The organism is Helicobacter apodemus (assembly GCF_000765745.2).
GTDB classification, from domain to species: domain Bacteria; phylum Campylobacterota; class Campylobacteria; order Campylobacterales; family Helicobacteraceae; genus Helicobacter_D; species Helicobacter_D apodemus.
In genome coordinates this window covers 1-57,671 of record NZ_JRPC02000008.1, presented here as the reverse complement: position 1 = coordinate 57,671, position 57,671 = coordinate 1, and the positions used below count along the sequence as shown (strand labels likewise).

Genomic DNA, 57,671 nt, shown 5'->3' with positions numbered 1-57,671 from the left:
ATCGGAGTAAAATTCCTTTAGAGCAGGTTTTAAAAATCTCTTCAAAAGGTATTGAAAATACTTATTTGAGGCTTAGGGTAGAAGATATTTATGGATATATCTTAAAGGGGGTTTGTATAGCAGAGAGTTTTGAGAAAAGTGGCATTTGGGATAGATTGACTTTAGGATTAATCCATAGTGCTAAAGATGAGGAGGGGTTTTTAGAAGCCTTAGAAGTTATATTAGAACTTCATAAAGAGGAATTGCAAACCAGAAGCGAATCTTTAATGGCCGCTTTAGAACCTGTGATGATTGTATTTTTAGGACTGCTTGTATTATGGCTTGCTTTGGGGATATTTTTGCCCCTTTGGGAGTTACCCTTACAGATGAAAGCATTTTAATGAAATTTGCACCAAATTCTTTTAGGGCATTTTCTCTTATAGAGTTATTGATGGCTTTAAGTATGGTTAGTTTTAGCTTTATCTTTTTTGTTAAGGTTTTATTGCAAGAAGAATCTTCTAAAGCTCAATCTTTAAAAATACCTATTTGTGATACCCTTAAAAAGCAGTGTGTTTATCATTTATCTGCCAATAAATCCTTCCCCCTTATTAATATCCAATGAAAAAATTTAAAGCCTTTAGCCTTGTTGAGGTATTAATTACTGCTTTAATTGTTGGAATAATAGCAGGAATAAGTGGAAAGAGTATTTTAGCTATTTATGCAGATTATCAAAGTAGCGAGCAAAAGTATTTGTTAGAAATTTCTTTACTTAATACTATGGCACAGATACAAAAGATTCTTCAAAAAGCTGTTTTTGAAAGTATTTTCTTGCAGGATAATACTTTAGAGTTTTTAGAAAAAAGCAATCAATGGGTGAATCTTGGGGACTATTCTTTGCCTTGTTTTAGCTCTCTTGTTGCTAGGGCTACAATGAGTAATACTTTAGAGCTTGCAGTTTTACCGCTTAATCAACAATTTCAGGAGCGTCTTAATGCCTTATGCACTCTTTATTCACAGCCCTTTGAATTATTGTTTTTATACCCTAATAATAGTCCTAGAGATTACTATACTCCTAAATTTAGAGCAAAAATATTGTCCCAAAATGCCTATGAAATCATTACACAAATACCAGAATTTTTAATAAATGATGCTTCCCAAACATTCTTTTCAAAGGTTTATCTCCTAGATTCTAAGAGGGCTCATAAAAAAATTGTTTTAAAGGATAATCAACTCTTTTTATTCTCTGATAAATCCTACCTTTTAGATGATTTTATAGAGAGTATGGAGCTAGAGAGGGTAGAATTTGGATTTAAACTCACACTTTGTAAAGAACCTAAAGATTTACTTTGTAAAAGCCATATTGTTTTAGAGGAGAGTTTTTGAGGAGGGGTTATATTTTGTTTTCTTTTGTTTTGCTTATTGTAGTGGGTGGAATGATATTTTTCTTAAGTCTTAAAAAGACTGCTTTAATCCAAAGTATTTTGCAAGAAAGCCAAAGTCAAGTTTGGCTAGTGTTGCACATGCAGAGTTTTAGAAATGTTTTAAAAGAAAAACTTCAAAATCAGCAAATTGCTTTCTCTAAGTCCAATTTTGCAGAATTTTCTATGCGTTTTGATAGGGTTTATCATTATAAAGCTATTCTAACAAGGGTTGAAAATACTTTGGGGAGTGAGATTTATTGGGTGGATATTTTGGGAACACAAGAGGGAGCATCACAAAAATATTCTATGAGTTTTCAAAGTTTTCTTTATTGGTAATGTCGTAATTTAGCAACATTTTTCAATATTAAATCAAGGAATAAATTATGCACTTTTGCCCTCTCTTTGCATTTATCTTAATTTGTGGTGCTTTAAACTAATCAACATATACCTTAAGAATGAATCTAGGTGATGATAGAAAATATAGAAAAGCATATTTTAATTTATTTTTATGAATAAGTTTGATTTATGGGGGTAAGCAAGTATGAGTTGGGACTAAAATGCAAAGTTTAAATTTTTAGAATCCTATCCATACATTGACAATTAAAAATTCTTTAGTTAATGTTTGAAATTTTAAAAGAAAGGAATTCTTATGCAATGGAATAAATTTGATACACGTTGGATGCTCTCACTATTTGGCACAGCGGTAGGAGCTGGGATTTTGTTTTTACCCATTAGAGCTGGAACAGGTGGGTTTTGGCCTGTAGTGGTTATGACTTTATTAATTTTTCCTATGGTGTGGTTATCCCATAGAGCCTTAAGCCGCTTTGTTAATGAATCTAAAAGCACAGAGCATGATATTACTCACGCTGCTGAAGAATATTGGGGAAAGGGAGTAGGCTTTTTTATTACCATTTTGTATTTTTTTGCGATTTATCCTATTTGTTTAGCCTATGGCGTTGGTATTACTAATACCTTTGCAAGTTTTTTCGTGCATCAGATGCAATTAACTAGTTTTTATGATACAGAAACTTTAAACATTTATCCAAGCGTTAGAATGGTTTTAGCCTTTGTATTGGTAAGTTTAATGATGAGCGTTATGGTTTTAAAAGAAGAATGGGTAACTAAAGTTTGCAATATCCTTGTATATCCTCTTTGTTTTGTGTTGTTTGCTTTTTCATTATATTTAATCCCTTATTGGAAGCTAGAGATTATTCGAACTTCTCCAAGTATTAAGGAGTTTGTTGAGGTTGTATGGCTTACTTTACCTGTGCTTGTTTTTGCTTTTAACCACTCTCCTGCTATTTCTACCTTTACGCTAAGTGTTCGTCGTAAGTATGGTAAAGATTCTGAAAATAAGGCTAATCAGATTCTTTTTAGAACCTCTATAATGTTGTTGGTTTTTGTAATGTTTTTTGTTTTTTCCTGCATTTTATGTTTAGAGCCTAATGATTTTCAAGCAGCAAGAGAGGCAAATATTCCTATTCTTTCTTATTTTGCTAATAAGTTTGAAACACCCATTATTGCTTATGGTGCCCCACTTGTTGCTTTTTTGGCAATTGTTTCTTCATTTTTTGGGCATTATTTTGGTGCCTATGAGGGATTAAATGGAATTGTGCGGAAAGGGCTTAAAATATTTGGGTTTAAAGATATTTCTATAGGGAGTATCAAGATTTTTAGCACACTTTTTATGTATATCACTATCATCATTGTAAGTTTTATTAATCCAAGCATTTTAGGTTTTATTGAGGATTTAGGGGGTCCTATTATCGCAGCAATTTTATTTATTATGCCAATTATTGCGATTTGGAGTGTTAGCAAACTTAAGAAATATAAGAATCCTCTTTTAGATATTTTTATTTTTATCACGGGGTTTTTGACTATTGCTAGTATAGTATATAAGCTTTTTTAAAGTATTTAAAATAAACTTAAATTAAGTTATAAATAAGACAAGTTTGTTATAATCCTCACTTTAAAACTAAATCCAAACAAAGGGTAAATAATGAATATTACCAAAATGGCAAAAGCCAACGAAATCAAACGCGATTGGATCGTTCTTGATGCAGAGGGTAAAATATTTGGTCGGCTTGTTGCAGAGGTTGCGACACTTTTAAGAGGTAAGCATAAGCCTTGTTATACCCCAAATATAGATTGTGGAGATTTTGTTGTTATTATTAATGCACCTAAGGCTAAATTTAGTGGAGTAAAACTTGAAGATAAAGAATATTTCACACATTCAGGCTATTTTGGAAGCACAAAATCTAAAACGCTTAAGGAAATGCTAGAAAAACATCCAGAAAAGCTTTATAAATTAGCGGTTAGAGGAATGCTTCCTAAAACAAAATTAGGTAGAACAATGATTAAGAAATTAAAAGTATATTGTGATGGCAATCATCCCCATAGTGCACAAGTATCAAAGTAAGGACAAATAATGGCAAAAATTTATGCAACAGGAAAGAGAAAAACAGCAATTGCTAAAGTATGGCTAACTTCAGGGAGTGGAAAATTAAGTATTAATCAGACGAGTCTTAATAATTGGTTGGGAGGACACGAAGCTATTAAAATGAAAGTTATGCAACCCCTGCTTTTAACTAAACAAGAAAAAAGTGTTGATATTATTGCTGTAACAATGGGGAGTGGATATTCTGCACAAGCAGAAGCCTTAAGGCACGGAATTGCTAAGGCACTTGTAGCTTATGATGTGAATTTTAGAGCCATTCTTAAGCCAAAGGGTTTATTAACAAGGGATTCAAGGGTTGTTGAGCGTAAAAAATATGGAAAAAGAAAGGCAAGAAGAAGCCCACAATTTTCAAAACGATAATCAAGATTCAAGCTTTGCTTGGATTTTACCAATATCCTTTTTCTTACACAAAATCCTAATTTATCTGCCTATTTCATTAATGACACAAAAGAATTATGCTAATAAAAATTTTACAATAATTTAAGAGTCCTAATATGAGTGAAAATGTATGGAGTTTTGTAGGTGCTCTTTTAGAGAAAATTTAATAAATATTAATTTTTTTGTGGGATGGGGTAATGCAATTAATTTAATGCGACATTCCTTGTATTATGGGGAATCTCTAGTGGGTTGGGTTCTAAAATGCTATAAAAGGATATTTTATTTCAAAATGTAAAATTTATAGAATGAGTAGTTTGGAATTTAGATAAAGTGGTAATTTGTTTTGTAAATTAGATTGAAATAGAAAATTAAGGAAATTTTTTAAAAATCCTATCTAAAAAGTAACTTTAATTGTATTAAAGAGGGTTTAAACTACCCATAAAAATTGTCAAAATTCAGGGACGATTCTTTAAGGATTGAGTCGAGAGTTTTTGGTTTTAGAGATAGATTTCTTAGGATAATGAGGCATTTAGGAAGTATTCTAGCTAATTGCAAAACTATTAATTAGGGGACAATGGCTTTAAGAATAAAATCTTGCGGTAGTGTGGATATAGAATCTCCTATCTAATAATAGGTAAATCCTTAAAAGAGATAAGCCTAAATGTTTTAATAAAAAAGGGCGGGGATAATATCATCGTTTAAGGTTTAGGATGGAGTTTTAGATTGATGAATAGATTTTTCTTAATTAGGAGAGGAAATAATCGCTATCAACTTTTAGGGCAGTAGCAAGTTTTTGCAAAGTATTATTTGTGGGGTTTGTTTTTTCTTGTTTCAAGTTTTTTATGTTTTGCATAGATTTCATTATACTTTGTTAGCTCATCTTGTGTGATACCAAGATTATTTCTAACTATTTTTATTTTTCTCTCAAATTAGATTTCTCTATGTAAAGTATTTTGATAGAAAAACCTTAGAATCCACTTTGGATTCTAATAGAAAATAACATTAACGAGGATTGAGGGATAACGTTTTAGTTTCTTAAAGAGTATTTTTCTTAAAGAATTACGGATTTCATTTTCCATAGCTTTTTGGTTGCTATAAAGTTCTTTTTTACAATTTTTTACAAAAAGCTCAAAGAAATCTTCAATTTCTTTATTAAAATTCATCGTGTCTTTATTAGAGATAATCCCCATAGAGTAGATACGAGGTCTTTGGATAAGAGAGTTTTTTGCCTTATCAATTTGTGCAGTTACTACGAGAATACCATTTTCTGCAAGATTTTGTCGATCTAGGACAACATCATTAGTAACTATCGCACTAATTTGGTTATCAATATAGGTTTTTCCTGTTTTTACACTACGCACTTTGCGTAAGTAATTATGCGCAACTTCTATTTGGTCGCCATCTTCCATAAGATAAATATTTTTTTCATTAACACCACAAGAAATAGCGGTTTCTTTATGCTTTAGGATATGGTTGTATTCCCCATGGACGGGCAAGAAAAACTTAGGTTTTACAAGTCTAAGCATAAGCTTTTGTTCTTCTTGTGCAGCGTGTCCGCTAGTATGGATTTCTCCAAAGTCTTGATAATAAACTTTTGCTCCTGCTTTGTTAAGGAAATTTAAGACATTAGAAATTGAACCTTCATTGCCAGGAATAGCCTTGGCTGAAAGGATAATAATATCTGTGGGTTTGATTTTAATATGGCGATGTTCATCTGTTGCCATGCGATAGAGCGCACTCATTGTTTCTCCTTGGCTACCTGTGGTAACGATTAATACCTCTTCATCGGGGTATTTGGCTACTTCGTGGGCTTCTATAAAAACATTTTGTGGGATTTCAATATAGCCTAATGTTCTAGCAATTTCTAGGTTTTTCTCCATAGAGCGACCTATAACAGAAACCTTTCTTCCATATTTGATTCCGTGTTGAATGGCTTGATAGACACGATGAATATTAGAGCTAAAAGTGCTCATAATAACGCGTCCTTTGGCGCGCGAAAAAAGTAAATCAAAAGCTGGTCCTACGCTTGCTTCACTAGGTGTATAGCCTGCTTTGTGGGAATTAGTAGAATCGCTAAGTAGCAATAATACCCCTTGTTCTCCATAATAAGCGATTCGATTTAAATCTGTGGGATAGCCATCAATAGGCGTGTGATCAATCTTGAAATCTCCGGTGTGAAAGATTAGTCCAGCCTCTGTTTTAATAGCTAATGCACTAGAATCTACAATAGAATGGGTAATATGAATCCATTCAATTTCAAATTCTCCTATTTTGATGGGCTTACGTTTCTCAATAGGTCTAAAGAGGGAGCGGAATCGCTTTAAGCCATGTTCATCAAACTTAGATCCAATAAGCCCTAAGGGTAAAGAAGTCCCATAGATGGGAAATTGGTATTTTTTAAACAAATAAGGCATTGCACCAATATGGTCTTCATGGGCGTGAGTAATGATGATGCCAACAATTTTGTCTTTAATGATTTCTAAATAACTAAAATCTGGCACTAAAATATCTACACCGTGCATGTTATCATCAGGAAAGCTCATTCCTGCATCAATGATTATAGCCGAATTTTGTGTCTCAAGCACTGTCATATTTGCACCAATCTCACCTAATCCTCCTAGTGGAGTGATTCTTATTTTTCCATTAGGATTAAACTGTACTTGTGAGTGTATAGATAAAGAGCTTTGGTGAATCTTTGCATTAATTTCAACATTTTTTTTCAAATCCACATTGGATTGTTGCGTATCTTTGTTGTTGTAATTTTTATTGTAGGGCTTGGATTTATCATTATTGGGGTTTTGCCCATCTCCTTTTTTATTGTATCGCCCTTTTTGGTTTGGAATACTATCGTTTTTCTTTTCTTTTGGGCGGGATTTGAAGTATTTTTTGTTTTGCTCTTTGTAATCTTTTGAAGCATTATTTCCTTTTTGTGTTTCTAGTTTATTTTCTTCCATAGTTCTGCCTTTATAGGAATTTCAAAAGTTGGTGATAAAAGAAAGTATCAATTTCGTGAGGTCTTTTATTAATGCCAATACCAAGCTTTTGCAAGCATTCTAGAATCTTTGCCTTTTCATAGCTTTTTGCAAGATTATTAAAAAGCGTTTTTCGTGGCATATTAAAGGCTATTTTTAATAATTTTTCTAATTTTTCCAAAAAGTCTTTTTCTTCATATTTTGTTTTTGTGAGTAAAAACACTGAAGAAGTAACTTTAGGAGGCGGATTAAAAGATTGTGGAGAAACATCAAAAAGTAATTTTGCTTCCCCTATACTTCTAGCCAAAACGGATAATGCACTAAAATCACTTTCGCCTGTATCTGCACAAAACTTTAATGCAACCTCCTTTTGTGCCATTACTAAAAACCCTCGGCACATAGAATCTTTTATCGCTTTTATTATAAGTGGTGTTGCGATATAATAGGGGAGATTAGAGATGAGAAAATAAGGTTTTTCTCTTAAATTCTCTTTCTCCCATATTTGTAATATATCACCCACTTCTAATTGTAAAGCCCTCATGCTTAATGCTTGTTTGAAACGTTCCTTTAAATAAGGAACCAACTCCTTATCGACCTCATAAGTAGTGATACTTCCTAAGCTTAAAAGCTTATTTGTTAGATCACCTAAGCCAGCCCCAATTTCGATAACTTCAAGGGTGTTTTGTAGTTTGGGAATGGATTGGATTATCTGTGTTAGAACACTTTCATCTTTCAAGAAATTCTGCCCAAAATGCTTTTTTGCAAGAATCTTATTCATTTTGTAAAAAACCTTGAAATTAATGCGACATTGTAGCATTTTTTTATTAAATTAACATTTTTTGATAAATCCACTTTGTAAAATACAAATTTTTGCACTTCTTTTAAAATCATCAAATAACTCTATAATAACCATATCAGTTGGAAAACTCACAGGTTTATTAGCAATTTTGCAACGCAAAAACCCTAAATCATCAAAAAGTATTCTTCCACCCTCATATTCCCCGCACCCACCTTTTGTTCTAATGTTGCTTATTTTATAACGTTTTTGTAAGGATAAATCCCCCTCTCTTAAACCATTAGCAAATTTGGTATTATTGTAAGTATAAACGCTTAAATACTTATTATCAAAGGGATTTCTAGCTATTTCAAAAGAGTCCATAGGTCTATTATCAAAATTTTTTGTTTTAGCCTTTCTAGCACTATCGCTAAAGATGGAATAAGCCCAACCAATATTTTTAAGATTGGTAAATTGTAATCTCCAAAAGCTATCTTCAAAATGTTTTCTTTCTTCTTGACAAGAATCGCTTTGACAAAAGGGGGCTTGATGGATAGTCTTTGTCGTGTGAAGTGCAAGGTATTTTGTAAAATGTAAATGGTTAATAATCTGTTCTTGTGCTTCTTTTAGGTGGGATTTTGGGTAGGCAATAAGAGCTATGGAGCTAAAAATACTAATAAGGGATAAAACTAATAAAATCTCAAAAAGGCTAAAGCCATTAAAGCGGTGTTTCATAGCTTTGAGAGGCAAAAAGAATGGTATCGCGCAAAAGCATTAAAGGCTTGCTAAAAAATAGCCCAAAAGTGAAAGCCAATAAGACAATAAAAGTTATAATAAAGGGGGCTTTATAACGCATTCTAAATTGAGGTAACCGCACTCTAAGCCCACAGAAATAAAGTTTTGTCATTAGGGGTAAGCTAACTATTAATAAAGGGGTAAAAGAGGGTATATCGACTTTTTGTCTTAAAGAGAGTAACAAAATAAAGCACAAAGTGGTTATGGAGATATACCAAATAAGCGGTTTATTTTGCGTATTTATAAAGCGATAAAGCACATAGAGAAAATAAAGGAAAACTAAAGGAGAGAAAAGAAAGAGCAAGTATGCACTAGTATCTATAAAATATCCTCTAGGGTATCCCCCTATATTTAAACCAAAAAGATACATATTTAAAGCAAAAAATCCAAGGGAGGAGAGGATTAAAAAAGTATCTTTTTTAGAGATGCCATAAAAGATAAGTGCTAAAAAAACTAGTGAAAAGCTTTTATCAAGTATTGCCATTATGGCGAGTAACCAGTAGGGAATCTTTTGATTTTTTTGTTGCAGTAAGCACAAAAGTAAGGGAAAAAAGATGATGACTTGTCCTTTTAAAAACATTATTATATCAAGATTAACACCGGGCAATAATAAAAATAAGAGTGTGCAAAAAAGTGCATCACTAGGACGCTTTAAGAAATCTTTGGAAAAGACAAAAAGCAAAAGTGCATTACAAAAATGAAGGAATAAAAAAATGCTCCTAAAAGTAAATTCATTGAAGCCCATATATCCAAAAGTTTCTATTTTGTAAGTTTCAATACTAAGAATATTGCTAAGAGAAAATATCAATAAAGCATCTAAAAAGAGTAAAATCCCTAAGTAAAGATAAACCTTCTTTTCTTCCAAATTTGACCTTCAAGATTCTGTAAATTTATAGCCATTAAGTAATAAAGCCTTGCGGATTTGTTCTTGGTGTTCCGCTCCTTTTGTTTCTAATCTTACAGAAATATTAGCATCTCCATAGACTAAAGAAGCAGAGACTCTATCAAAATCTACTTTTACAATATTAGCTTGGAGATTAGAAAGTAGATTGCTTAGGCGCTCTAAACTCCCGGGTTTATCAATAAGTGTAACGCTAAAGCTCATTTTGCGATGAGAACGGACTAGCCCTTTTTCTATGATAACCCCAAGCATATTTACATCGATATTCCCACCACTTAAGACAAGCCCAACAGATTCTTTTTCTTTGATGGTAAATTTATGGTGCAAGAGTGCGGCAACTACACTTGCACCAGCACCTTCTACAACAAGTTTTTGTTTCTCTAAAAGGTATAAAATCGCATTAGCAATTTCCTCGTCATCAACCATTACAATCTCATCAACGCTCTCTAAAATATAATGAAAGTTCTTTTCATTGACATCACGCACTGCTATGCCATCAGCGATAGTTCGGACATCTTTTGTGCTTTGAATACTTTTTTGATAAAAGGAGTGATGCATTCCCGGTGCTCCTTTAGCAACAACTCCTATAATTCTTGTGTTAGGAAGCATTTGTTTATACACGGAGGCTATCCCAGAAATTAATCCACCACCACCAACAGGGACAACAATAGTTGTTAAGTTGTTTTGGTCTTCTATCATTTCTAGAGCAATCGTTCCTTGTCCGGCTATAACTTCATCATCGCTAAAGGGATGAATGAAATGAAGCTCATTTTCTTTAGCATAATTGATTGCATAAGCATAAGCTTCATCGTAATTATTGCCATATAAGATAGCCTCTGCCCCTAATTCTTTAACTCCCATAACTTTTAGTAATGGCGTAGCCTCTGGCATTACAATCACTGCTTTTATGCCATAATGTTTTGCACTATAGGCTACGCCTTGGGCATGATTACCAGCACTTGCTGCAATTACTCCTTTGGCTCTTTGGGATGGGGTTAAAGTGGAGATCTTATTAAAAGCACCCCTTAGCTTGAAAGAACCTGTATTTTGGAGATTTTCTTGTTTGACATAAACTTGGGACTGACTAATTTGGCTAAGTTTTGGAGCAAAAGCAAGTTTTGTGTGTTGAGAGATTCCTTCTAAACGCTTTTTAGCGTCAATAAACTTAGCTAGAGCAATCATAAACATAGCCTTTCATATTCAAGTTTAATACAAATATTTTCAATATAAAGTAGGTTATTTTGCTCTAAAATGCTTTTAGCTTCTTGACTTTGTAGTCCTAATTGAATCCATACACATTTAGGTTTATTGGGGAGTTTTATAATTTCTTTAGCAATTCCTTCTAGTGCCTCACTTTTTCGGAAAATATTTAATATTTCTATTTCTCCATTTTTTTTTATAGATTCTTCGCTAAAAGCTTCTTGCAAAGAGTGATAGGCTCTCTTACCTAAAATTTCTCCCCCTTTTGGATAAATAGGGATGATGTTAAACCCTTTTTGGAGGAGATATTTAGCGACTTGATGGCTTGTTTTTGTAGAATCAGGAGAAAGTCCTAGAATGGCTATGTTTTTTGATGTTCCTAGAAGTGTTTTTTTGAGATTGTCTTGCATAAAGTTGTCCTAATTTGTAATTTTAAGCTTTTAAAAAATTTAAAAAATATTGTAACAGAAATTTTTCATAATATTCTTTTTAAGCAATAAAATTTAAAGAAAGAATGGCTAAACTAGGTTATAATTGAGATTATTTTGGTTGTTTAAAGGAAATGAAAATGGCGTTAAGCACAGAAGAGCTAGAAAGGTATAATCGGAATATTTTATTAGAGGGTATGGGGGAAGAAGGTCAGCAGAGATTAAAGAGGGCTAAAGTTTTGGTAGTAGGTGCAGGTGGGCTTGGATCTCCTGTATTGTATTATCTAGCAGCAGCGGGTGTAGGTGAAATTGGGATATGTGATGGGGATATTTTAGATTTAAGTAACCTTCAAAGACAGATTTTACATAATACGCAAGATTTACAAAAAAATAAAGCACAATCTGCTAAGGAAAAGCTAGAGATTTTAAATCCAACTCTTAAAATTAATACTCATAAAGAGCGATTAAATGTGAATAATATTTTAGGGATTTTGAAAGATTATGATTTAGTGATCGAAGCCACAGATGCTTTTGTTTCAAAGTTTTTAGTCAATGATGCCTGTGTTTTGGCGAATAAAGTTTTAGTAAGAGGGAGTGCTTTACACTTTTGCGGACAGGCTATGAGCATTAAACCCAAAGAGAGTGCTTGTTATGCTTGTCTTTTTGATAAGCCCCCCAAAGGAGCTGTTTTAACAAGTGCTGAAGTAGGGATTTTAGGTTCAGTAGCAGGCCTTTTTGGTTGCATTGAAGCTAATGAAGCTATTAAAATACTTACAGGGGTTGGCAAACCGCTTTTTAATCAATTACTAAGCTGCGATATTAGAGATATGGAGTTTAGAAAAATTAATATAAAGCGCAATCCTTGTTGTAGAGTATGTGGAGAGAATGGCTTAAATGCTCTTGATTCTAAGTTCTATACTTAGAATTATCGGAGTGTTTCTATATAATATCCAATATCCTCCATATCTTTTTTGGTGTAACGTTGGGCGATTTGGTTTTTAATAAAACGTGATTGTCCTTGAAAGGTTTGGTTTTGGTAGTTTTTAAGTTCATCAGCAATATCTGTGGCTTTCCAAGTGTTAATAGGGGGCTTATTAGCAACAGAAACTTCTGCATTTTTTCCATGACAGGTCGCACAATCTCTTTGAAAAAGCTTTTCCCCGTTTTCTAAATTCGCTTGTTTATTAGCAGAATTAACTTTACCTGTGCCAATTAAGCTTTCTAAAAAATTTTTTTCTTGTAGGGTTAAATCCTCATCTTCACGAATAACTTGAATATCTTTTGCACCTAGATTTTTAGAATATTTTTTTAAGATAGCTTTAATTTCTTCTCCAAACTCACCTTTGAGTTCAAAACACACACAATCTTCAGCATTTAAAAAACTAAGGCATAAAACAATCAATAAAAAGATTTTTTTCATAAATATACTCCATAAAGTCTTTAAAATATTTTTGCAATTCTGCCAAAAAAATATTTAATTTTTTATTTCCATATCTTACAATAATTAAAAGCTACTTTAGGTAGGATATTTTATAATTCTAGTTGCCTGAGTGAAACGTGATTTTATTTTTGGGTCCAACACATTGAGTAGTGCTGGTCATATAGACTTCTTTGTGTGATGGTGTTTTCGTTATTAGTCTCTTAAGTTGAGATGAGAATCTGCCGCCTAATAAGAAGCTTATGATTGGAATTTTTGCCATTTATGGGCTTACACGAATAGAACGTTCACTTGGGTTTTTAATTTTTAAAGTTTTTAGGTTAAAGATTTTAAAGATTAAAAATAAAGGTGAAATATGGAGATTGTGATTGTTGGAAGTGGTGGTAGAGAATATGCCATTGGTTTAGCATTACAAAAAGAATGCAGGATTGATGGAATCTATTTTTATCCCGGCAATGGCGCAACAGAAAAATTAGGGAAAAATATTAACTTTAAAACCGATAAAGATTTTGTAGAATTTGCAGTAAGGCAGAAAATAGGGCTTGTTGTAATAGGTCCTGAAGCTCCTTTGGTAGAAGGTTTAGCGGATATATTAAGAGAAAATGATATTTTAGTTTTTGGTCCTAGTGCGAAGGCTGCTAGATTAGAGGGGTCTAAGGTTTATATGAAAGAATTTGCAAGAAAATATGATATTCCAACCGCAACATTTTTGCAAACACAAGACTATACAGAAGCTTGTAGATTTATAGAGTCTTTAAATCTTCCTATTGTTCTTAAAGCAGATGGTTTATGTGCGGGTAAGGGCGTAATCATTGCTCAAAGTTATGCAGAGGCAAAAGCTACCGCTAAAGAGATGCTAAGTGGTAAGGCTTTTGGGGATTCTGGTCGAAAAATCGTGATTGAAGAATATTTAGAGGGTTTTGAATTATCCGTCTTTGCAATGTGTGATGGTAAGGATTTTATACTTTTGCCTGTTGCACAAGATCATAAACGACTATTAGATGGTGATAAGGGTCCTAATACTGGAGGAATGGGGGCTTATGCTCCATCTTCTTTGGCAACTCCTGCACTCCTTGAAGAAATTAAAGAGACGATTATTGATCCTACTTTAACAGGTATGGAAAGAGAGGGAAATCCCTTTAGCGGTGTTCTTTTTTGCGGTATTATGGTGGTGAAAGATAGACCTTATTTGTTAGAATTTAATGTCCGCTTTGGGGACCCAGAATGCGAAGTATTAATGCCTTTATTTAAAAGAGGGCTTTTAGATTGTTTTATGGCTTGCGCTAAGGGTGATTTGCAAAAAATTGATTATGAATTAGAGGAGAATGTTTGCGTTGGTGTGGTGGTTGCTTCTAAAGAATATCCTTATAAAAATTCCAAAAAAGAAAAAATTACTTTTTTAGATACTGCTACTCCTTTGGAAAATGCTTCTATCATTTTTGCTGGGGTAGAAAGAAGTGGAAAGTATCTTTTAGCAAGTGGTGGAAGAGTTCTTGTATGTGTGGGTAAGGGTAGAAATGTCAAAGAAGCGGCTAAAAATGCTTATGGAATAGTGAAAACTATAAAGTTTGATGGAATGCAGTTTCGTAAAGATATTGCCCATCAGGTGTTGGAGAAATAATGAAAGTAGAGCAAATTGAAGAAATACTTGCAAGAGAAGAGTTACAAATAGCTCCCTTATGGAAACGATTTGTTGCTTTTGTAATTGATGAATTACTTATAAGTATGATAATAATTGGGATTGCTTGGGAGGCGATCTCGCAAAACTCTCAAGATATAGAAATTGTCTTAAAGATTGTATCAGATTATACATTCTCAATGCTTGGGATTGCTCTTGTTTACCATTGGCTTTTTGTCAAACTTTATGGGGCAACAATAGGCAAAATGGTAGTTAGGATTAAGGTTATTGAAGTGGCTCTTTTAGATAATCCCAGTGTTATGCAATCCTTTTTACGCTCTTTAATGAGATTATTAAGCATAATCTTGACTTATATTCCTTTTATATTCATTCTAAGTAGTAAGATTTATCAAGGTTTGCACGATAGAATTGCCAATACTATTGTTATAGAGATTAAGTAATGTTTTTGAGAAAAAGTGCTTCTTTAATTACTCTTGCAACCCTTATAATGATGCCTAGCATTATAAATGCTAGACCTTCTATTAAGCATTTTGGTAAAAATCAAGAAGTTGTTTTTGAGTTTTTAGCCGATGATGTGGAGTATGATAAGGCACAAATTATAGGAAAAGGCAATGTCACTATTATCAATTTAGATTATTTTGTAACGGCTAATAAAGCCATTTATGATACACAAACAGGAGAAATAACGCTTATAGATAGTGTTAATGCCTATAAAGGAAATTCGCTTTATTTAAAGGCACAAAAGGTGAAGATTAAAATCCAAGAGGATTATTCTTTTTTAGAGCCTTTTTATTTGCAAGAGTTACAAAGTGGTTTATGGGTAGATTCTAAGAGTGCGGAATTTGATGGCAGTGTTTATCAGCTAGAAGATGCTACGCTTTCAGCTTGTAGTGTGCATAACCCTATTTGGAAGATTCAAGCCTCACAAGGGGAATATGATGCTAATAAAGAGTGGTTAAAAGTGTGGCACCCTCGTTTGTGCGTGTATGATATACCTATTTTGTATTTTCCTTATTTATCTTTTTCAGCGGGCTACCAAAGGAAAAGCGGTTTGCTCTACCCAATAGTTGGGAATTCTCGTGATGATGGTTTGATTTACTCACAGCCTATCTTTGTTGCTCCAAATAATTGGTGGGATATGACTTTCTCTCCACAAATTAGGACGAAAAGAGGTGTAGGATTTTATGATGAAATTCGGGTGGTTGATGATAAAAATCAGATTTTTTGGTTAAATTTTGGAATTTTTAGAAATACGGATAGTTATCAAAATACTTATAATTTAGAAAATCAAGAACATTATGGAGTGCAGCTTGAATATTCACGCAAAGACTTATTGACAAAATCGCATAATTATTTCCGTGAAGATGGTTTATATGCAGATATTTCTCAAATTTCTGATATTGATTATTTTAAAACTCAAACGGAGAGGGCAAGGGAGAGGGCAGATTTACAGGGTAGTTTGCTTACTTCGCGTTTAAGTTATTTTTTAAAAAGCGATAATGATTATATAGGACTTTATGGTAGATATTATTCTGATTTAGAAAAAACAAGCAATGCAGAAACTCTGCAGACATTGCCAGAGATTCAATATCACCGACAAATAGATAGTATTTTAGTGGATAATTTTTATTATTCCTTTGATTATGGTGTGAAAAATTATACAAGACCCATAGGTTATCGTGCGATTCAACAAGAAGCGAGATTGCCTTTTATTTATACGCAAAGTTTATTTGATGATTATATAAATGTTTCTGTATCGCCAGTATTTTATGGAACAATGGTAAATTATAGTAATACTTCTAGTTTGCATTTAGAAAATGGAAGATATTTTAGCCATCATTATGTTTTTAGTGGGGATATGGATTTGGTAAAAAAATATACTAATTTTGGGCATACTCTAAACTTGGGCTTGCAATATACATTGCCTGGAGCTGATAATAAAAAGGGAAGCTTTACGGATTTTTTTGAATTGCCCGGAGATAGACAGGAGTTTTTATTAAGTGGCTCTCAATATTTTTATGATTTAGAGAATGTTTTATTATTATCCCATAGAATTAATCAGGCTTTTTATTTTGAGAGTGCTAATCAACGCGTAGGGGAACTTCAAAATGAAGTCCAGTATTTTTATAATTATCGTTGGAGATTTTTAAGCAGTATTTTTTATTCCCATTCAAGAGGCAAAATATCCGAGGCTACCCATCAAGTTGAGTATAAAGAGGATTTTTTAACAGGAACATTTAGCCATTTTATTCGTGAGCAATTTGCTAGAAATGATATTGTAAAAGGGAGATTTGGAGAGGCAAATTATATTAATGCAGGACTTAAAAAAGAATTTGAAAATTTTAATTTATATGCTAATGTTGGTTATGATTATAAAGAAAATTATTTCAAGACTTGGCAAATTGGTATTGATACAGAAATTCGGTGTTTTGCCTTTGGGATTAAATATGTCAATACAATCAATCCTGTGCTAACCACTAGGGGGGCTGAAGCAAGAGATGATAAGCATGTTCTTTTAACGGTTAAGTTTATACCGCTTTTAAGTAGTGATGTAAAGATTGGTAATTAAGAAGGAGGTAAGGATTTGGATTTGTTAGGGAACTCACAGCATTCTCCAAGACGTAAGATCTTTTTTGAGAATCGTGAAGATGCTTTAGCGAAGTTGTTAAATAATTTACCTCTAAATTTTTTTCTTAAAGAAGATTGCGTAGTAGTAGGAATTTCATTTGCGGGAGTTTATTTTGCTCACAAATTAGCACAAACCATAAAAGCCCCTTTGGCTGTTCTTTTTACTGCTTCTATTTATGCTCCTAATAATCCAGAATGTGAAATTGCTATGGCAACAGAAACTAAAGATGTTGTTATTAATGATTCTTTAGTGGAATCTTTTGGGATTAGTTTGGATTATGTTTATGGCGAAGTAGAGAGGCAATATGACGATAAAATGTTGCCTCTAATTTATCAGCATCGTAAAGGGAATCCTCTGATGTCTTTTAAAAATAAACATGTTTTATTGGTTGATGAAGGTATTGATAGTGGTATTACTGCTTTTGCGTCAATTAAATCTATGGTTACCCTGCAAGCTAAAACAATTTATTGTGCAACACCTGTAGCTCCTTTAGAGGTTGCTAAAGCTATTGAAGAGACAATAGATGGTGTTTTTTGTCTTTATAAATTAAAAGATTTTGTAGATGTTGGGTATTATTATAGGGATTATACAGAAATACCTGTATCTACTATTGAGAAAATTTTTACCCAAATACAATAGCCTTAAGGAGAAATAATGCAAGCAGTGAATCTATCATTTTTAAATCAGCAAGAAAAATACACTTTTGATACTTTTGCGCAATCAACAAGCGGAAGCGTATATTATCAACAAGGCAATAATGTCCTTTTAGCTACCATTGCTATTGATACTGATGAGATTGTAGAAGAGGATTTCTTGCCTTTAACTGTGCAATACATAGAAAAAGCTTATGCCGCAGGAAAGTTTCCGGGTGGTTATGTAAAAAGAGAGGCTAAACCTGGCGATTTTGAAACCCTAAGTGCTAGAATAGTAGATAGAAGTTTGCGTCCGCTTTTTCCTAAAGATTATTGTTACCCTACACAAATTACGATTTTAGTCTTAAGTGTAGAGTCTGATGCGGATTTACAAATTTTAGCTTTAAATGCTGCAAGTGCGGCACTTTTTGTTTCAGAAATACCCATTAGTATTCCTGTTAGTGCTGTGCGTATAGGTAGGATTGATGAAAAGTTTATTGTTAATCCTAGTACCAAAGAATTAGAGCGAAGCACTTTAGATTTATTGGTTAGTGGGGCTAATGAAGATTTATTGATGATTGAAATGCGTAGTTTTGGAGGTATTCAAGCTAAAGGAAATTCTAGTCCTCTTAATTTCACTAATACATTTTTAGAAAATGAATTGGCTTATTTTAGTGCGAATGAAGTTGATGAAGAAACAATTTTAGAAGCTTTAAGGTTAGCACAAGAGATGATAGCGCAAAAAAATAAGCTTATTATTCAGCATTTTTCTCCTTTTCTAAAAGCAGCTATCACTTTAAAAGAGGGTAGAAAAAATTTTGTATGCGATAAAATAGAATCTTATATTAGGCAAAACCATTTAGAAGAATTAAGGGCAGTAATTTATTTGCTTAGTAAAACAGAACGCAATAGTAAGCTTAATGCTTTTGTAAAGAAAATATTGCAAGAGTGGAGGGAGAAAAACCCACAAGATATAGAATATTTACAAGAAAGAGCCTTAGAGACAACCTTGAGGATTAAAAAAGAAATTGTGCGAACTATGATATTAAAAGAGAAAAAAAGAGCGGATGGAAGGAGGCTTAATGAAATCCGCCCTATTAGTATCCAAACTAATATTTTGCCTAATGCACACTCTAGTGCACTTTTTATAAGGGGGCAAACCCAAGCTTTGGTTGTGGCAACTTTAGGTGGAGAAATGGATGCACAAAGTTATGAGTTATTAACCGATAAATGTTCCTCTAAAGAGAGGTTTATGGTGCATTATAATTTTCCTCCTTTTTGTGTTGGGGAGGCAAGTAGTGTATCAGCGCCTGGAAGACGAGAGTTGGGGCATGGAAATTTAGCAAAAAGAGCCTTAGAATCTAGTCTTATAGAGGGAAGATTCAAGGCTATTCGTCTTGTTTCTGAAATTTTAGAATCTAATGGTTCTTCTTCTATGGCAACGGTTTGTGGAGGTTCTTTAGCTCTTGTAGCAGCGGGTGTAGAATGCACTAGTTTAATCGCAGGAGTGGCTATGGGATTAGTTTGTGAGGGGGAAGAGTATGCAGTTTTAACAGATATTATGGGTTTAGAAGATCATGATGGTGATATGGATTTTAAAATAGCGGGTTCAAAAAATGGTATTACAGCTATGCAAATGGATATTAAATTAGTGGGATTAAATATAGAAATCTTAAAAGCAGTATTATTCCAAGCCAAAGAGGCAAGAATGCGTATTTTAGAAATTATGGAAGAGGCTAAAAGCAACATTGTTTTAAATGAATCCGTGTTGCCGGCTTTAGAGGTTTTTTCTATTCATCCAAGTAAAATCGTTGAGGTTATAGGACAAGGAGGAAAAACCATTAAGGAGATTATTGAGAAATTTGAAGTTGCTATTGATTTAAATCGCGACAATGGGGAAGTGAGTTTAAGTGGGAAAAATAAACAAAAAGTTTATGGTGCTAAAGAATATATTTTAGGAATTGTCAATAAAGAAAAAGAAGAAAGATTTAATCCTTGGGAAGTTTATAAGGTGGGAGATGTTTATACAGGGAAGATAAAAAAAATCGTGGAGTTTGGGGTATTTGTTGAGTTACCGCAAGGGTATGATGGATTATTGCATATTTCAAGAGTTGTGAATAAGGGTGAGGGGAAAATTTCTGATTATGTAAAAATTGATGAGGAGATAAAAGTAGAGGTTTTATCGGTGAATAAAAATAAGGTAGAGCTTGATTGGATAAGGGGATAATTTTTATTAAAGTTTTAGTAAAAATACTATAATATGTGTGCTTACAAAGCAATAAGTAGGGGATAGATCCGAACAGGCTTTGAAATATAAGGAGAAAATATGAAAAAGTTACTTTTGGCTTTCTTTGCATTAGCAAGTGTTGTGTTTGCCGCTGGTGGTGAAACATTATTATCTTATTCTGTAGAGGGTGAAACCTTATTGTCTTATTCTGCCATTGCTGCAGGTATTGGTTTGGGTATTGCTGCATTAGGTGGTGCGATTGGTATGGGAAACACAGCTGCTGCTACAATCTCTGGTATGGCTAGAAATCCGGGAATTGGCGGTAAATTAATGACAACAATGTTTATTGCTTTAGCAATGATTGAGGCACAAGTTATTTATACACTTGTTATAGCACTTATTTTACTCTATGCAAACCCGTTTTTGGCAATTTTAGGTTTGTAGGATTCAAGGATTCCTTGAATCTATCACTCTTGCGCTGGTGGTGGAATGGTAGACACACCATCTTGAGGGGGTGGCGGGGAGACCCGTGCGAGTTCAAGTCTCGCCCAGCGCACCATATCTTTTCTTTTATCTTTCTTCGTTAAACATTATTTATAGAATTTTATACATTTTCATATAAACTTTAAATTTATAAACAATAATAAAAGTGTTTCTTATTATTAAATAATTATGCTATAATCGTCAAAATATTTTATAAAAATAAGGATTATTAGTAAAATGGAATTTTTGAAAGAAAGCGTTGATTACGCAATTTTTGGAATTTTAGGAATTATGGGGTTTATCGCACTTTGGCTTAGTATTGAGAGGGTTATATTTTTTGCAAAGATTGAATTTGAAGAATATCCTACTTTAGAATCTTTTGAAGATTCTATTACTAAGCATTTAACAACACTTTATATTATTTACTCTAATGCACCTTATGTAGGTTTATTAGGGACAGTTATAGGGATTATGATTACCTTTTATGATATGGGATTAAGTGGGAATATTGATACCAAAGGAATTATGACAGGTTTATCTTTAGCACTAAAGGCAACTGCATTGGGGCTTGCTGTGGCTATCCCAACATTAATTGTTTATAATGCCTTTTACCGAAAGGTTACACTTCTTAGTAATCTTTATAAAACAAGGAATAGCAATGTTAAAGATTCCTAAAAATGAATCCTTAAATATTGTCCCTTTTATTGATATTGTGCTAGTTTTATTAGTAATTGTTTTAAGTGTTTCTACTTTTATCGCTCAAGGAAAGATACCTATTGATTTGCCGCAGAGTTCTAATTCTATACCTAATCAAGACGAAAAAAAGATTCAAATCCTTATTGATAAGGAGAATAAACTTTATTTAGAGGATACTTTGGTAGATTTAGAAACCCTTAAAAATGAGTTAGTAAATCTTAACCCTAAAACTTTAGTAGAATTAAGGAGTGATAAGGATGCTAAATTTGATACTTTTGTCCAAATTATTGATATTTTAAAAGGAAAGGCTCATGAAAATTTCAGCATTGTTACACAACAACAATAGAATATTACATTCTTTTCTCCTAGCAAGTGGAATCTATGGACTCCTTGCTTTTAGTATTTTTTATGTGACGGAAAATTTTATACTTAAAGATGTGGGTTTGCAGAATCAAAGTATTGCTATTTCCTTAAATCAATTTATTCCTAATACTCCACAAATGCAACCTCAAGTCCCAATGCCTCCACTTAAACCTATAGATAAGATTAAGCCTTTGCCTAAGAAAGCTAAACCAAAGCATCATCGTAAGGAGGCTAAAATGGTTCAGCCAATTCCTAAAGAAGTTGTAGAGCCACAGATTCAAAAGGTTGCCGTTAATCCTAATCCAACCCTTACAAATGCTACACCTACTACACCCCAGATGCTAACTTTTAGTAAAAATGATGATCCCCTTTTACTAGCTATTAAACAGGCTATCGATAAGAATCTTCATTATCCAAGAAAGGCTAGAATGATGAGGGTGGAGGGTATTGTTACCCTAGAATTTACTTTGCTTGCAAGTGGAGGAGTTCAAAATGTCAGGATTATAAATTCTTCAGGAAACCCTATTTTAGATAAATCGGCTTTAAGAACTATTTTTGATTCGCAAGAGAGTTTTCCGCTGGTGCAAAATAATATGATTATCCAAATCCCTATTCAATATCACTTAAAGGGTTAAAAACTCTTTAATGTTTTTGACTATCCCTTCAATTAATGCTTCTTTGCTTTGCTCATACCCCCAAGCATTGTGAGGGGTAAGTAATAGTTGATGGGCAATGCTTTTATCTAATAAGGGGTTATTTTCTTGCATAGGTTCTTTAGTAAATACATCAAGCCCTACATAGAATCTTTGTTGCTTTAGTGCTTGTGCTAAATCTTCTTCATTGACAATCCCTCCTCTTCCGATATTGATTAAAATACTATTTTCTTGCAGGAGTGAGAGATTTTTTGCGGACAGTAGATTTTGTGTTGTTGGGTTTAAAGGTGCGTGGATAGAGACTACAAAGCTTGTTTTTAAAAGCTCTTCTAAGGGTAAGGATGGGTAGTCTGTATTGTTGTTTTTACCGCTTGTTGAGTAATAACACACCCTAGCACCAAAAGCTGATGCTAATCTAGCAACCTCTTTTCCAATAGAGCCTAGTCCAATGATTCCCCAGTTTTTGCCATTTAAAAGTTCTAGAGGTAAAGAAAGATTTGTAAAAAGAGGGTTGTTAGCATATTCTCTGCTCTTTACATAAGAATCATAAAAGGGTAATTTGGCACAAAGCCCTAATGCTAACATTAAAGTATGTTGTGCCACACTTTGAGTAGAATATCCCGCAACATTTTTCACAGTTATACCCAATGCTTTTGCGGCTTCTAAATCTACATTATTGGTTCCTGTTGCGGTAATACAAATAAGTTTTAAATCTTGCTTGAGGGCTTCTAAAATCTCTTTATTTAAAACTACTTTATTACTAAGGATGATATTAGCTCCTTTAGAGCGTTGCAGGGTTTCTTCGGGTTTGGTCGTGGGATAGGCAGTGTAAGCTCCAAAAGATTCAAGTCTTGATTGGATATTGCTCTCCCCTAAACTTAAAGCATCTAAAAATACGATTTTGTTTTGCATTGGCTATCCTTTTGGTATAATTTGGACTATTTTACTACAAAAAGGAAAAAAATGCGTAATCATTCTAGAATCGTTTCTGTTTTGCTTGATTCGCTTCCCTATATTAGGCTTTTTAGGGGTTCTAAGATTGTGATTAAGTATGGGGGTGCTGCACAAATTAACCCCCATTTAAAAGAGCAATTTGCTATTGATATTGTTTTGCTTTATATGTTGGGGATTAAACCTATTATTATCCACGGTGGAGGAAAAAGGATTAATGAATTATTAGAAATGCTGCAAATTAAAAGTGAGTTTATTAATGGGCTTAGGGTAACGAGTATGGATGCTTTAAAGATTGTTGAAATGGTGCTTAGCGGTGAAATTAATAAAGAAATTACGGCATTTTTAAATTTTAATGGTGCAAATGCCATTGGTATTAGTGGAAAAGATGCTTCTTTGTTACAGGCTAGAGAAAAAGATAATGGGAAATATGGTTACACAGGAGAGATTACAGAAGTTAGGGCAGAAGTGATTGATAATCTCTTAGAGCAAAATCTTATTCCTGTGATTGCCCCTATTGCTAGTGGCGAGGAATCAGGACATCCGGGGTTTAATGTGAATGCAGATAGTGCGGCAAGCTCTATAGCAATTGCAACCAAAGCTAAAAGGGTTATTTTTTTAACAGATACTAGAGGGGTTTTAGGGGAGGATAAAGAAATTTTAGAGAGTTTGAAACTCCAAGATGCTCAAGAATTAATTACAAAGGGTGTGATTGTTGGAGGTATGATACCTAAGGTGGAGGCATGTTTGGAATGTGTAAAACAAGGTGTAGAAAAGGCACATATTATTGATGGCAGAGTTCCACATTCGCTTTTATTAGAGCTTTTTACCTCTGCTGGAATAGGAAGTCAGTTTATAGCAGAGTAGAAAATTTTTAGATTTATTTTAGGGATATTAAGTCTTTAATGTTAAGAGTATTAAGGAGGATAATTTAGAAGTATCTCTTAGGATTATTGTTTTAATCCTAAGAGAGTGTTGAGAATCTGATCGGCTGTAGTAACGGATTTAGAGTTTGCTTGGAAACCTCTTTGCACGACAATAAGTTGCGTTAATCCTCTACTAAGGTCTGTATTACTCATCTCTAATTTAGAAGCTTCTACAGCTGCCCTACCTCCTGTTCCAGCTGTTCCTATGGTAGCTCGTCCAGAATTTGGACTTTCTGAATACAGATTGCTTCCAGATTCCTGCAAGCCCTCATAATTTGCAAATGTTGCAATAGCTACCTGGGCTAAAGCGAGATTGCGTCCATTGTTAAAAATGCCTATCATTGTGCCTGTTTTATCAAAGTAGAATTCTTTAAATTGTCCTGATGGATAGCCATCTCCATTAACATTTGTAGCCGCAGACTCTGAACCTGTGCTTGTAAGCCCAGAGTGTCCTCCTGCTGTCCCAAAATCTAAATTAATATTTTGCGGAAAAGCCGCTCCATTGTTAGGTTTAAATTGGATAGTAGAAGGGTTAAACCCTAGTAATTCGCCTTGATCCCCAAAGGTTACACTACCCCCTTCTAAGATATTCGGTCTTTGTGCGCTAGCCCCAAGTAATTCGGCAGGTTCTGGAACGGTAACTTTCCAACTCCATTCTTTATCCCTAACTTTGGTGAAGTCTATGGTTAAATTGTGTTTATTCCCAAGGCTATCATAAATGGCAATCGTTGAAGCAAACTTAGCCATTCTTAAGCCACCAGAGGTTGTAACATTTCCTCCTTCTACTAATACCCCTGTATTTAAGGCTTTCATTTGATTTTTGAAAAGAACATTCGTAGTTGTCAGCGTATCATTATAAGCAGAGACAAATATGTTAAGGTTATCATATGCAGGTTGGGTTAAACCGGTTCCTATACCTATTGCATTGGCACTTGCATTAAAACCATCTTGTTTATTTTCAATCGCAAATTGTCCACTATTATTGAGTATTACTTTAACGCTAAAGGTTGATTGCACAAAAGTTCTATTAGCAGCGGCAGTCGCTGCTGCAGCGGAATCTCCCCCAAATTGTTTCACCTTGTTTGCATCTTGTTGTAACAAGGCTCTTAGATCTTCTGTCGTGCGGAAATTTCCAGAGGCAGAATCCGCGTCTGTTTGTTGGGTGTAGGTGTATCTAAAGGCAGTAGTTACAGCAATAGTAGAGCTATCGGCAAAAGCTGTTCCTCCTGTGATTCTAGCCCTTATATTTTTTTTGCTTGCGTCGCCATCAATTTGGTTGGTATTTTGCAAGATAAGTTGTCCGCTTCTAATGAGGGCTTCTACCCCAGTCTTATCTTTTTGGTTATTAATGGCTACTTGTGCAGTCAGTAAATTTGAAGATCTAGAAGTTTGTGGATTATTTGTCCAAGTAATATTGACTTCATTAATGGTAATAGTAGTAGAACCCACATAAGCACTATCAATTTTTAGGGGTTGTGAAGTAGCGGTTTGATAGCTTACCCATATGCCTTGACTTTCTTGTAGGCGAATTGCTTCTCCCGCATCATTAAACATAACTCCCATATCTTGTTCAACTTCAAGCTGTCTATCTTTCGTATCATAAATTCTATCTAATCCACCGGCTAAGTAGTTATTGGTCGCTGTGCTATCTAGTGAGCTTGGGAGGGTAGTATGCTCTGTTTTTACCCCACTTGTTAAATTAATAGCTCCTGTAAGATTTCTAGTTGCTTTTGCTGGGATAGTAAGGCGAGGGTCAATGGTGATGTTTCCAGTGGGTCTAGTAGAATCGACAGTTCCTGCACCAGATGAATTAGATGATTCAATTTCCCCTAAATCTCTAAGCCAACCTTGAACTATGTACCCACTTGTTGTTACAAGATTTCCCACCGCATCAAAAGAAAATCCTCCATCTCTTGTATAAAGATGAGATATACCGCCATTTCCACTTACTACAAACATACCATTTCCTGTTAGTGCTAAGTCTGCCTTTCTGTGAGTGTTTTGTAAAGATCCTTGTGAGAAAACTTTTGTTGTGGTTTCTATCCCTGTTCCAAGTCCTACAGAATAATCATTAACACCACCAAAACCTGCATATGGGACTGTTGCACCGCGTTGAGTTTGGACAATCATAGTAGAGAAATCTGCACGGGAGTATTTAAAGCCATTTGTATTGACATTGGCAATATTGTTAGATTCGACATCTAATGCAATTTGATGAGCCTGCATACCGCCGACTCCTGACCATAGAGATCGTAACATTTGCAATCCTTTCTATAAAAAGTATTTTGTGGTGAGTAAAGCAAATAGTATTCCAACTTTGTAGTGTGCTTAAAGGCGATAGATTATGTAGGGGTTAAGAGAAATTTTTAGATAAAAGCATTTGTGAAATCTCTTGAGTGCTGCCGCAAAAATGCTCTTGAAATTGTGTTCTATTAAAGGTTTTTTGCCGTTTTGCTAGTTGTAAAGTATGGGTTGTAATGAGTGATTGTAAATGCTCTTTTAGAATCACTCCTTTTAAAAATTGTCCTACTTCTTTAATCCCTATACTTTTAGCCCATTGGTGGGTATTTCCAAAGTCATTTAAGAGGGTTGTTGCTTCCTCTATAAGACCTTTTTGTAGCATAAGATGTGTTCTTTTTGTGATGTTTTCTTTAAGTTCTTCTTTGCATAAGAGTATTTCATAAATTTCGCAATTCTTTAAAAGGGGTATTGGGGGATTTTGTTGAAAATATTGTGTAGGGGTTAAAGAGGTGCTAAAATAAATCTCTAGAGCTTTATTGGTGCGGTAGGCGTCATTGGGATGGATTTTTGTCGTCTTATCTATAGAGTTTAGATACATAAAGCGGGATTCTTGGGTTGGGAATCCCTTGATTTTTTCTTGTATTGTTATTTTTTGCTCTTGAGTGAGTTTGGGGAATGTTGAGAGACCCTCTAAGAGTATTTTTAAATAAAAACTTGTTCCACCAACAATTAAGAGGTTTTTTTGATAGTTTTTTGCATAGGCTTTAGCCCTTTGGTATTCTTGAATAAAAATTTGTGCATTATGTGTTTCTTTTGGGTGTAAAACATCTATGCCAAAATGGGGTATTTCTCCTCTTTGCTCTTTAGAGGGTTTTGCAGAGGCGATATTGATTTGTTGGTAAATGCTTAAAGAATCTAAAGAAAGTATAATGGCATTTAATCTATTTGCAAGATTTAAAGATAGGTCGGTTTTGCCAGATCCACTTGCTCCTAAAATGGCAATTTCTCTCAAGCAAAATTCTTAGAAGCTAAAATGGCTTCAAAAAGGGCATTCCTTAGAGCATTTTTTTCTAGACTTGCTATTCCTTGAGCAGTAGAGCCTCCAGGACTCATTACGCTTTCTTTTAAAAGTGTGGGATGTTGGGCTTGAAGCAGTGTTCCAAAGCCATCAAATAATGTTTTAACTATTTTAGTGGCTTGCTCTCTAGTTAGTCCATTAGTTACTCCAGAATCTATCATAGATTCTGCAATAAGGGCTAGAAAAGCTGGGGAGCAACCACTAAGAGCTGTTGCTATTGGGAATAATGTTTCTTCGAGCCAAATGCAGCCCCCAATGGCATTGAAAATTTCAAAGGCTTCGTTTTTGTAAGATTTATCACCGCATAAACTTGTAATAGATTTACCAACACTAGCACAAACATTAGGCATTGCACGGATATAGTGTTGTGATTTTATGGTTTTTTGTAGGGTTTCTAAGGGGGTGGCATTTAGTATGGAGTAAAGACATTTTGCTTCTCCTAGGAATTGAAAGCTATGAAGTGCATAAGGCTTTATACAGAGTAAGACTTCTTGGTTATCTATTTCAATCTCTTGGGGAGTATACTTGGGGGTTGCTTGGATTGGTAGGCAGAAGTCTTCAATCTTTTTAGAATCTCTGCCACACACCTGTATTTGAAACTTTCCTTTTAAGCCCTCGCAAATGGCTTTTGCCATTTTTCCATAGCCTATAACAAGGAGTGTTTTCATATCTTAGCATTAAAATCAAAAAACTTTGAGATAGGTTCTGATAAGCCAAAATTTTCATATCTAAAACTTTCTAAAATGACTTGAGCCATAGTGAGGTTTTCAAAGTTAAACAATAAGGGTGCTAGGAAATTTACCGTAGATTCTTCAATAGGTTCTCTAATGCAGACAATGTTTAGTATTGCAAGTTTGGTATTTGCTGGGTCTATATTGGTTTTTCCTGGTAATTCTAAAAGTGCTTTAATGGGAGAGGGAATTTCAAATTGATAATCTGTTCGCATTGTGTAAGGATTAACTAAAGTAAAAGAAATCCCATCATCTCCGCAACTTTTTAGTTGCATAAAAGTTTCATCATCTTTTGCAATTTTTTCTAATGTCATTTTTTGGATATGCTCAAATCCTAAGATTGGAGATTTTACTAGAAATTCCATACGCTTGAACCTTGTAAAAATCATTTTCTAAAGAATAAAAATTTTATACCAAAATTCTAGCGTAATAAAAGCAAAAAATCAATTTTTGTTTAGAAATTTATAAAACCTACATAGAACTTAAGTTATAATTGCAAATAAATCTAAAAAATATTGTTGATATATTTTAGGCAAAAAATATCATTTCTCATCTCTAATTTTTAAGGAATAAAAATGATGAAGTTTTTTAAAATTTGTTTTTTGAGCATAGGTATTTTAATAGGTTTTATAGGACTTAGTGCTTGTTCTTCAAAAACTAATAGTGGTTTAGCCCTTGATGAGATTAATAAATCTGCAGATTATTGGTATGAAAATATGCTTAAAGAAATTCGTAATGGGGATTTAGAGAAAGCAGATAGTTACTTTGTTTCTTTGCAAAGTGAGCATTTAAACTCTCCTTTGCTTTCTGAAGCAATGCTTATTTTGGGTAGGGCTCATATGCAAGCAGAGGAGTATCTTTTAGCAAGTTTTTATTTTGATGAATTTATTAAACGTTTTGGAGATGAAAAGAATATTGATTTTGTAGAATTTTTAAAATTGCAGGCAAATTATTTTGCCTTTGCAAAACAGCATAGAGACCAGCAACTTTTAATAGATTCTATTAAATTAGCTGAAAAGTTTGGTGAAAAATATCCTTATTCACGTTATCGCCCATTTTCGGATATGATATTGCTAAGACTTCAATTAGCTAATCTTAGTTTGGAAAAAGAGATTATAAGGGTTTATAAAAAGAAAGATAAGGAACAAGCTGTCGAATACTATCAGAAAAAAATTGATGAAAATGCTTGGATGAAAGATATTTTTTATCAAGAAGCAAAGTCGCCTTGGTATCAGAAAATCTTTGAATGGTAGGAAATATGCAATTAGAACGTTATGGAGAATTCCCAAAGCAATTACCAATAATTATTGAAGAGGATATGTTTTTGTATCCTTTTATGATAGTCCCTCTTTTTATTGGTGATGAGGAAAGTATTAAAGCTATAGATGTAGCAATAGAGGGTGGAGATAAACTCATTTTTATTACAGCTTCTAAAAATAGAGACAATGATGAGGAAGAATCCTTTTATGATGTTGGTGTAATTGGCACTATTATGCGTCGTGTTGTATTGCCAGAGGGAAGGGTAAAGATTCTTTTTCAAGGTTTAAGCCGCGGAAGTATTTTAGGAATTGTTTCTAAAAGCCCTTTGGTGGGAGAAATTGCACCTATTCTTTCAAGCAGTTATGATGCCAGTCGAGTTGAAGCGATTTTATCGGTTTTAAAAGAGAAGTTACGCACTCTATATAGTGTCTCACAGATGTTTCCGCAAGATTTATTAAGGAGCATTAATGAGACTATGGATCCCAATCGTGCCGCAGATTTAATCGCTAGTGCAGCAAGGCTCAAAAAAGAGCAAGCTTATAAAGTTTTTAAAGAAAATGATCCTGAAGAACGACTTGTAACGCTTATTGATATTATTATGGAAGAGATTAAAGCCCAACAGATTCAAAAAGAAATTAAAAATAAAGTTAATTCTCAAATGGAAAAAATTAACAAAGAATATTTTTTGAAAGAGCAATTAAAGCAAATCCAAAAAGAGCTTGGAGTAGATAATAGCAAAGATGTTGAAATAGAGGAATATAGGAAAAAATTAGAGGGTTTTAAGGATGTAATGAGTAAGGATGCTTATAAAGAGATTACTAAACAAATCAATAAGCTCTCCCGAATGCATCCTGATAGTGCAGATGCGAATTTATTGCAAAATTATATAGAACTTGTTTTAGAGATTCCTTTTGGGAGCTATTCTACAAAGACTTTAAAAATAGCAGAAGTAGAAAATCAGCTCAATAAAGATCATTATGCCTTGCAAAAACCCAAAGAAAGAATTGTTGAGTATTTTGCTGTGCGAGAACTTCTTGCTTTAAGGGGGCAGAAGAAAAATGATTCTAAGGGAACGATTTTGTGTTTTTATGGACCTCCGGGGGTTGGTAAGACAAGCCTTGCTAACTCTATTGCCATAGCCTTAAAGCGGAAGCTTATTAGGATTGCACTTGGTGGTTTAGAGGATGTTAATGAGTTAAGGGGGCATAGACGCACTTATATTGGGGCAATGCCTGGTAGAATCGTGCAAGGATTAATTGATGCTAAGGAGATGAATCCAGTCGTTGTTTTAGATGAAATTGATAAAATTCATTATTCTTTTAGGGGAGATCCCTCTTCGGTATTGCTAGAGATTTTAGATCCTGAACAAAATAAAGAATTTAGAGATTATTACACAAATTTTAGCTTAGATTTATCCCAAGTTGTTTTTATCGCCACTGCTAATGATATTACACAGATTCCAGCTCCTTTGCGCGATAGGATGGAGTTTATTAATATCAATAGTTATACGCCAAGCCAAAAGGAGCAAATCGCTAAAAAATACCTTATTCCACAAGAGTTAAAGAAACATGGCTTAAAAAACTTTGAAATTTCTTTTACTTTGCCTGCTATTAAGGTTTTGATTGAGAAATATACAAGGGAAGCAGGGGTTAGGAATCTAAGACGCAAAATCGCACAAATTTTGCGTAAAGTTGCTAAAGAGATTCTTAGGGGCAATCAAGAAAAGATAACCATTACACCCAAAAACATAGGAAATTATCTTGACAAAATTGTTTTTGAGTTTGAAAATGCTGATAAGAAAAGTGAGGTAGGGCTTGTCAATGGTTTAGCTTGGACAAGTGTTGGTGGCGATGTCTTAAAAATTGAGGCTTTGAAAATTAAAGGCAAGGGGAGTTTAAACCTTACAGGAAATTTAGGCGATGTGATGAAAGAGAGTGCCAAAATTGCTTACTCTTATGTGAAGTCCTTAATTGATAGTGGAGAATTAAAGGTTGATAAGACATTAATTGCGATAGTTCAAAAGAATAAAAAGCCAGAGATTGAAACAAGCATTTATAATTGTTTTGATATTCATTTACATGTGCCAGAGGGTGCTACACCAAAAGATGGTCCAAGTGCGGGAATAGCCATAGGGAGTGCTTTGGCCTCCATTTTTACTAATCATCCCGCTAAAAGTACATTAGCTATGACAGGAGAATTGACCTTGCGGGGGAAAGTCTTGCCTATTGGTGGATTGCAAGAGAAGCTTATTGCTGCGTATAAAAGTGGGATGAAAGAAGTGCTAATCCCTAAGAAAAACTTTGAGAGAGATATAGATGAGATACCCCAAGAAGTTAAAGAGGGATTGCAAATATATCCTGTTGAGCATTTTAAAGAAGTCTTAAAGTATGTTTTACGTTAATGCAAAGCTTCTTGCCTTTTAAATTAGATTCTATAATTTGCGGGATTGATGAGGCAGGGAGAGGTTGTATAGCAGGTTCGTTATTTGTATGTGGGGTAGTTTTAAGCCAAAATATTCCCCTTGCCCTAAAAGTGCAATTAAAAGATTCTAAAAGCCTCTCTGAATCTAAACGCAATATCTTAGCCTCCCTTATTCAACAATTTAGTGATTTTTATTTAGTGAAAAAAACACACCAAGAGATTGATGATAAGGGCTTATCTCTTTGCCTTAAAGAGGCTTTAAAAGAAATTTTGCAGAATTTAGAAGCTTCACAATATATTTTTGATGGAAATTGCAAATTTGGGGTAGATTTGTTACAAACGCTTATAAAAGGAGATAGCAAACTCTCTTGTATTAGTGCAGCAAGTATTGTGGCAAAAAATGCTAAGGATAAAGAAATGCGAGATTTAGATACCCTCTATCCCCAATATGGTTTTAAGAAAAATAAAGGCTATGGAAGTAAAGCCCATTTAAAGGCTATCAAGGATTATGGTTATTGTGCCATTCATAGAAAGAGCTTTAAGCTAAAATCGCTAATGCAAAATTCTAATGAGACTTTATTTGGTTATAATATTTAGGTATTGAAATTTAGGAGTGAAAAAGGTGGAAGATTTAAAGCAAATGGATTTAGATTATGTTTTGCATACTTATGCGCGCGATTATACGCATTTTGTAAAAGGTAGTGGGGCTAGATTGTTTGATGAGAGTGGGAGAGATTATATGGATTTTGGTTCGGGCATTGCTGTGTGCAGTGTGGGGTATGGGAATGAACGTTTAGCAAAAGCTATTAGCGAACAAGCTTATAATCTTATTCATACTTCTAATCTTTATGGTATTGAACCCCAAGCAAGACTTGCTAAAAGGCTCGTAGAATTAAGCGGTTATGATATGAGGGTGTTTTTTGCTAATTCTGGAGCGGAAGCTAATGAGGGTGCATTAAAGATTGCAAGAAAATTTGGGGAGCAATTAGGGGGGATTAAACGTTACCAAATCATTACTTTAGATTCTTCTTTTCATGGACGCACTATTAGCACCTTAAAGGCTACTGCACAGAGCAAAATGCACGATTATTTTGGTCCTTATCCCGATGGTTTTGTGTATGCTAAGGATTTAGCAGAAATTCCCTCTAAGATTAGTGATGTTACTTGTGCGGTTTTGTTAGAATTAGTGCAAGGTGAGGGAGGGATTACTCCTTTTAAGAGGGAGGAGATACTGCATTTAGAGAAGTTTTTAAAAGCAAAAAATATTCTTTTAATGATTGATGAGGTGCAAACTGGCATTTACCGAAGTGGAGAGCTTTTTGCTTCACAAAAATATGGGATAAATCCTGATGTTATAACCACCGCAAAGGGTTTAGGTGGGGGTGTTCCTATTGGTGCTGTAATGACAACTTTGAAAGATATTTTTGTCCCTGGTGAACATGGAAGCACTTTTGGCGGGAATTTTTTATCTACTAGGGCAGGTTTAGAGGTTTTAGAGATTTTAGAAGAGGAGAGAAGTAGCGGGAGATTGGAGAGGACAATAACATGTTTTAAAGATAGATTGAAAGATTTGCAAAAAAGCTATCCTGAAATATTTATAGAAGAAGTAGGCTTGGGATTAATGCGTGGTTTGAGAATGCGTGATGTGGAATCTTTAGAGAAGTTTATAAAAAAGGCAAAGGAAAATCGCGTTTTAATCCTTAAAAGTGGTAAAAATACTGCACGATTCTTGCCTCCTCTAACTATTACTTTAGAAGAGATGGAGGAAGGGTTTAAGCGATTAGAGAAAGCTATAGGGGATTTGGGGTAATTTAAATTTCCTCTAAAGCTTTGCTTAAGTCAATATGGCAATAACCTTGAGGGTTTTTCGCTAAATATTTTTGATGATAGGATTCTGCAAGATAAAAATTTTCTAACATTCCTATTTCTGTTTGAATCTGTTGGGTTAAGGTTTTTTGTAGGGTATCAACGAAACTTTGAATTTCTTTAAGCATAGTTAAATCTTGTGTGAATATGCCAGAGCGGTATTGTGTGCCAAAGTCATTACCTTGATAATTAAGTGCAAAAGGGTCAATAATGCTAAAAAACCGCTTTAAAATCTCATCTAGGCTTAAAATGCTCTCTTCAAAGATAAGTTCTAAAGCCTCTGTGGCACCTGTTTGCCCTGTGCATACTAAGGTATAATTAGGGCTTGGTATTTTAGAGTTTGCATAGCCTACTTGAGAACTTACCACACCTTTTAGTAAATCAAAATATCCTTGAATCCCCCAAAAACAACCACCTGCTAGATAAATAGTTTGTTGCATAGAAGTCCTTTTCTTTACTTAATTTTTACTCAATCTCGCCATTAGATTTTACTTTATCTTTCTATAATGTAGAATGAAATTTTAAGCTTTAATGCTAAGTTTTCAATGGATTGTATTTATATTGATTAAGGAGAGAGAATGCAAAAGATATTTTTAAGTCTTGCTTTAGGGATATTTTGTCTCGCACAAGAAAAGATTATAATCGCTCATAGGGGAGCAAGTGGCTATTTGCCCGAACATACTTTAGAGGCTAAAACATTAGCCTATGCTATGAATGCTAGTTATATCGAACAAGATTTAGCGATGAGCAAAGATGATTATTTGATTGTGATTCACGATTTATATTTGGATAAGGTAAGTGATGTAGCCCAAAAATTTCCAAATAGAGCTAGAAAAGATGGGCATTATTATGTGATTGATTTTACTTTAGAGGAGCTTAGAAGTTTGCGTGTGAGTGAGGCTTTTAATGCCAAAGAAAAAGAAAGAATTCCTATTTATCCTAAGCGATTTCCTGTGGGTAAATCGTATTTTACTTTGCATACTTTTGAAGAAGAGATTGAGCTTATTGCAGGATTAAATCAAATCTTTGGCAAAGATATAGGTTTATATGTTGAGATTAAAAAACCTTGGTTTCATACTCAAGAGGGAAAGGATATTGCTAAAAAGACTTTAGAGGTGTTGAGGCGGTATGGTTATACTACTAAAAATAGTAAAGTGTATCTGCAAAGCTTTGATTACCCTAACTTACTTTATATTAAAAAAGAGCTACTGCCTAAGATGAATATGGATTTAAAACTCATCGCCCTAGTAGATGAACACCCCTCCAAAGAAACCTATGAATTTATCAAAGGAGAGTGGAGGGCTTATGATTTTTCTTATTTTCTAAGGGATGAAAACTATCCAGAAATTGCAAAAAATGTTGATGGGTTAGGTATTTGGAATAATTTAATTTTTGATATTACAAAGAGTAAAAAGGGGGCTATTGTGCCTAATAATCTTGTCAAGAATGCCCACTTAAATGGTTTGGAAGTGCATACCTATACCGCTAGAAGTGATGCTCTGCCTAAGTTTGCTTCTTCTTTGGAGGAGCTTTTAGAGGCGATTTTGTTTAAAGCAGGTGCTGATGGGATTTTTACAGATTTTCCAGATACAGCTTTGAAGTTTGTGCAAGAGAAAAATATGCAAAAGTAGTGAAAAATAGTCGCAAGATGCTTGTAATTTAAACATTAGTTATTTACTATTATAAAACTTGACAATAATAGACTAAAGTTATATAATGCTCCTGAAATAAATCTTCAAGGAGTTCTTATGAATCTTTTAGAAAAATTTACCAATGCCTTACAAGAGACTTTAGAGCAAGGAGCATCCTTGGCACTGCATAATAAAAATCAAGAAATTGAATCTATCCATTTGTTTTGGGCGATGCTTACTCATTCTAATTCTTTGCTTAATCAAGCTCTTAATCGCTTAAATGTTGATAATGTAGCCTTGGAGTTAGAGGCAAAAAGTATTGCTAATAATTTACCCAAAAGCTCTTCTGTGATGAAAGAAAATCTCAAAATTTCTAAAAGTTTAAATGAGGCTTTTAATCTTGCTGAAGGTCTTGCTACAAGTAATGGGGATTCTTATATCGCAGTAGATAGTTTTATCTTAGCAGGTTTGCAAAATGAAGTGATTAAAAATCTCTTTAGTAAATACCTTGATATTAATGAACTCAAGAAAGTTTTGGAAACTATACGCGCTGGGGCAAAGATTGATTCACAAAGTGGGGATGAGAATTTAGAATCTTTAGAGAAGTTTGGTATTGATTTAACTAAGAGGGCTATAGAGGGGAAGTTAGATCCTGTTATTGGGAGAGATGAGGAAATTACCCATATGATGCAAATCCTTATACGCAAAACCAAGAATAATCCTATTTTGTTGGGCGAACCAGGAGTTGGTAAAACCGCAGTTGTAGAGGGGTTAGCACAAAAGATTATCAAAAAAGAAGTGCCGCTATCTTTGCAAAATAAAAAAGTCATAGCTTTAGATATGAGTGCTTTAATTGCAGGAGCAAAGTATCGCGGAGAGTTTGAGGATAGGTTGAAAAAAGTTATTGATGAGGTGAAAAAAAGCGGAAATATTATTTTATTTATTGATGAGATTCATACCATTGTAGGTGCAGGAGCTAGCGAGGGTAGTATGGATGCTGCTAATATCTTAAAACCTGCTCTTGCAAGAGGGGAGCTTCATACCATAGGGGCAACAACCCTTAAAGAATACCGCAAATACTTTGAAAAGGATACTGCATTACAGAGGAGATTCCAGCCTGTGTTACTCAATGAGCCTAATGTTAATGAATCGTTACAGATTCTAAGAGGGATTAAAGAGAAATTAGAAGCGCATCATAATGTAAGTATCACTGATGGGGCTTTAGTTGCAGCGGCTAAACTTTCTAATCGTTATATTACTGATAGATTTTTACCTGATAAGGCTATTGATTTAATCGATGAAGCCGCAGCAGAGCTTAAAATGCAAATTGAATCTGAACCTAGTGAGTTAGCCAAAATCAAACGTATTTTAGAAACTTTGCAGGTAGAAAAAGAGGCCTTGATGATGGAAAAACAAGAAAAGAATAATGCAAGAATTAGTGAGATAGAAAAAGAACTTAGCGATAAAGAGGAGCAGAAAAAGAATTTAGAAGCACAATTTGAAAATGAAAAGCAAGTTTTTAACGCTATAGCCCAAATTAAAATACAAATTGATTCTTTACGCACAGAAAGTGAGCTTGCTAAACGCAATAGCGATTTTAATAAGGCTGCAGAAATTGATTATGGGAAAATTCCAGAGTTACAGAAGCAATTAGAAATGCAAAATGAAAAATGGAAAAAAATGCAAGAAGCAGGGACATTATTAAAAAATGCTGTAACCCCAGAATCCATAGCAGGAGTGGTTAGTCGTTGGAGTGGAATTCCTATTAAAAAAATGCTTCAAGATGAAAAAGAGCGAATTTTAAGGGTTGAGGATGAGCTAAAAAAAGATGTTATAGGGCAAGAGAGGGCATTGCACGCTATAGCAAGAGCAATAAAACGCAATAAAGCGGGTTTGAGTGAATTTAATCGTCCTATTGGAAGCTTTTTATTTTTGGGACCAACGGGGGTTGGTAAAACAGAGAGTGCTAAGACTTTAGCACGATTCCTCTTTGATAGTGATAAGAATCTCATTAGGCTTGATATGAGTGAATATATGGAAAAACACGCAGCTAGCAGACTTGTAGGCGCACCTCCAGGATATGTAGGCTATGAAGAAGGAGGGCAGCTTACAGAGGCTGTGCGTAGGAAGCCTTATAGTGTTGTGTTGTTTGATGAGATAGAAAAGGCTCATCCTGATGTATTTAATATGCTTTTACAAGTGCTTGATGATGGGAGATTAACCGATAATAAAGGCGTGGTTGTTGATTTTAGGAATACGATTATTATTTTAACGAGTAATATCGCTAGTGATAAAATTATGGAGATTAACAATGAGGAGCAAAAGCAAAAGGCTGTAAAAGAGGCATTGAAGGCTTATTTTAAGCCCGAGTTTTTAAATCGTCTTGATGATATTGTGATTTTTAATCCTTTAGGTTTAGAGCAAATTACGCATATTATTGATATTCTTTTTAAAAATATTCAAAAGAAAGTTTTGGAGCGAGATATGCGTATTACACTTGAAGAAAGTGCTAAGGAATATATCGCAAAAGTAGGGTTTGACCCAATATATGGTGCAAGACCTCTTAAAAGGGCTTTGTATGAGCAAGTAGAGGATGTTTTAGCGGATTTGATTTTAAAAGGTGAGATTAAAGAAGGGAGTAACATTAACTTTTATGCAGAAAATGGAGAAATTAAAACAAGAATCTCTTAAGATTCTAAGCAATAAACAAAAGTGTCTTTAATGCTAAACTTTGTTAAAAAATGCTACAATGCTAAGACTTTAATTTAGTAAGAAATTTTTTAAGTTTAGAGTAAAAAGGCATAGAATGCTTAATTATAAAACTTTTCGTCCTTTGATATTTAAAAGCAATCCAGAGACTGCTCATAGTGTTTTAGAGTTTTTATGCAAGATGGCACCAAAAATTCCTTATCTCCTGCCTTTTTTAGCCCAAAAATCTTGCATAGAGGATACCTTATTAATACAAGAGATTGATGGAATGCGTTTTTATAATCCGGTGGGTTTAGCCGCTGGATTTGATAAAAATGGGACAATGATAGAAACATTGAGTGCTTTAGGCTTTTCTTTTTTAGAAATTGGGGCTGTTACCCCGCTTCCACAACAAGGTAATCCTAAGCCTCGCTTATGGAGACATACTTTTGAAGAATCTTTGCAAAATGCTATGGGATTTAATAATGATGGAACACAAAGTATTGCTAGCAGGATAGCAGAAGTTTATCCCTTTTGCATTCCTTTAGGTATTAATATTGGGAAGAATAAAGTAACTCCTCAAGAAAAAGCCATAGAGGATTATTGTGCCTTAGCAACAAATTTTCAAAGCATTAGTGATTATTTAAGTATTAATATTTCCTCGCCCAATACACCAAATTTGCGAGATTTGCAAAATCAAGATTTTCTTAAAGCTTTATTTTTGGCATTAAGGGAAATTTATTCTAAACCCATTTATCTAAAAATCTCTCCAGATTTAGGGTTAGATGATATTTTAGGACTGATTGAAGTATCCATAAAAAGTGGTGCGAGTGGGGTTATGGCAACTAATACCACTACCGATTATTCCTTGGTGAAAAATCCTCAAAGTTTAGGTGGCTTAAGTGGTAAAGTCTTAAGCTCTAAAAGTGCTGAAATTTTGAAAGAAATTGGCAAAGTTTATGCTAAAAAAACAACGATTATTAGTGTGGGAGGGATTTTTGATGCTAAAGAGGCTTATAAACGCATTGCCTTAGGTGCAAATTTAGTTCAAGTTTATACAGGTTTAATTTTTGAAGGTCCTTTATTAGCTTGGAGAATCAATCAAGATTTAAAAGAATTATTAAATAGTGAGGGATTGGATAATATTTCTCAACTAGTAGGGGTTGATTTATAATGCGGAGTTTTTTGATATTTTTTACTTTTTTAGGAGTTTTAATGGCACAGAGTAGTTTTACTTCTTCACTTCCTAAGCATTACCAAAGTGTTTTAAGAAATGGTTTAGAAGTTGTAATTATCCCTCTTAAAAATGGAAGTGGGGTTATCTCAACCGATATTTTTTACAAAGTAGGAAGTCGTAATGAGATTATGGGGAAAAGTGGTATAGCACATATGTTAGAGCATTTAAACTTCAAATCCACTAAGAATCTAAAAGCCGGTGAGTTTGATAAAATCATTAAAAGTTTTGGGGGTGCTACTAATGCCGCTACAAGCTTTGATTATACGCATTATTATGTGAAATCAAGCACACAGAATCTAGGCAAATCTTTAGAGCTTTTTGCGGAAGTTATGCAAAACCTTCAATTAAAAGATGAGGAGTTTCAGCCAGAACGTAATGTGGTTTTAGAAGAGAGGCTTTGGCGAACAGATAATAATCCTATGGGGTATTTGTATTTTAGGCTTTTTAATACAGCCTTTGTTTATCATCCTTATCATTGGACTCCTATTGGCTTTATAGAAGATATTAAAAATTGGACTATAGAGGATATTAAGAACTTTCATAAAACCTATTATCAGCCAAAAAATGCAGTGATTGTAATTGCGGGGGATATTGATGAAAAGGTAGCTTTAAAAGAAGTCAAAAAGCATTTTGAATTGATTAAAAATTCAAAAATAGAGATTCCTGCATTTTATACAATAGAACCAAAACAAGATGGGTTAAGACGAACAGCGGTGCATAAGCAAAGTGAGGTAGAGATTCTAGCTCTTGCTTTTAAAATACCTCCTTTTAACCACAAAGACCAAATTGCTCTTAGTGCATTAAGTCAAATTTTAAGTGGTGGTAAAAGTAGTGTGTTAATGCGTGAGATTGTGGATAAAAAAAGACTTGCTATAGAAATTTATGCTTATAATATGGATTTGCTTGATGAGGGCGTGTTTTTGTTTATCGCTTTAGCAAGCCCTAATGTAAATTTAGAAAAACTAGAAAAAGAGATCATGGCACAAATCCGCTTTATTGCTAATGGCAAACTTAAACAAAGGGATTTAGACAAAGTTAAGCTTAATATGAAGCTAAGTTTTCTTGAGGGGTTGCAATCTAGTAGCTCTGTGGCGAATTTATTTGGGAGTTATATCGCAAGAGGAGACTTGCAAGCTTTATTAGAGTTTGAAGAAAATTTTGAAAGTTTAAAGTTAGGAGATATTGTTGAGGTGGCTAAGAAGTATTTTGTCCCCTCTAATTTAAGTGTCGCTACTTTAGAGAAATGAGGGGGAAGTTATGGAATTGCAAAATCAAGTTATTGGGGCTATGACTGCTTTAGTTACTCCATTTAAAAAGGGAAAGGTTGATTTAAATACCTATGAGAAGCTCATTCAAAGACAAATTAATAATGGTATTGATGCGATTGTTCCTGTTGGAACTACTGGAGAATCAGCCACATTAAGCCATAATGAGCACAAGGAATGTATTGAAATCGCCATTAAAGTAGCTAAAGAAAATAGATTGAAAGGTTTAAATATTAAAGTTTTAGCGGGTGCGGGTAGTAATTCTACGCAAGAAGCCCTAGAGATTGCTAGATTTGCACAAGATTGTGGTGCTGATGGGATTTTATGCGTTACCCCTTATTATAATAAACCTACCCAAGAAGGACTTTATCAACATTATAAAACTGTTGCTAATGCTATTGAAATTCCTTTAATGCTTTATAATGTCCCTGTACGAACAGGTGTTAGCTTGGAGACGTCAACGATTTTAAGATTATTTAAGGAAGTGAGAAATATTTATGGGGTTAAAGAAGCTAGTGGAAGTATTGAAAAAATTATTGATTTAAATATGAATGCTAAAGACTTAGTCCTTGTAAGTGGAGAAGATGTTTTAAATTATCCTATACTTTGCTGTGGCGGTCTTGGTGTTATCTCTGTAACTTCTAACCTCTTGCCTAATAAGATCGCTGAATTAACCCATAGTATTTTAAAACAGAGGGATTTTGATAAAAGCCATAATCTTAATAATGAGCTTTATATTATTAATAAAGCACTCTTTTGTGAGAGCAATCCTATTCCTATTAAGGCGGCAATGTATTTAAGCGGATTGCTTGAAAGCTTGGAATATCGTTTGCCATTAGTCGCCCCAAGTGTAGAGAATATGAAATACTTAGAGGAAATTTTGAAAAATTATGAGGTTATACAATGAAAGAAAATTTTAGAGGTAAAACATTAGTGATTAGTGGTGCTACAAGAGGCATTGGAAAAGCAATTTTGTATCGTTTCGCAGAGCAGGGTGTGAATATAGCATTTACTTATAATAAAAATGAAGAGGAAGCACAAAAAATCATTAATGATGTGCAAAATAAATATGGTGTAAAAATAAAAACCTATCCTTTAAATGTCTTAGAGCCAGAAACTTACAAAGAATTGTTTTTAACAATTGATGAAGATTTTGAACGTGTGGATTTTTTTATTAGTAATGCTATTATTTATGGTAAAAGTGTAGTAGGGGGATTTGCTCCTTTTATGCGTTTAAAGCCAAAGGGTTTAAATAATATTTATACCGCCACTGTTTTAGCTTTTGTAATAGGTGCTCAAGAGGCTGCAAAACGAATGCAGGTAGTAGGAGGAGGGAGTATTATTTCCTTAAGCTCTACAGGGAATTTAGTGTATATGCCAAATTATGCAGGGCATGGTAATTCTAAAAATGCTGTTGAAACAATGGTAAAATATGCGGCTATGGAATTAGGTGAGTTTAATATACGCGTTAATGCAGTAAGTGGAGGTCCTATTGATACAGATGCACTTAAGGCATTTCCAGATTATGCAGAGATTAAGTCAAAAGTGCAATCACATAGTCCCCTTAATCGCATGGGGAAGCCAGAGGATATTGCGGGGGCTTGTTTATTTCTCTGTGATAACAATTCTAGTGCGTGGATTACGGGACAGACGATTGTTATTGATGGAGGGACAACTTTCAAATAAATGTGGAATATTCAAAAACTCCCTAATATCTTAACGATCCTTAGAATATTTTTTGCCTTTTTGTTATTATGTATTATGCTTTATGGGCAATGCCTTTTGCCTCCACCCATTCACCCTACTTGGATTAATTATTTTGCTTGTTTGGTGTTTTGTATCGCAAGTATTACAGATTTTTTTGATGGTTTTATTGCTAGGGAATACGAAGTAACAAGTAGTTTTGGTGAGATTTTTGATCCTTTAGCCGATAAGCTTTTAATGTTAGCAGCATTTATTGGGCTTTTGGTATTAGGCAGAGCAGATGTATGGGCTGTTTTTTTGATTTTAGTGAGAGAATTTTTTATTACAGGTCTTCGCGTGGTGGCTGCTACTAATGGTATTAAAGTTATCGCTTCTAATTTAGGAAAATATAAAACAGGTTTGCAAATTACTGCTGTTGCCTTTTTGCTTATGGATTATTCCTTTGCTCCAGCGACTTTATGGTTAGCGGTTATTCTCACACTTTATTCAGGCTATGATTATGTTAAAGTCTATATACTTTCGCGCTAAAGGATTCTAATGGGAATTATTGGTTCAATTTTAGTTTTATCATTTTTGGTTTTTTTTCACGAATTGGGGCATTTTTTAAGTGCAAAACTCTTTGGGGTGAAAGTAGAGGCTTTTAGCATAGGCTTTGGTAAGCAAAGAATTTGGAGGAAGGTTATAGGGGAGACAGAATATTCTTTGCGTCCCATTCCACTTGGTGGATTTGTGCAGCTTAAAGGACAGAGTGATATAGACCCTAAAATGCGTAATTATGATAAAGATAGCCTTTATGGCATTGCAAGTTGGAAAAGGCTTGTTATTTTAGCAGCAGGTTCTTTTTTCAATTTACTCTTAGCCTTTTTGCTCTATGTAGCAATAGCTCTTATAGGGCAAAATGAGTTAGCACCCGTGATTGGAAAAGTAGAGCCAAATATGCCAGCAAGTGAGGCGAAGTTAAAAGTAGGTGATGAAATATTAGCGATTAATGGAATTTCTATTAAAACTTGGGGAGAATTAAGCAGGAGAATTGAAGAATCAAAGGGGAGTTTAGAGGTTATTTTTTTGCGGAATCATCAAGAATATATTACAACCATTACTCCACAAATAGGTCAGAGTAAAAATATCTTTGGAGAGGTTATATCGCGTCCTTTATTGGGAATTGTTGCATCAGGAGAAATAAGAGTTGTCTCTCATTCCTTTTTTGAGAGCATTCCTTTAGCCTTTTTAAAAACTATAGAGGCTAGCACACTTATTTTGCAGGGTATTGAGAAAATCATTAGTGGTATTGTGCCTATTAGTGAAGTTGGGGGGGTTGTTTCTATTGTTTCTATTACTAAAAAAGCCACAGAAATTGGGATTGTTACGCTTTTTGCTTTTAGTGCTTTGATTTCTGTGAATTTGGGGATTTTGAATTTGTTGCCTATTCCTGCTTTAGATGGTGGGCATATCATCTTTACCTTTTATGAGATGATTACTAAGAGAATTCCAAGTGTTAATACCCTCTATCGTCTTACAATGGCAGGGTGGATAGTGCTTTTTGGTCTTATGGGGCTTGGATTATATAATGATATATTAAGAATTATCAATGGCACAATGCCTTTTTAAAGTGAGAGATAATGAAGCTTTTATGGGTGGGTATAAATCTTGTATATGTGGCGATATTGTTAAATGGTTGCTTATACCGCAATGAGTGCGGGTATTCTTATTTTTATTGGGAAGAGAAAAGCTATTATTATGATTCTCAAGGGAATTATCGCGAAACTTGTCCAGATAATGTAATTTATAGGGAAGATGCACCTAGGAATCACGATACTTTAATGGATTTAGATGCTCCAATCTATTAGAGCAAAACGCAATTTAGCCTTAAGTTTTAAAAATAATATCGCTTTAATGCAATCTTTAGAGCTTTTAGGGCAAATCCCTAAGGAAGAGTTAGAGGGGGCTTCTTTAAGGATAGGGGATTTTATAGAAGTATCTTTGCCCGCTTTAAGCAAAGATACCCAAACCCTTATATACAATGTTGCCGCCTCTCTTATTCCTTGGCGTAAAGGACCTTTTAAGATTCATCATTTAACAATTGATAGTGAGTGGAATAGTGCGATTAAGTATAATCTTTTAGAGTCTCATTTAAACCTTCAAAACAAAATTGTTGGAGATATTGGTTGCAATAATGGCTATTATATGTTTAGGATGCTCTCACAAAACCCTAGATATATAGTTGGCTTAGATCCTATTGCACTTTGTAAATTACAATTTGATTTTATGCAATTTTTTATTAATGATAAACGGATAAAATTTGAGCTTTTAGGTATAGAGGATTTGCCATTTTTAGGAATTTCCTTTGATGTTTTGCTTTGTCTTGGGGTGCTTTATCATAAGAAGAGTCCATTAGATTGTATTAAAATGATTTATAATGCCTTAAAACAAGGTGGAGAAGCCATTTTTGATAGCATTATAATTCCGGGTAAAGAAGCAATTTGTCTTTGTCCAAAGGGGAGTTATGCGAAGATGAAAAATGTTTATTTCATCCCTACACTCTCTACTTTTATCAATTGGTTGGAGCAATGTGGGTTTAAAGAGATTAAACATATTGCCACCCTTAAAACAGAAAGGCTAGAGCAGAGAAAAACTCCTTGGAGCAACAAAGAGAGTTTAGAGGATTTTTTAGATTCTACTTTTAAACAGACTGTTGAGGGTTATCCAGCACCACAAAGGGCGTATTTAAAAGCTAGGAAATGATGCCTAGCTTTAAGGGTTTTTTGTTATAATCTAAGCCATATTTATTAGTAAGGATTCTAAATGAAAAAACTCTTAACCATTTCTACTCTAGTTGCTTTTTTAAGCTTGACCGCTTTAGCAGCCCCTTATGCGTTAGATGCAGCAAAGTCAAAAGTTGATTTTCAGATTTATCATTTAAAGCTTTCTGCTGTTGATGGAAGTTTTGATAAGTTTGAAGCTGTTATTGATTATGATGTAGCTAGTAATAAGCTTAATACTTTTGAGGGGAAAGTCGCAGTTGCTTCTGTAGATACTGCTAACCAAAAACGCGATGAGCATTTAAGGGCAGAGGATATTTTTAATATTAAAAAATACCCCAATATGACTTTTAAGATGACAAAGTTTGAAAATGGGAAAATTTATGGAGATTTAACAATTAAAGGAAAAACAAAAGCTGTTGTATTAGATAGCACAATAAAGAATAATGGGAATATTTTAGAGATCTTAGCTAATACAAAAGTGAAACGTTCAGACTTTAATGTTGTGTGGGAATCTAATCTTAGAGATAGTCTTGTAAGTGATGAACTAGAGGTTAAACTTACTTTAGTAGCTACCCCAAAATAATCTTATAAGTAATTTTCTGTTCTTCTATATAAGTTACTTTAGGTTTTAAAATAACTTTTATTATCCCTATAGGGGGCTTGTAGAGATTATTTTATTGTGTTAGGATTCCTAAAAATTTAAGGAGTGTATAATGCATATGGCAGATGCTTTAATCTCGCCCCCTATAGCAGGTGTAATATATGCCTGTTCGGGTATTGTTGGTGCCTATTGTATCAAAAAAATAGAATTGCAAGAGGATTCAAGGAAAATTGCTATGATGGGGATTATGGGAGCTTTTGTGTTTGCTACACAAATGATTAACTTTTCCATACCCGCAACAGGTTCTTCTGGGCATTTATCGGGAAGTGTTTTATTGATGGCACTATTAGGACCTTATGCCGCCTTTTTGACAATGATTAGTGTGCTTTTGATTCAATGTCTTTTGTTTGCTGATGGTGGATTATTAGCATTGGGGGCTAATATTTGGAATATGGGATTTTATGGTTGTTTTATTGGGGCATTAATTTGGAAGTTTTTTATAAGCAAGGGCATTTCTAAGGGTAAAATTATTTTTGTCTCTATCCTTGCTAGTGTTATCACTTTGCAGCTTGGTGCTTTTTCTGTCGTCTTAGAAACGCTCGCATCGGGTATTACTTCCTTGCCCTTTAGTCTATTCCTTGCAGCTATGCAACCTATTCATTTCGCTATTGGCTTTGTAGAGGGACTTATAACTGCTGCGGTGCTATGCTTTATTTATGAAATGCGCACAAATGTTTTGTGGGGTGTTGAAGATGGTGCTTTTAATCATCAAAAATTTACCTTTTCTAAACTTTTTGCACTATTATCTGTTATTACCCTTGTCGTTGCTGGGTTGCTTTCACTTGTAGCTTCCGAACTTCCTGATGGGTTGGAGTGGTCGTTAGAGAGAGTAACGGGAACTAGTGAATTACCCATAGAAGGCGGTATCTATGAAAGTGCTTTAGCCTTGCAGACAAGCACCGCATTGCTTCCTGATTATGCTTTTATGGATTCTGAAAATATTTTAGGGACTTCTTTTTCTGGCGTTGTAGGCTCTTTAGTTGTGTTATTAATCTGTGTATTGGGTTGCTATCTCTTTAGGGCTTTAAAGAATAAACATTATGGATAAAATATCTAGCGCATTAGAGCAAATACAAATATTTGATAGATTATCAAGAGAGGATAAATGGATTAATCGCATTCATCCTCTTTTTAAAGTAATAGTTACACTTTTTTATATTTTGCTTGTTGTTTCTTTTGATAAATACCATATTATGGGACTATTTACTATGTTGGTTTATCCGCTTATTCTCTTTGAGCTTAGTGGAATCTCACTTTTTAAAACTGTGTATCGGCTAAGGTTTTTGCTTCTATTTATTAGTTTGTTTGGGGTTTTTAATCCTTTTTTTGATACTAAGCCCCTAATAGTATGGAATCAAATCACCATTACAGGGGGAGTAGTCTCTATGATTACGCTTATTGGCAAAGGCGTATTAAGTCTTTTAGCTTCTTATTTGCTTATTGCTACTACTTCTATAGAGGGGATTTGCTATGCTTTGAGGATTATTCGTGTGCCTAAAGTGCTTGTTACACAGATTTTGCTTACCTATCGTTATATTCCTATTTTTTTATTAGAAGTTAAATATACTTTAGAAGCCTATTCTCTAAAGGCATTAAGAGCAAATGGGATACATTTTAAAGTTTGGGGCTCATTAGTAGGATTAATTCTTTTAAGAAGTATTAATCGTGCTTATGAAGTGTATCAGAGTATGTGCTTAAGGGGTTATCGAGGGGAGTTTTATTCTATAAAGTATGGCAGGGTTTTGTGGATTCAATCTTGGTATTTAATCGCTTGGATGATTGTTTTGTCCTTACTTCGGAATTTTTCTGTCTTTGAAATGATAGGGGATTGGTTTTTGTGAATCCTTTTAATCCTTGTATTGTTGTCAATAATCTTAACTTTGGCTATGAGAAAGATAAAATCTTATTAAAAAACCTATCTTTTAATGTTTTAGAGGGAGAGAGTGTAGGTATTATTGGGCAAAATGGTGCGGGAAAATCTACACTTTTGAAGCTCTTAGTGGGGTTTGAGAGTGGTTTTAGTGGGGAAATTTCTATCAATAAAATAGTATTAAAAAAAGAAAACCTAGTCGCTATTCGCCAAAAGATAGGCTATGTTTTTCAAGAATCTAATCATCAGCTTTTTATGCCTAATGTGTATGATGATATAGCATTCGCACCACGTAATTATCAATTGCCTGAAGTAGATACGCTAGTTTGTAATGCTTTAGAGAAAATAGGGATTTTACATTTAAAAGATAGGCAAACTTATGGATTATCAGGAGGAGAGAAAAAGCTTGTATGTATAGCCAGTGCTTTATCGATGAATCCAGATATTTTATTACTTGATGAACCTTCCATTACCCTTGATGCAAAAAATCGTAGGAATCTCATAAAAGTCTTAAATAATTTACCCCAGAACAAACTTATCACTTCGCACGATTTGGATTTTTTATTAGAAACTTGCTCTACAATTATAATGTTCTATAAGGGTGAGATCGTGGCTAAGGGAAAATGCAAAGAGGTATTAACCAATAAAGAGCTATTGGAGCAATATAATCTAGAGCTTCCTTTATCTTATCAAGGTCGTTAATATTAGTTTTGAGCTTGTTATAGGAATTTATCAATAGCCTTTTTAAGCTCTTCAATAACTTCGTTGTCATTAGCTTTTATGGCATTAACAATACAATGATTCATGTGGTCTTTTAAAATTACTTTGGCTATTCCATTAATAGCAGATTTAACAGCAGCGAGTTGGATAAGCACTTCGCTACAATCGCGATCATTCTTTACCATAGTTTTAATAGATTCCATATGCCCTATGGCTCTTGATAATCGGTTTAATACAGCTTTTGTCTCTGTATGGATATGTTGATGGGTTTTCTTACACATTTTTTCTCCTTTATAAAAAAGTCAAATACCAAGAGACTAAAATATTAATACCCATACCTATAAGCAGAAGTGGGGTTGTGCGTTTGATGATTTCTATCGGAGGGACTTTTGCAAAACCTGCAAGAGCTAAGATACCTCCAGCAATAGGAGAAGCTGCCCTGCCTAAAGCTGAGGCAATTTCTATGGGTAAAACTAGAGTAATAGGAGCGATACCAAGTTTTGTTGCTATATCAGGGGCTAATCTGCCAAAGGCGTTGAAAGCAGCAATGCCACTTCCCATAATCATCGCGAAGAAATAAACTAAAAAGCTTAAAATGGTAATGGTTAAAATCACAGCAGAAACCCCTAAGTTTGCAATTCCATCACCTAAAATCGCAATTCCTCCTAATGCCTTAATCCCCTCTGCAAAAACTCCTGCTGCTATAATAATGCTAACAACAGAGATAAAAATTTCACTCATTGCTTTGAGGATGACTACCATATCCTCTCCTAGTTTTTTTGCATTTTTATGCCTAATAAACTCTATAACAAAAACTAATGCAATACTCATAAAGTTTGCTGTGATAACATCAAGTTTGATTTGGAGAAAATACGCAACAAATAAAAATACGATAGGCAACCAAGGCAAAAGTATATAAAAAGTCGGGCATTGTGGATTAATAATTTCTGGAATTTCATTGTGCTCTTGTAGGCGATTTTTCGCTTTATCCCTTTTGTCTATCCAGGCAAAATAAAAAGGAATTAAGAGGGCGATAATCACGACATAGGCTAAGACTACCCAAAGCTGATAATGTAAAAATAAGCCTACAACATTGTCTTTTTGTCCTATCATATCTGCCATATTAATAGAGTTTCCATCTTTGGGTCCATAATCTAAGGTAATAAGGGATAACACACTTAGAGCAACAATAGGGCGAATCCCAAGTGCTATTAAAACAGGATAAATACAGGCAAGCAATAAAAGTAAAATTCCAGCATAGCTTGAAATAACAATTTTTAAAGCCATACCCACAACAAAAGTTCCGCTTAAGATAAGGTATTTGTTTTGGATTTTGCTTAAGGGCCTGTTGGCTAAAAAGGCAAGTTTAGCAGATGCGTTGATATGCTTCATATAAGCTGCAAATCCTGCTACAGACATAATGATAAGCCCAACTCCTGAAAGCTGTTTTTGAAAAGTGGTAGTTATGAAAGTAAAACTATCTAAAAGGGTCGTAAAAAAAGTTATTTCTTCTACATTTCTTTGGGTTTGTGAGGGTATAGGAGTGCCTATGAGATAAAAGGCAAGGATTAAAAGAATAATTCCAGAGAATAAGAATACAAAAATTGGATTATATTGCTTTAAAATATAATAAGCAACAATGCTTGTTGCTAAAATGGTTGAAAATATCATTAAAATACCCATTATTCCCCTTTGCCCTCTTTTAGATTTTTAAGAATTTCTCATAATAAGACTTTGTGGAAGGTTAAAAAGATGAATAATTTCTTCTTCTTTTGCACGATGTTCACCCTCATCCCTCTCGTGGTCAAAGCCTATTAGATGCAAGATTCCGTGAATGAACAATAAAGCAATTTCCTCTTCTAAAGAATGCTTGAGGGCATTAGCAATGCTTTGTGCATAATCTAAAGAAATAAGGACACTTCCTATGAGGGGAGAAAACTCACTTTTAAGGGGAAATGATAAAACATCAGTAATTTCATCTTTATTCCTATAATCTTTATTGAAAGATTGTATAGTTGCATTATCGACTAATAAAACTTCGCATTGTTTGTCGCTTAGGTTAGAATCTTTAAGGATTTTATCAAAGATTTTCTCTAATAAATCATAAAAATGTTTTTCTACAACATAGGGAGTTTGGTTGTGGTAGTCGATTTTAGGAGACATTAATTTCTAACTCCACAGGGCAGTGGTCGCTTCCCATAATTTCAGGATGAATTTTTGCTCCTAAAAGTTTGCAATCAAGGTTTTTAGAGCATAGGAAATAATCGATTCTCCATCCCGTGTTATTTGCTCTTGCTTTGCCCATATAGCTCCACCAGCTATAAGCCCCTTCTAAGTTAGGGTAAAAGTATCGGAAAGTATCGGTAAAACCAGAATCTAATAAAAGCGACATTTTCTCCCTCTCTTCATCGGTAAAACCAGCATTTCTACGATTTGTTTTGGGGTTTTTTAAGTCAATTTCTTTATGGGCTACATTTAAATCCCCACAGATAATTACGGGTTTAGATTGCTCTAAGTTTTTTAAAAAGCTGCGAAAATCATCTTCCCATTGCATTCTATAGTCTAATCTTTCTAATTCCCTTTTAGAGTTTGGTGTATAGACATTGACTAAATAAAAATTTTGAAATTCCGCTGTAATGATTCTACCCTCTTTGTCGTGATGTTCTATCCCCATATCATAGGCTACATTTAAGGGTTTGATTTTGCTAAAGATTGCTACACCAGAATATCCCTTTTTTTCAGCACTATTCCAAAACTCCTCATAACCTTTAAAATCAAAAGTTGCTTGTTCTTTTTGCATTTTAGATTCTTGGATACAAAAAATATCCGCATTAATAGCGTTAAAAAAATCCATAAAACCTTTATTCATACAAGCCCTTAATCCATTGACATTCCACGAGATTAATTTCATAGTTTTCCTTTATTTCTTTGGGTGCTTAACTGCTCCATTATAGAAAGGTTTGCAGTTCTCCCCTTGTTTAGTTATGGGTTCAGCAAGAGTTTTTGCTCCCTTAGCTACCTTATCTAAGAGTGAAGTTGCGAGATTAATAGCAGTTTTAACGGCGGTTTGGGTGATTTGAATTTTAGGATTTGTAAGGGAGCCTTCAATTTTTTGTGAGTATTTTGCACAATTATTCGCATCAAGTAAGCCAATATAAAAATTATCAAAAGATTGGTTATTGAGGTTGATAGCACCTTTTGCTGCAATTCTTGTTTTAGTTGTAGCAAAGGCTGCATCCTTAGCGGTGGCGATACCTTTTTGAAGATCAATATTTGCCTCTAGCTCTTTGATGGCAGTTTTTGTATCAAGAATCGAATTCAATCCCATTTTTCCTAAGTCTCCCCCCTTGGTAGCAGCTATTCCAAGAGGACCTGCAAGCACAAAAGCTCCAATATCAAGGAGATTGATTTGATTGGTTTTTTCATAATTGTTTGCAAGTGCGTCAATATCAATACTATAAATTTCTATATTTTTTCCTTGAAGTTTTAAGAAACCATTGAGATTTTGTATCATATCCTTAAGCTTTAGGGTTAAATCTGTATTTATATTGAAAGTTCCACCTTTGATAAGCTTACCATTGCCTGTAAAATCTGCAATTTTCTTTGCGGATAAATTATTAGCGTCAATTTTTAAATGTTCATTAGCCAAAGTGAGTTCTAAATCACCAAAATTTTTATTAATTAAATAAAGCATAGGAATATTGTCTGCAAACCCCGCATTGCCTTTTAAGGTAAGTTTGCCTTGAAGGGGTAATTTTAGAGGGTTGATATTGGCAATATTTGGGGTATGAAAATTGAAATTTGCACTATAGGCATTGTCTTTTAGGTTGATAAGGGCATTGCTAATTTCGAGTATTATGTCCTTTCCTGTAACATTAAGCTTGGCTTCACCTTTGCCTTGCTTAAAATCACCATCTCCGTTAAGTGCAAAAATAATATCGTGTTTAAATTCCATACCGCTTAAAGTGTTAAGCGTTTTTTTAGAGAGTGTCAATTCTGGTGCATTAAGGCTAAAATCACCATCAAAACTTGAATCTTTAAAATTTTCAAGGGCTGCTTTGGCATTTAAGGCGCCATAAATATCATAATTAAGGAGTTTAGAGACTTTTTCTAAATTGAGATTCTCTAATTCTAAGATAATATTGTTAGGGGAATATTCTTTCAAAAGTGCATTAGCATAGATTTTAGAATCAAATAAATCACTTTTTGTTTCAATATTCATAGCTTTAGGATTACCAGTTATAGTAGCTTCTAAAGTATTGTTGGATGCTAGGTTTAAATCATTAAAGACTAAGGATTGGATAGAGCTAGAGAGGTTGGCTTTAAGGTTATAATTTAGAGGCGTAAGATTAATAGCGTTAATCTCTGCATTAAGGTTGATGTTCCCTTGTGCTTTATAGGGTAGGGCTGTAAAGTCTAAAATTTCTTTTATGCTTAAATCCTTGCCTTCAATAAGGGCATTTGTTGGTTTATAATTAGGGATATTTAGGTGGGCTAAGATAGGGTTGGTGAGTGCATAAAGTGTAAGCGTAGCTTCTTGATTGGTAATATCTTTAGATTTTAGGGCAACATTTGTAGTTACAGGAGTTTTGATTGTGAAATCATTGAAACGAATATGATTAATAATGGTTTTTAAATTGCCATTTGTAGAATAATCTTTGAGGTTTAAGAGTAAGTCCTTAGAGGTTAGTTGAAAATAGCTTGAATTTGCCAAAATAGTTGTTAAGATGTGATTTGCTTTTGCTTCTCCATTAATAGCAAGTTTAATGGGTTCTTTAGGAAGGGTTAAATTGTATTCTTTTTGCAAGAGGGTATTATTAGGAAAAATACCATCAGAGGCAATTTTGAAGCCTCCATTAGGAGAGGCGAGATTGGATATATCTAAATCTGCATTAAGGAGAATCTTCCCACTTGCATAGGAGGGTTGATTAAGAAAAGTGAGTAAGGATTGAAGGTCAATCCCTTCTTTGCTTGTGATGAAGAGTTTTTTAGGATTGTAATTTTCTAATATTACATCAATATTAATAGTGCTTTTAAAAGCCTTGAAGTCTGCTTTGATGGCAAGATTATTAGATTTTTTTATAATTTCCCCATTAAGACTTGCTCCTCCATTTAATCTTATTCCAATAAGTTGTTCATAAAGGCTTAAATCTTTAATAACTGCACTAATTTGTGCATTTGTATTTAGGGTGAGAAGGGAATAGTCTCCGTTTAAGGCAATTTGTGATTGTTGCTTATCTTTAAGGCTAAAGGCAAAATCTCTAAAACCAAGCTTAAAATGTGTAAATTCTAAACCAATAGGGGCTTTTTCATTAGCAATTTTTGTGATAGTATTTTTTAAAAACTCATTCCCGCTATTTGAAAATACCCAAAAAATCGTAGAAGCAAGGATTATTAAAATCACTGCAAAAGTAATTCCTAAAATTTTTAGAACCTTCATTAAAACCTCCCTAATGCTCTAAGTAGTAATTTTTCAGATTCTATCTAAAATAAAATAAAATGTATGTATGAAACTCTACATTTGAAATTTTATAAAAACCAAAAAATTGCCGATATAGCTTTGTAACTTCTTTGTCTTATTTGGTTAGATGTTAGGAAGTTACAAGTTTTAAGATAAGGAGTCTAATATGATTTCAGGAATTAATAGCGCATCTGTAGTGGCTAGTGGAAATTTGAGTGCCTTAAAAAAGGCAATTAATACAGAAGAAAATTTGATGGGTTCATTAATTAATAGTATGGAAGAACAATCAAATTTACAAACTCAAGGAAATGACTCTCCTTATCATGTTGTGCCAGCTTCACTTCCACAAAATAATTCTAATGGGAAGCTTGATATTATGGCTTAATCCAAAACACTAAGTGTTTTGGTGCTTTTAAAGCAGTGTTAAAATGAAAATCATTGTTTAAAGTCGTATAATTTAATTTATCTCTTAAGGATTAGTGTTGCGTAGTAATAAAACCTTTCTTGTCGCAGAATTATCAGCTAATCATAATCAAAGTAAAGAATTAGCATTGAAGACCATAAAAGCGGCTAAAGATTCTGGAGCTGATGCGATAAAGCTGCAAACCTACACTCCAGATTGTATGACTTTAAATTGTGATTTAGAGTCTTTTAGGATTAAGGGAACTTTGTGGGAGGGTAAAAACCTTTATAATCTTTATAAAGAAGCGATGACTCCTTGGGAATGGCATGAAGAGTTGTTTGCCTATGCTAAGGGCTTGGGGTTAATATGTTTTTCTAGTCCTTTTAGTAAAGAAGCGGTGGATTTTTTAGAATCTTTAGGAAATCCTATCTATAAAGTCGCCTCTTTTGAAATTACAGATTTGGAGCTTATTGCTTATATAGCAAGTAAGCATAAGCCTATGATATTATCAAAAGGAATCGCTACCAAAGAGGAGATACAAGATGCTATTGATGTCTGTAGGAGCGAGGGTGTAGAAGATATTACTTTATTGCAATGCACAAGCTCTTATCCTGCTCCTTTAAATGAGGCAAACTTAAGTCTTATCCCACAAATGCAAAAAGATTTTGGTGTAAAAGTAGGATTATCTGACCATACTTTAGGTGTGAATGCTGCCATAACCGCTAGGGCTTTGGGTGCTAGTGTGATTGAAAAACATTTTATTTTAAAGAGGAGTTTAGGGGGCGTTGATAGTGCTTTTAGTATGGAAGCACAAGAATTTTTAAGTCTTTCACAAGCCATTCGTGAGGTTGAAGATCTCTTAGGGGATACTTCTTATGCACTAAGCCCTAAAGCCAAAGAGGGTAGAGCATTTATGCGTTCTTTGTTTATAGTTGATAAAATCAAAAAGGGAGAGATTATTCAGCCCTCACAGATTCGCTCTATTCGTCCGGGATTTGGGATTGCTCCAAAGTATAAAAAAGAAGTAATAGGAAAGGTGGCAACTAGAGACTTATATGTTGGGAAGCCTCTAGAGTTTGGGGATTTTAAATCATAATTGATTCTTCTTTTTTCTTGCTTACTTCTCTACTTCTTTGCTTAGAAATAATAAACAATCCTTGTTGCTATCTAATCTTTGTGCTGTTATGCTATTTAAGGATAATATAGCATCTTTGCAATGTTTTATAAAAAAGTTTGGTATCATTACCCCATCAAAATTAAGGAGTATTAATGAATCCAAATAGTGCAGTAGAGCGGGTTAAAAATCATCTTGCTTTTAAAATAGGAGAGGTTATAGAAAGTAATAATAGTCGGGGGGGGGGGCGTTTTATTTAGGTTATTGAAAATCTCATACCACCATAAAACATATCTTAAACATTCTTCCCCCTTAAAATATCCAAAACTAGAAACACTAAGTGATTATAAACAAGCCTTAGCCATTAAAAATAGCTTGACTTATAGATTAGGTGAAGCATTTATTTATTATTATAAATGGTGGTGGTGTGGTGGATTATGGTATTTCTTTCTTAACTTTCCAAACATTAGAGACAATTTTAGGATAGTTGATAGTCTTTCAAGGGGGTCTGAAGCAAGTGTATTATCACAAGACACTCTCCAAAGAATCAAAAAAATTGAAGCCATAGCAGATATTTTTTGGAATTCTAAGTTACAGGGTATCCCTTTTCGTGGTCAGTTGGGTCAAGATGCTATTGCTTATGTTCTAAATTGCCACAAAAAACAAGGATTCTTTGTAGATATTGGGGCACACGATGGAAAGAATATTTCTAATACCTATCTTTTTGAGCAATTAGGTTGGAGTGGCTTTTGTGTCGAAGCAAATCCTCTTACTTTTAAGAGGCTACAACAAAATCGTAAATGCGATGTTTATAATTTAGCGGTTTATTCTAAAAACATTGGAATTACAAAAATGGCAACCTCAAAAAGTGATACATTGGATACTTTAGAGGTTAATTTAACGCTTTCTCATAAAAAGAGAATAGAAGCCAACGCAAGTATTACTTATATTGAAGTGCCTACGGCAACCTTTGATGAAATTATGGAAAACTATCCTCAAGTCTCTCATATTGATTTTATGTCTTTAGATGTAGAAGGAGGAGAATTAGAAGTTTTAAAGGGTATTGACTTTTCTAAATACCGCTTTAGTTGCATTGCCATAGAGCATAATTATTTTAAAGATGCACAAAGGGAAGTGATAAGTTTATTAAATGCTAAGGGGTATAGAATATTAATGTGGAATGGTTGGGACTATCTCTTTGTCCCCAAAGAAAATATTTATTGGAATCAGTGAGGGCGATTAGAGGGTAAAGTGTTAGAGTATTTGGTGAGAAACTTGAAAATAGAACTAGCTTGCCTCTATAAGGAAAGAAATAAGAGGATTCATCAATAGCTCAAGCTTCTTACCTGCATTTGCCTACATTCTTAAAAATAATATATTTTTCTTTATAATTTGAAAAAATCATTCAAAGGAAACTAGATGATATAGATTATTATCGGGGGGGGGGGGCAAAATAGGCTAAAGTTTCCTTTTATTTTGAAATTAAAGCAAAAATTCCAGAGATTTAGGCGTAAAAAGAGGCTAAATTCTAGGTTATTGCACTATGTAGAAAAGCTAACACCACCCACATATCTAACCAAAATTCATATTCATCTAGCGGATTCTTGTAATCTAAATTGCTTTGGTTGCTCACATTTCTCTCAAATTGCACAATCAAAATTTCCAGATATTCAAGCTTATGAGAGAGATATAAAAGCCTTAAGTGCGGTTACGCAAGGATTTATAGGCAAAATACAGCTAATGGGCGGAGAACCACTTGCTAAATCCAAATTGTAAAGATTTTTTTGCCCTCACCGCAAATATTTTCCTAATGTGCCTATTTGGCTTGTAACCAATGGAATCCTGCTTCCCAAGCAAGATAAAGCATTTTGGCAATCTTGCAGAGAAAATGCCATAGAAATCCACCCCACAAAATATCCTATTAAGATAGATTGGGACGAAATACAACGAATCTGCAAGGAGGAAGTGGTTGTGTTTAGGTTTTTTATGGGTTCAGATAAGAAACAAAAGGTGATGACAAAAATGATTTTGAATCCTAAGGGTAATTCTAACCCCTTCGAAAGCTTCATTGGTTGCACACTCAATCAATGTGCACAACTTTATAATGGCAGACTTTACCCCTGCACTTTTACCGCTTACATTGAATATTTTAACAAGCATTTTTCACAAAATTTACAAATCACGCCTTTGGATTTTATAGATATTCACAAACCTAATCTAACTTATCAAGAGATTCTAAGCTTTATGGCAAAGCCATTGCCCTTTTGTCGTTATTGCTATACGATGAAATGGCAACATATTGGAGAATGGAAGACTTCTAAAAAAGATATTTTGGAGTATTTGGAGTAAGAAATCTTGTTTGTGAATGCAAGCAAATGAAGCAATCCATTATCTCACAACAAGGAGTGATTTTAAGGTGTAATCACCAAAGATTATCAAAAGTGAATACCAAATCACTAAACTTTAAAGACTTTATGGATTATCCCGACACAAGCATTGGGGCTATTATTTAACCCCCCTTAATCTCATATTAAGCTATTTTTACTATAATTTCACTTCCTTTTTTGCATTTTAAAAGGGTTCTTTGAAAATTCAGCTTGATTTAGGATATTAA

General features: G+C 34.0%; 61 protein-coding genes and 1 tRNA gene (1 of these 62 running past the window's edge). 44 read left to right on the top strand and 18 right to left on the bottom strand.

From position 1 onward, the window contains the following. The 7 genes from LS72_RS04050 to rpsI all read left to right on the top strand — a co-directional run. Positions 1-380 carry the final stretch of a type II secretion system F family protein gene (locus tag LS72_RS04050; RefSeq protein ID WP_034553644.1) on the top strand. 820 nt of this gene lie to the left of the window's left edge, so the window shows 380 of its 1,200 coding nt (coding positions 821-1,200); its start codon lies beyond the left edge, outside the window; the stop codon is at positions 378-380. Beyond that, entirely contained in the window at positions 380-601 is a 222-nt protein-coding gene (locus LS72_RS04045) for a hypothetical protein (protein ID WP_034553645.1), read from the top strand. The genes LS72_RS04050 and LS72_RS04045 overlap by 1 nt, the downstream gene beginning before the upstream one ends. Further along, on the top strand, positions 598-1,362 hold the full coding sequence (locus LS72_RS04040; RefSeq protein ID WP_034553646.1) for a PulJ/GspJ family protein: 765 nt from the start codon (positions 598-600) through the stop codon (positions 1,360-1,362). The genes LS72_RS04045 and LS72_RS04040 overlap by 4 nt, the downstream gene beginning before the upstream one ends. 14 nt (positions 1,363-1,376) lie before the next feature. Next, positions 1,377-1,736 carry a hypothetical protein gene (locus tag LS72_RS04035; protein WP_138155076.1) on the top strand — a complete coding sequence of 120 codons (360 nt, stop codon included), beginning with the start codon at positions 1,377-1,379 and terminating at the stop codon, positions 1,734-1,736. Between the two features lie 313 nt (positions 1,737-2,049). Continuing rightward, positions 2,050-3,309, top strand: a complete 1,260-nt coding sequence (locus tag LS72_RS04030) for an SLC5/6 family protein (RefSeq protein ID WP_034553649.1) — start codon at positions 2,050-2,052, stop codon at positions 3,307-3,309. Positions 3,310-3,399: 90 nt separating this feature from the next. Next, positions 3,400-3,819, top strand: coding sequence for a 50S ribosomal protein L13 (gene rplM, locus LS72_RS04025; protein ID WP_034553650.1), 420 nt, complete (start codon positions 3,400-3,402; stop codon positions 3,817-3,819). 9 nt (positions 3,820-3,828) lie between these two features. Continuing rightward, the gene (rpsI, locus tag LS72_RS04020) at positions 3,829-4,218 is read left to right on the top strand and encodes a 30S ribosomal protein S9 (RefSeq protein WP_034553651.1); all 390 of its coding nucleotides are present in this window, start codon (positions 3,829-3,831) and stop codon (positions 4,216-4,218) included. Positions 4,219-5,222: 1,004 nt separating this feature from the next. Here the strand turns inward: rpsI and LS72_RS04015 are convergent. Genes LS72_RS04015 through LS72_RS03990 form a run of 6 tightly spaced genes read right to left on the bottom strand, consistent with a single transcriptional unit; the run spans position 5,223 to position 11,289 of the window. Then, a complete protein-coding gene (locus LS72_RS04015) occupies positions 5,223-7,190 on the bottom strand; it encodes a ribonuclease J (RefSeq protein WP_034553654.1) in 1,968 nt (655 codons plus the stop codon). A 10-nt stretch (positions 7,191-7,200) separates the two neighbouring features. Further along, the gene (rsmA, locus tag LS72_RS04010) at positions 7,201-7,986 is read right to left on the bottom strand and encodes a 16S rRNA (adenine(1518)-N(6)/adenine(1519)-N(6))-dimethyltransferase RsmA (RefSeq protein ID WP_138155073.1); all 786 of its coding nucleotides are present in this window, start codon (positions 7,984-7,986) and stop codon (positions 7,201-7,203) included. A gap of 51 nt (positions 7,987-8,037) precedes the next feature. Beyond that, positions 8,038-8,718, bottom strand: a complete 681-nt coding sequence (locus LS72_RS04005; RefSeq protein ID WP_108911339.1) for a pilus assembly FimT family protein — start codon at positions 8,716-8,718, stop codon at positions 8,038-8,040. Continuing rightward, on the bottom strand, positions 8,702-9,643 hold the full coding sequence (locus LS72_RS04000) for a hypothetical protein (RefSeq protein ID WP_052087395.1): 942 nt from the start codon (positions 9,641-9,643) through the stop codon (positions 8,702-8,704). The genes LS72_RS04005 and LS72_RS04000 overlap by 17 nt, the downstream gene beginning before the upstream one ends. Positions 9,644-9,652: 9 nt before the next feature. Further along, complete coding sequence (gene ilvA / locus LS72_RS03995) at positions 9,653-10,861, bottom strand: threonine ammonia-lyase (protein WP_138155070.1); 1,209 nt, start codon at positions 10,859-10,861, stop codon at positions 9,653-9,655. Then, on the bottom strand, positions 10,858-11,289 hold the full coding sequence (locus LS72_RS03990; protein ID WP_034554474.1) for a CoA-binding protein: 432 nt from the start codon (positions 11,287-11,289) through the stop codon (positions 10,858-10,860). The genes ilvA and LS72_RS03990 overlap by 4 nt, the downstream gene beginning before the upstream one ends. 158 nt (positions 11,290-11,447) lie before the next feature. On the opposite strand from LS72_RS03990, the gene LS72_RS03985 reads away from it, so the two are divergent. Further along, on the top strand, positions 11,448-12,230 hold the full coding sequence (locus LS72_RS03985; protein ID WP_034554473.1) for a HesA/MoeB/ThiF family protein: 783 nt from the start codon (positions 11,448-11,450) through the stop codon (positions 12,228-12,230). Between the two features lie 2 nt (positions 12,231-12,232). Here LS72_RS03985 and LS72_RS03980 read toward each other — a convergent pair whose 3' ends face one another. After that, a complete protein-coding gene (locus tag LS72_RS03980; protein ID WP_034554472.1) occupies positions 12,233-12,727 on the bottom strand; it encodes a c-type cytochrome in 495 nt (164 codons plus the stop codon). A gap of 373 nt (positions 12,728-13,100) precedes the next feature. Between LS72_RS03980 and purD the strand changes: the two genes are divergently transcribed. The 10 genes from purD to LS72_RS03930 all read left to right on the top strand — a co-directional run bounded on the left by purD (position 13,101) and on the right by LS72_RS03930 (position 22,049). Next, entirely contained in the window at positions 13,101-14,366 is a 1,266-nt protein-coding gene (gene purD / locus LS72_RS03975) for a phosphoribosylamine--glycine ligase (RefSeq protein ID WP_034554471.1), read from the top strand. Beyond that, complete coding sequence (locus LS72_RS03970; protein WP_034554469.1) at positions 14,366-14,824, top strand: RDD family protein; 459 nt, start codon at positions 14,366-14,368, stop codon at positions 14,822-14,824. The genes purD and LS72_RS03970 overlap by 1 nt, the downstream gene beginning before the upstream one ends. A 47-nt stretch (positions 14,825-14,871) precedes the next feature. After that, on the top strand, positions 14,872-16,953 hold the full coding sequence (locus tag LS72_RS03965) for an LPS-assembly protein LptD (protein WP_238700695.1): 2,082 nt from the start codon (positions 14,872-14,874) through the stop codon (positions 16,951-16,953). A gap of 15 nt (positions 16,954-16,968) precedes the next feature. Then, entirely contained in the window at positions 16,969-17,652 is a 684-nt protein-coding gene (locus LS72_RS03960) for a phosphoribosyltransferase (RefSeq protein WP_238700694.1), read from the top strand. Between the two features lie 15 nt (positions 17,653-17,667). Next, on the top strand, positions 17,668-19,872 hold the full coding sequence (locus LS72_RS03955; protein ID WP_034554466.1) for a polyribonucleotide nucleotidyltransferase: 2,205 nt from the start codon (positions 17,668-17,670) through the stop codon (positions 19,870-19,872). 99 nt (positions 19,873-19,971) lie between these two features. Then, entirely contained in the window at positions 19,972-20,316 is a 345-nt protein-coding gene (locus LS72_RS03950) for a F0F1 ATP synthase subunit C (RefSeq protein ID WP_034555044.1), read from the top strand. A gap of 31 nt (positions 20,317-20,347) precedes the next feature. Further along, positions 20,348-20,431, top strand: a tRNA-Leu gene (locus LS72_RS03945). Between the two features lie 161 nt (positions 20,432-20,592). Then, positions 20,593-21,030: a TonB-system energizer ExbB gene (gene exbB, locus LS72_RS03940; RefSeq protein ID WP_034555043.1), complete on the top strand. Its 438-nt coding sequence runs from the start codon at positions 20,593-20,595 to the stop codon at positions 21,028-21,030. After that, positions 21,014-21,397 (top strand): TonB system transport protein ExbD, encoded by a 384-nt coding sequence (exbD, locus tag LS72_RS03935; RefSeq protein WP_034555042.1) that lies wholly within the window; start codon positions 21,014-21,016, stop codon positions 21,395-21,397. Before exbB ends, exbD begins: the two co-directional genes overlap by 17 nt. After that, a complete protein-coding gene (locus tag LS72_RS03930; RefSeq protein WP_034555041.1) occupies positions 21,363-22,049 on the top strand; it encodes an energy transducer TonB in 687 nt (228 codons plus the stop codon). Before exbD ends, LS72_RS03930 begins: the two co-directional genes overlap by 35 nt. Here the strand turns inward: LS72_RS03930 and LS72_RS03925 are convergent. Beyond that, positions 22,038-22,979 (bottom strand): D-2-hydroxyacid dehydrogenase, encoded by a 942-nt coding sequence (locus LS72_RS03925; RefSeq protein WP_034555040.1) that lies wholly within the window; start codon positions 22,977-22,979, stop codon positions 22,038-22,040. The two genes, LS72_RS03930 and LS72_RS03925, sit on opposite strands and share 12 nt — an antisense overlap. Positions 22,980-23,030: 51 nt before the next feature. On the opposite strand from LS72_RS03925, the gene argB reads away from it, so the two are divergent. Beyond that, the gene (gene argB, locus LS72_RS03920) at positions 23,031-23,885 is read left to right on the top strand and encodes an acetylglutamate kinase (protein WP_138155067.1); all 855 of its coding nucleotides are present in this window, start codon (positions 23,031-23,033) and stop codon (positions 23,883-23,885) included. 83 nt (positions 23,886-23,968) lie between these two features. Here argB and flgE read toward each other — a convergent pair whose 3' ends face one another. The 4 genes from flgE to fliW all read right to left on the bottom strand — a co-directional run bounded on the left by flgE (position 23,969) and on the right by fliW (position 28,359). After that, positions 23,969-26,203 carry a flagellar hook protein FlgE gene (gene flgE, locus LS72_RS03915; protein ID WP_138155064.1) on the bottom strand — a complete coding sequence of 745 codons (2,235 nt, stop codon included), beginning with the start codon at positions 26,201-26,203 and terminating at the stop codon, positions 23,969-23,971. A gap of 94 nt (positions 26,204-26,297) precedes the next feature. Next, on the bottom strand, positions 26,298-27,197 hold the full coding sequence (gene miaA / locus LS72_RS03910) for a tRNA (adenosine(37)-N6)-dimethylallyltransferase MiaA (RefSeq protein WP_034554970.1): 900 nt from the start codon (positions 27,195-27,197) through the stop codon (positions 26,298-26,300). Then, positions 27,194-27,931: a pyrroline-5-carboxylate reductase gene (locus LS72_RS03905; protein WP_034554971.1), complete on the bottom strand. Its 738-nt coding sequence runs from the start codon at positions 27,929-27,931 to the stop codon at positions 27,194-27,196. Before LS72_RS03905 ends, miaA begins: the two co-directional genes overlap by 4 nt. Further along, positions 27,928-28,359 (bottom strand): flagellar assembly protein FliW, encoded by a 432-nt coding sequence (gene fliW, locus LS72_RS03900; protein WP_108911358.1) that lies wholly within the window; start codon positions 28,357-28,359, stop codon positions 27,928-27,930. The genes LS72_RS03905 and fliW overlap by 4 nt, the downstream gene beginning before the upstream one ends. 210 nt (positions 28,360-28,569) lie before the next feature. On the opposite strand from fliW, the gene bamD reads away from it, so the two are divergent. The 4 genes from bamD to LS72_RS03880 are packed head-to-tail and all read left to right on the top strand — an operon-like array spanning position 28,570 to position 33,485. Continuing rightward, positions 28,570-29,247, top strand: a complete 678-nt coding sequence (bamD, locus tag LS72_RS03895) for an outer membrane protein assembly factor BamD (protein ID WP_034552719.1) — start codon at positions 28,570-28,572, stop codon at positions 29,245-29,247. A 5-nt stretch (positions 29,248-29,252) separates the two neighbouring features. Further along, positions 29,253-31,655 carry an endopeptidase La gene (gene lon, locus LS72_RS03890; RefSeq protein ID WP_034552717.1) on the top strand — a complete coding sequence of 801 codons (2,403 nt, stop codon included), beginning with the start codon at positions 29,253-29,255 and terminating at the stop codon, positions 31,653-31,655. Next, complete coding sequence (locus LS72_RS03885; RefSeq protein WP_052087216.1) at positions 31,655-32,272, top strand: ribonuclease HII; 618 nt, start codon at positions 31,655-31,657, stop codon at positions 32,270-32,272. Before lon ends, LS72_RS03885 begins: the two co-directional genes overlap by 1 nt. A 43-nt stretch (positions 32,273-32,315) precedes the next feature. Then, positions 32,316-33,485, top strand: coding sequence for an aspartate aminotransferase family protein (locus LS72_RS03880; RefSeq protein WP_034552728.1), 1,170 nt, complete (start codon positions 32,316-32,318; stop codon positions 33,483-33,485). 1 nt (position 33,486) lies between these two features. On the opposite strand, the gene msrA is transcribed toward LS72_RS03880, so the two are convergent. After that, positions 33,487-33,981, bottom strand: coding sequence for a peptide-methionine (S)-S-oxide reductase MsrA (gene msrA / locus LS72_RS03875; RefSeq protein WP_034552714.1), 495 nt, complete (start codon positions 33,979-33,981; stop codon positions 33,487-33,489). 138 nt (positions 33,982-34,119) lie between these two features. On the opposite strand from msrA, the gene glpQ reads away from it, so the two are divergent. The 14 genes from glpQ (at position 34,120) to LS72_RS03805 (ending at position 48,061) form a co-directional block, all read left to right on the top strand. Continuing rightward, the gene (gene glpQ / locus LS72_RS03870; protein ID WP_034552711.1) at positions 34,120-35,172 is read left to right on the top strand and encodes a glycerophosphodiester phosphodiesterase; all 1,053 of its coding nucleotides are present in this window, start codon (positions 34,120-34,122) and stop codon (positions 35,170-35,172) included. 117 nt (positions 35,173-35,289) lie between these two features. After that, positions 35,290-37,863, top strand: a complete 2,574-nt coding sequence (locus LS72_RS03865; protein WP_034552708.1) for an ATP-dependent Clp protease ATP-binding subunit — start codon at positions 35,290-35,292, stop codon at positions 37,861-37,863. 115 nt (positions 37,864-37,978) lie between these two features. Beyond that, positions 37,979-39,034: a quinone-dependent dihydroorotate dehydrogenase gene (locus LS72_RS03860; protein WP_034552706.1), complete on the top strand. Its 1,056-nt coding sequence runs from the start codon at positions 37,979-37,981 to the stop codon at positions 39,032-39,034. Positions 39,035-39,075: 41 nt separating this feature from the next. Continuing rightward, on the top strand, positions 39,076-40,344 hold the full coding sequence (locus tag LS72_RS03855; protein ID WP_034552703.1) for a M16 family metallopeptidase: 1,269 nt from the start codon (positions 39,076-39,078) through the stop codon (positions 40,342-40,344). 10 nt (positions 40,345-40,354) lie between these two features. Then, on the top strand, positions 40,355-41,269 hold the full coding sequence (gene dapA, locus LS72_RS03850; protein ID WP_034552699.1) for a 4-hydroxy-tetrahydrodipicolinate synthase: 915 nt from the start codon (positions 40,355-40,357) through the stop codon (positions 41,267-41,269). Continuing rightward, complete coding sequence (locus LS72_RS03845) at positions 41,266-42,048, top strand: enoyl-ACP reductase (protein WP_034552696.1); 783 nt, start codon at positions 41,266-41,268, stop codon at positions 42,046-42,048. Before dapA ends, LS72_RS03845 begins: the two co-directional genes overlap by 4 nt. After that, on the top strand, positions 42,049-42,594 hold the full coding sequence (gene pgsA, locus LS72_RS03840) for a CDP-diacylglycerol--glycerol-3-phosphate 3-phosphatidyltransferase (RefSeq protein ID WP_034552693.1): 546 nt from the start codon (positions 42,049-42,051) through the stop codon (positions 42,592-42,594). 9 nt (positions 42,595-42,603) lie between these two features. Then, a complete protein-coding gene (rseP, locus tag LS72_RS03835) occupies positions 42,604-43,674 on the top strand; it encodes an RIP metalloprotease RseP (protein ID WP_034552691.1) in 1,071 nt (356 codons plus the stop codon). An 11-nt stretch (positions 43,675-43,685) separates the two neighbouring features. After that, positions 43,686-43,913: a hypothetical protein gene (locus LS72_RS03830; RefSeq protein ID WP_052087215.1), complete on the top strand. Its 228-nt coding sequence runs from the start codon at positions 43,686-43,688 to the stop codon at positions 43,911-43,913. Continuing rightward, the gene (gene cmoB / locus LS72_RS03825; RefSeq protein WP_034552688.1) at positions 43,897-44,808 is read left to right on the top strand and encodes a tRNA 5-methoxyuridine(34)/uridine 5-oxyacetic acid(34) synthase CmoB; all 912 of its coding nucleotides are present in this window, start codon (positions 43,897-43,899) and stop codon (positions 44,806-44,808) included. The genes LS72_RS03830 and cmoB overlap by 17 nt, the downstream gene beginning before the upstream one ends. Positions 44,809-44,868: 60 nt before the next feature. Beyond that, complete coding sequence (locus LS72_RS03820; RefSeq protein ID WP_034552686.1) at positions 44,869-45,411, top strand: YceI family protein; 543 nt, start codon at positions 44,869-44,871, stop codon at positions 45,409-45,411. Between the two features lie 130 nt (positions 45,412-45,541). Further along, the gene (locus LS72_RS03815; RefSeq protein ID WP_034552683.1) at positions 45,542-46,537 is read left to right on the top strand and encodes an energy-coupling factor ABC transporter permease; all 996 of its coding nucleotides are present in this window, start codon (positions 45,542-45,544) and stop codon (positions 46,535-46,537) included. Further along, complete coding sequence (locus LS72_RS03810; RefSeq protein ID WP_034552681.1) at positions 46,530-47,330, top strand: energy-coupling factor transporter transmembrane component T family protein; 801 nt, start codon at positions 46,530-46,532, stop codon at positions 47,328-47,330. Before LS72_RS03815 ends, LS72_RS03810 begins: the two co-directional genes overlap by 8 nt. Continuing rightward, positions 47,327-48,061, top strand: coding sequence for an energy-coupling factor ABC transporter ATP-binding protein (locus tag LS72_RS03805; RefSeq protein ID WP_034552678.1), 735 nt, complete (start codon positions 47,327-47,329; stop codon positions 48,059-48,061). Before LS72_RS03810 ends, LS72_RS03805 begins: the two co-directional genes overlap by 4 nt. Positions 48,062-48,078: 17 nt before the next feature. Here the strand turns inward: LS72_RS03805 and LS72_RS03800 are convergent, their stop codons facing one another. The 5 genes from LS72_RS03800 to LS72_RS03780 are packed head-to-tail and all read right to left on the bottom strand — an operon-like array spanning position 48,079 to position 53,519. After that, positions 48,079-48,360: a metal-sensing transcriptional repressor gene (locus LS72_RS03800; RefSeq protein ID WP_034552676.1), complete on the bottom strand. Its 282-nt coding sequence runs from the start codon at positions 48,358-48,360 to the stop codon at positions 48,079-48,081. Between the two features lie 10 nt (positions 48,361-48,370). Further along, the gene (dcuC, locus tag LS72_RS03795; protein ID WP_034552673.1) at positions 48,371-49,762 is read right to left on the bottom strand and encodes a C4-dicarboxylate transporter DcuC; all 1,392 of its coding nucleotides are present in this window, start codon (positions 49,760-49,762) and stop codon (positions 48,371-48,373) included. 27 nt (positions 49,763-49,789) lie between these two features. Next, positions 49,790-50,242 carry an rRNA maturation RNase YbeY gene (gene ybeY / locus LS72_RS03790; RefSeq protein WP_034552670.1) on the bottom strand — a complete coding sequence of 151 codons (453 nt, stop codon included), beginning with the start codon at positions 50,240-50,242 and terminating at the stop codon, positions 49,790-49,792. Then, on the bottom strand, positions 50,232-50,990 hold the full coding sequence (locus LS72_RS03785; protein WP_034552667.1) for an exodeoxyribonuclease III: 759 nt from the start codon (positions 50,988-50,990) through the stop codon (positions 50,232-50,234). Before LS72_RS03785 ends, ybeY begins: the two co-directional genes overlap by 11 nt. Before the next feature lie 9 nt (positions 50,991-50,999). Continuing rightward, entirely contained in the window at positions 51,000-53,519 is a 2,520-nt protein-coding gene (locus tag LS72_RS03780) for a translocation/assembly module TamB domain-containing protein (RefSeq protein ID WP_034552664.1), read from the bottom strand. 187 nt (positions 53,520-53,706) lie between these two features. On the opposite strand from LS72_RS03780, the gene LS72_RS03775 reads away from it, so the two are divergent. The 7 genes from LS72_RS03775 (at position 53,707) to LS72_RS10775 (ending at position 57,570) form a co-directional block, all read left to right on the top strand. After that, positions 53,707-53,925: a hypothetical protein gene (locus tag LS72_RS03775; RefSeq protein WP_034555393.1), complete on the top strand. Its 219-nt coding sequence runs from the start codon at positions 53,707-53,709 to the stop codon at positions 53,923-53,925. A gap of 97 nt (positions 53,926-54,022) precedes the next feature. Then, the gene (pseI, locus tag LS72_RS03770) at positions 54,023-55,039 is read left to right on the top strand and encodes a pseudaminic acid synthase (protein WP_034555395.1); all 1,017 of its coding nucleotides are present in this window, start codon (positions 54,023-54,025) and stop codon (positions 55,037-55,039) included. A 173-nt stretch (positions 55,040-55,212) separates the two neighbouring features. Then, positions 55,213-55,317 (top strand): hypothetical protein, encoded by a 105-nt coding sequence (locus tag LS72_RS03765; protein WP_034555397.1) that lies wholly within the window; start codon positions 55,213-55,215, stop codon positions 55,315-55,317. 4 nt (positions 55,318-55,321) lie between these two features. Beyond that, positions 55,322-56,290, top strand: a complete 969-nt coding sequence (locus LS72_RS03760) for an FkbM family methyltransferase (protein WP_194145548.1) — start codon at positions 55,322-55,324, stop codon at positions 56,288-56,290. 303 nt (positions 56,291-56,593) lie between these two features. After that, positions 56,594-56,833 carry a radical SAM family protein gene (locus LS72_RS03755; RefSeq protein WP_138155058.1) on the top strand — a complete coding sequence of 80 codons (240 nt, stop codon included), beginning with the start codon at positions 56,594-56,596 and terminating at the stop codon, positions 56,831-56,833. Between the two features lie 36 nt (positions 56,834-56,869). Further along, positions 56,870-57,406: a hypothetical protein gene (locus LS72_RS03750; RefSeq protein ID WP_052087392.1), complete on the top strand. Its 537-nt coding sequence runs from the start codon at positions 56,870-56,872 to the stop codon at positions 57,404-57,406. A 26-nt stretch (positions 57,407-57,432) separates the two neighbouring features. Next, positions 57,433-57,570 (top strand): hypothetical protein, encoded by a 138-nt coding sequence (locus LS72_RS10775; protein ID WP_194145547.1) that lies wholly within the window; start codon positions 57,433-57,435, stop codon positions 57,568-57,570. Positions 57,571-57,671: the final 101 nt, after the last annotated feature.

Bases quoted from the DNA above. Each gene is read 5' to 3' on its own strand.
- rseP (WP_034552691.1), top strand. From the start codon at position 42,604: ATGGGAATTATTGGTTCAATTTTAGTTTTATCATTTTTGGTTTTTTTT.
- LS72_RS03965 (WP_238700695.1), top strand. From the start codon at position 14,872: ATGATGCCTAGCATTATAAATGCTAGACCTTCTATTAAGCATTTTGGT.
- pgsA (WP_034552693.1), top strand. From the start codon at position 42,049: ATGTGGAATATTCAAAAACTCCCTAATATCTTAACGATCCTTAGAATA.
- LS72_RS03865 (WP_034552708.1), top strand. From the start codon at position 35,290: ATGAATCTTTTAGAAAAATTTACCAATGCCTTACAAGAGACTTTAGAG.
- LS72_RS03880 (WP_034552728.1), top strand. From the start codon at position 32,316: ATGGATTTAGATTATGTTTTGCATACTTATGCGCGCGATTATACGCAT.
- LS72_RS03845 (WP_034552696.1), top strand. From the start codon at position 41,266: ATGAAAGAAAATTTTAGAGGTAAAACATTAGTGATTAGTGGTGCTACA.
- rpsI (WP_034553651.1), top strand. From the start codon at position 3,829: ATGGCAAAAATTTATGCAACAGGAAAGAGAAAAACAGCAATTGCTAAA.
- dcuC (WP_034552673.1), bottom strand. From the start codon at position 49,762: ATGGGTATTTTAATGATATTTTCAACCATTTTAGCAACAAGCATTGTT.
- LS72_RS03785 (WP_034552667.1), bottom strand. From the start codon at position 50,990: ATGAAATTAATCTCGTGGAATGTCAATGGATTAAGGGCTTGTATGAAT.
- LS72_RS04045 (WP_034553645.1), top strand. From the start codon at position 380: ATGAAATTTGCACCAAATTCTTTTAGGGCATTTTCTCTTATAGAGTTA.
- LS72_RS03930 (WP_034555041.1), top strand. From the start codon at position 21,363: ATGAAAATTTCAGCATTGTTACACAACAACAATAGAATATTACATTCT.
- LS72_RS03925 (WP_034555040.1), bottom strand. From the start codon at position 22,979: ATGCAAAACAAAATCGTATTTTTAGATGCTTTAAGTTTAGGGGAGAGC.
- argB (WP_138155067.1), top strand. From the start codon at position 23,031: ATGCGTAATCATTCTAGAATCGTTTCTGTTTTGCTTGATTCGCTTCCC.
- ybeY (WP_034552670.1), bottom strand. From the start codon at position 50,242: ATGTCTCCTAAAATCGACTACCACAACCAAACTCCCTATGTTGTAGAA.
- LS72_RS03950 (WP_034555044.1), top strand. From the start codon at position 19,972: ATGAAAAAGTTACTTTTGGCTTTCTTTGCATTAGCAAGTGTTGTGTTT.
- LS72_RS03905 (WP_034554971.1), bottom strand. From the start codon at position 27,931: ATGAAAACACTCCTTGTTATAGGCTATGGAAAAATGGCAAAAGCCATT.
- dapA (WP_034552699.1), top strand. From the start codon at position 40,355: ATGGAATTGCAAAATCAAGTTATTGGGGCTATGACTGCTTTAGTTACT.
- glpQ (WP_034552711.1), top strand. From the start codon at position 34,120: ATGCAAAAGATATTTTTAAGTCTTGCTTTAGGGATATTTTGTCTCGCA.
- LS72_RS03990 (WP_034554474.1), bottom strand. From the start codon at position 11,289: ATGCAAGACAATCTCAAAAAAACACTTCTAGGAACATCAAAAAACATA.
- purD (WP_034554471.1), top strand. From the start codon at position 13,101: ATGGAGATTGTGATTGTTGGAAGTGGTGGTAGAGAATATGCCATTGGT.
- LS72_RS03885 (WP_052087216.1), top strand. From the start codon at position 31,655: ATGCAAAGCTTCTTGCCTTTTAAATTAGATTCTATAATTTGCGGGATT.
- LS72_RS03780 (WP_034552664.1), bottom strand. From the start codon at position 53,519: ATGAAGGTTCTAAAAATTTTAGGAATTACTTTTGCAGTGATTTTAATA.
- LS72_RS03800 (WP_034552676.1), bottom strand. From the start codon at position 48,360: ATGTGTAAGAAAACCCATCAACATATCCATACAGAGACAAAAGCTGTA.
- lon (WP_034552717.1), top strand. From the start codon at position 29,253: ATGCAATTAGAACGTTATGGAGAATTCCCAAAGCAATTACCAATAATT.
- LS72_RS03855 (WP_034552703.1), top strand. From the start codon at position 39,076: ATGGCACAGAGTAGTTTTACTTCTTCACTTCCTAAGCATTACCAAAGT.
- flgE (WP_138155064.1), bottom strand. From the start codon at position 26,203: ATGTTACGATCTCTATGGTCAGGAGTCGGCGGTATGCAGGCTCATCAA.
- LS72_RS03815 (WP_034552683.1), top strand. From the start codon at position 45,542: ATGCATATGGCAGATGCTTTAATCTCGCCCCCTATAGCAGGTGTAATA.
- LS72_RS04030 (WP_034553649.1), top strand. From the start codon at position 2,050: ATGCAATGGAATAAATTTGATACACGTTGGATGCTCTCACTATTTGGC.
- LS72_RS03830 (WP_052087215.1), top strand. From the start codon at position 43,686: ATGAAGCTTTTATGGGTGGGTATAAATCTTGTATATGTGGCGATATTG.
- msrA (WP_034552714.1), bottom strand. From the start codon at position 33,981: ATGCAACAAACTATTTATCTAGCAGGTGGTTGTTTTTGGGGGATTCAA.
- ilvA (WP_138155070.1), bottom strand. From the start codon at position 10,861: ATGATTGCTCTAGCTAAGTTTATTGACGCTAAAAAGCGTTTAGAAGGA.
- LS72_RS03820 (WP_034552686.1), top strand. From the start codon at position 44,869: ATGAAAAAACTCTTAACCATTTCTACTCTAGTTGCTTTTTTAAGCTTG.
- LS72_RS04005 (WP_108911339.1), bottom strand. From the start codon at position 8,718: ATGAAACACCGCTTTAATGGCTTTAGCCTTTTTGAGATTTTATTAGTT.
- LS72_RS10775 (WP_194145547.1), top strand. From the start codon at position 57,433: ATGAAGCAATCCATTATCTCACAACAAGGAGTGATTTTAAGGTGTAAT.
- bamD (WP_034552719.1), top strand. From the start codon at position 28,570: ATGATGAAGTTTTTTAAAATTTGTTTTTTGAGCATAGGTATTTTAATA.
- LS72_RS03980 (WP_034554472.1), bottom strand. From the start codon at position 12,727: ATGAAAAAAATCTTTTTATTGATTGTTTTATGCCTTAGTTTTTTAAAT.
- exbD (WP_034555042.1), top strand. From the start codon at position 21,014: ATGTTAAAGATTCCTAAAAATGAATCCTTAAATATTGTCCCTTTTATT.
- fliW (WP_108911358.1), bottom strand. From the start codon at position 28,359: ATGGAATTTCTAGTAAAATCTCCAATCTTAGGATTTGAGCATATCCAA.
- LS72_RS04040 (WP_034553646.1), top strand. From the start codon at position 598: ATGAAAAAATTTAAAGCCTTTAGCCTTGTTGAGGTATTAATTACTGCT.
- LS72_RS03810 (WP_034552681.1), top strand. From the start codon at position 46,530: ATGGATAAAATATCTAGCGCATTAGAGCAAATACAAATATTTGATAGA.
- LS72_RS03860 (WP_034552706.1), top strand. From the start codon at position 37,979: ATGCTTAATTATAAAACTTTTCGTCCTTTGATATTTAAAAGCAATCCA.
- rsmA (WP_138155073.1), bottom strand. From the start codon at position 7,986: ATGAATAAGATTCTTGCAAAAAAGCATTTTGGGCAGAATTTCTTGAAA.
- cmoB (WP_034552688.1), top strand. From the start codon at position 43,897: ATGCTCCAATCTATTAGAGCAAAACGCAATTTAGCCTTAAGTTTTAAA.
- LS72_RS03970 (WP_034554469.1), top strand. From the start codon at position 14,366: ATGAAAGTAGAGCAAATTGAAGAAATACTTGCAAGAGAAGAGTTACAA.
- LS72_RS03765 (WP_034555397.1), top strand. From the start codon at position 55,213: ATGAATCCAAATAGTGCAGTAGAGCGGGTTAAAAATCATCTTGCTTTT.
- LS72_RS03955 (WP_034554466.1), top strand. From the start codon at position 17,668: ATGCAAGCAGTGAATCTATCATTTTTAAATCAGCAAGAAAAATACACT.
- LS72_RS03985 (WP_034554473.1), top strand. From the start codon at position 11,448: ATGGCGTTAAGCACAGAAGAGCTAGAAAGGTATAATCGGAATATTTTA.
- rplM (WP_034553650.1), top strand. From the start codon at position 3,400: ATGAATATTACCAAAATGGCAAAAGCCAACGAAATCAAACGCGATTGG.
- exbB (WP_034555043.1), top strand. From the start codon at position 20,593: ATGGAATTTTTGAAAGAAAGCGTTGATTACGCAATTTTTGGAATTTTA.
- LS72_RS03775 (WP_034555393.1), top strand. From the start codon at position 53,707: ATGATTTCAGGAATTAATAGCGCATCTGTAGTGGCTAGTGGAAATTTG.
- LS72_RS04015 (WP_034553654.1), bottom strand. From the start codon at position 7,190: ATGGAAGAAAATAAACTAGAAACACAAAAAGGAAATAATGCTTCAAAA.